This is a genomic window from Lysinibacillus composti (assembly GCF_016908465.1).
Lineage (GTDB): Bacteria > Bacillota > Bacilli > Bacillales_A > Planococcaceae > Ureibacillus > Ureibacillus composti_A.
In genome coordinates, this window is record NZ_JAFBDY010000012.1 from 57,672 (window position 1) to 115,342 (window position 57,671).

Sequence of the window (57,671 nt, forward strand, 5' to 3'; positions counted from 1 at the left end):
AAACATTTGCATCATCCAGATATTATCGTGCATAGGTCAATACGATGTTATTCACTTAAACGTTGACACAAAGGCTAATAATGTAAGTACTCCACTGATTCAAACGTACAGTGCGTTTTAGCGATAAGTGCTATTCTTAGTCTAATATCTTATATTAAATTTTCCTTAATAAAATTTGTCATTCGCCATTCTTAGAAGACTTGACTTCATTCTTTTCACACATATAGAAGTGGTGAGATGGATGAAGTTGAGTTTCACAAAAATTACATAATTTTGAATATGTATAAAAATTTCAGCATATGTACTACTAAAGAATACCACAATTTCAGTAAATTAATCTTCTAGTAAAAGCTAATTAATTATTTCTCTAGACGAAAAAGACGACTCTACTATTTGAATAAAAGTACTTTTAAAAATAAAAGAAAGAGAGTCAGTTTCCCAACTCTCTTTAAAGCTTGTACTATTCTTCAGCTTTTAAACTTGCAATAAATTCAGCTAATACTTGAAGTTCTTCATCAGTACCCTTAAATTGACCCGATGGCATTGCGCCACGACCATTTTTAATTACTTCTGCAACTTCTTCAGCTGTTAATTCGTTACCTACTAATGCAGGGGCTGCACCGCCACCTTGCATATCAGCACCGTGGCAAGCAATACATGATTTACCTTGTTCACCGGTGAAAATTAAATAACCTTCAGCAGTCTCATCAATTTCAACTTCAACAACTTCTTTGATTTCACCTTGTTTAGCTGCTGCTTCCCAGTCATGGTTTGCAACAGATTCCCAAGTTAAATAAATCATTGATGCAACAGTTAGTAACATAAGTGCAGTTGGAATTGGACGCTTAGATGGTTTACGTTCTGGACCTTTGTCAAGGAATGGCATTAACATTAATGCTGCGACAGCTAATCCAGGAACTATTACTGCTCCAATAACGTTATAAGGACCTGAAGCATAAGTATATTTTAATAATTGATATAAGAACAAGAAGTACCAGTCTGGTAACGGAATATAAGAAGCGTTCGTTGGATCAGCTGGACCTTCTAATGGTGATGGATGAGCAACAGTTAATATTAAATAACCGATTAAGAATACCGCACCAACCATCCATTCCTTTAATAAGAAATCAGGCCAAAACGCTTCTGTTTTGCCAGGATACTCGGAATAATCTTTTGGTATATTCGGTTTGCGATTATTAAGTGCAACACGCGAATCGCCTACGAATTTCATTCCTTTACCGCGATGCATAGTGTCCCCTCCTTTAAAAAATCATAAAACATTTGTATTTAAATCATAGTGGGCCTGAGATACCTTGACGGCGAATCATCACAAAGTGTGCTGCAAGTAAGGCAAATAATACTGCTGGTAAGAAGAATACGTGAATTGCAAAGAAACGCGTTAATGTTTGTGCACCCAGAATTGTTGAATCACCAGCAAGTAGGATCTTAATTAATTCACCGATAAATGGTACTGAAGCAGCAATTTGAATCCCTACTTTTGTTGCAAATAACGCTTTCATGTCCCAAGGAAGTAAATATCCTGTGAAACCTAAACCTAACATTACACAGAAAATTAAAACACCTACAATCCAGTTTAACTCACGCGGTTTTTTATAAGAACCTGTGAAGAATACACGAAGTGTATGTAAGAACATCATTACGATTACTAATGAAGCTCCCCAATGGTGCATACCACGTACGATTTCACCGAAAGCTACTTCGTTTTGTAAATAATAAACTGATTTCCACGCATTCTCTACGTCTGGTACATAGTACATTGTTAAGAACATACCTGACAAAATTTGAATTACAGTAATGAAGAATGTTAATCCCCCAAAACAATAAACGAATGCTGAAAAGTGATGTGCAGGGTTAACGTGCTCTGGCACTTCGTGGTCGGCAATATCACGCCAAATTGGTGTAATATCTAATCGCTCATCGACCCAATCATAAATTTTGTTTAGCACAATTGTCTACCCCCTAACTAATTAAACTAAAGTATTTGCGATTTTTTTCCCAAGCAGTAAAAAACCATCTTTTTCTGACACTTCATACTCGTCTAACGGACCTGTTGGTGGTGTACCTGGAATGTTTTTACCATTTTTCTCATAACGTCCACCGTGACAAGCACAGAAGAATTGGTTTGGGTGAGCCTGATCACTATTCCAGTTTACCGTACAACCTAAATGTTTACATACTGGTGAAAGTGCGACAATTATATCTCCACTTTTATACACCCAAGCAGCATCAGTTACTTCAGACTTGTACCAAGCATCAACTTGTTCGAATGAAAAGTCTACTTTAACAGGTTCTTCCGTAATATCTGCAATTTTTGTGCTAGTTTGTACAAAATCTCCTTCAGCTTTTGTTTGTAGAGCTGGATCAATTGCAAAGCGCACCATTGGCATTAACATACCTGCCGCCATAAATCCACCAACACCTGTTAAAGTGTAGTTAAGAAATTGACGTCTTGTAACTCGATTGTTACTCATCTTTTTCCCCCCCCTAACTAAAAGGTCAGTCCAATGGACATACTTTTTACAAATAGTAGTAATACTAGGACATATCTATGATATATCAATAAAATTAGTTGGTCAATATTGGTTTCTCTTGATTTGAACAGTTTGTGAACATTTCTTGAAACAATTTCTAGACTTGAGACCATTTGGAAGATAGTACAGGAATTACTTGTTTTAACTGTTCATCAAGGACAGATTTTTTAACTGACTTGTCCATTGACTCAAGAGGTATTGCTGGTAACCAAATAATATCAATTTGGTTACTTAAGCTTGTCCAACTATGATCACTTGTAATAAAGAGTACATGTTTAAAACCACCACGATGAAGTTCGTCCTTGATTGCATTTATATCAAGGCCTTTTTTTGTTTCCTCCGTGTAGGAAAATGGTGGCATTACCATTAGCCGTCCCTTAAATTGTTGTTCGATAAAATTTGTTAAGGACATCATAAATTCTGCAGCAGAACTACTTTGTTTGATCGATGAATCATCAAAATTTATTGAAAGCAATGGAATAATTGCCGTATCAATAAAATCCTTTTGCGTCTGAAATTGTTGTACGTCTTTTACACTAAATATCACGAATACTCTCCTCCATAAACCTCTACCTCTAATGTTTGCCAAATATCATTATAAGTATAAATTATTCTTTGAAATTTTTATGTAAAAATACGCAAAAAGCGTATTTATAAGAATTTTTCTCTTCTTTTTTACTAAAAGAGCTATGTGTTACTAATTTTTTACTAAGTCATAATAGAAACTTGATTAATTTTTTATAATAGTCATGTTTAACTGAAGAAAAAGAATATCTTATTCAGTCGAGGTTTTTCCCGACTGAATAAGATTAATTATTAGATGTCTGTTTTAATGTCTGAAGTAAATTGGATAGCTTAATAAAACGTTCTTTGTCGCCTAGATCTAAGGCTTCGTCAATTTCTCGTAACAATTTTTCTTCTTGAAATGCTAATAAGCTGTTATTTAGTAATTCTTCAGCAATAATTCTGTCTTTTTCATTAATGTGCAAGTATTTCGGCATATGAGGATTTTCTTCAAGCACTGCTAAATACTGCTGACTTGGTGGGATATTTGGGAAATTCAATTGAATGTACATACTTTCACTCGGATGTAAACGTAAATCATGAAAAGACTTTTCTGCATCTGACGTCATAATGTTCCCCTTATAAAACCGAAATGGAACACCGTTCGAATCCACAGAAGACATGACAATTGCACGTGGGCAATAGTGAGCTTCTTCAACGAAATGAATGTTTTCTAATAAATTATCATTACTCAACAAATAATTTAAAATCCAAACACATTCTCTTCTTTTCAATTGAAAGTTTTTCAAAAACCAACGGACAAAGTTCTTTTTATCAACGAGCGGAACGGAAGAAGTCATTAGCTATCCCTCCTTTTAATCAAGAGTGTTAAGCAAATCAAACCATTGTTGTTCAGTTGGCTGTAAGGAAATCAATTGCTTAGCAATTTCTCGGGCTTCATCCCTTTTACCGTCTTCTATTAAGAAATAACAATATTTTTCTAGAAACGACGGCTCTTCCTTAAAATCATTATATGCTGTATTGTAAATTTCGTATGCGCGTTCAAATTGTTCAACTTTGTCGTAAGCATGCGCCACGAAAGGATATAACGCTGTCCAACTAAAATTATCTTTTGTTAAATTTTCAAATAATTCAATTATTTCTTCAAAACGCTCCTCTTTTTCATAAATAGACATCAATATTAGAAGTGCTTCCATATATTCAGGATCAAGTGCAATTGCCTCATATAAATGTTCAACAGCTTGTTCAGGTCGTCCATTTTTTAATGCTAGCTTAGCAGCCAATAAATAAAATGATTTGTCATATTCATCACGTTTCAAACCTTCACAAATAACGGAATAAGCTCTTTTATTATCCTCTAACATTGCATAACTCTCAGCTAATAATAAGTAAGCGCTAAAGTAATCAGGATCTAATTCTTTTAAATCTTCTAATTGTTTAATTGCTAGTTCATATTTCTCAGCTTGGAATGCAGCATATGCGGAACCAAATAATAAATCTGGTGCTACTTTTTCCTCAAGGGCTTCCATGTAATATTCTAATGCTGTTTCATAGCCCCCTCCGGAACGATATACTTCAGCAAGTCTTTCTGCTAGGAGTATTCCAGCAAATGATTTGTCGTTCCCATGTAACTCTTCATAAATACGAGCAGCCTCAGTAAAGCGTCCTGTTTCAAATAATAGTTCCGCTTTAGCAAATTGTAAAAGTGGCTCATTAGGTAATAAGTGTAATGCTTCATTAATTCGCTGTTCCGCTACCTCATATAATCCTTGCATTTGGTAATAATCCGCTAGTACTAGAAGGCTTTGTGGGTATTCAGGTGCCTGTGAATCTACCGCTAATAATAAATTTAGAGCCTCATCCTCTTCCCCTAATTCAATTAAGACAGATGCTCGGTCAATAGAAAGTTGTGCTTCATCAGGAAAGATGAACTGTAAATGTTCATACACCCGATTTGCTTCATTTAAATATCCATATTGCATTAATAAATCAGCAATTTCATATTGCAAATCTGGTTCTTCATTTAATAAAACAGAATCTAATAAATTATTAATTGTTTGTAGTTCCCCATTTTGTATGGCAGAAATCATTTCGTTCGCTACATTTGTCATTTTGTTCACCTTATCTCTATATTATCAATACTATGCTACATGACTAATCTATTAGAAACAAGAAAAAGGTCCGCCACTTAACGTGGAGACCCTAACTGTTAAACTGTCGTTGAGAATCAGTTACGAAAGCTACTCGAGTAAAGTGTAGATTCTGTTAATCTTTAATTACTTAACAAGTAGATCATTTAGATGTTCGAAAAATGTCGGGTATGAAACTGCGATACATTCCGCATCATCTAATTCAATAGGTGTTTCGCAAATTAAAGAAGCTACTGCTGCCATCATACCGATTCGATGGTCACCATATGATTTTAATCTAGCTCCGTTTAGTTTAGTTGGACCATTGATTATCATTCCGTCCTCAGTCGCTTCAATGTCTGCACCAAGCTTTTTCAGTTCTGTTACAACAGCCGTTATACGATCTGTTTCTTTTACTTTTAACTCTTCAGCGTCACGAATAACTGTTGTACCGTTTGCTTGTGTAGCAAGAAGCGCAATGATAGGAATTTCATCAATAAGACGAGGAATTATATCTCCTTCAATTGTTGTCCCATTTAATTCAGAAGTTTGGATAGTAACGGTTGCTGTTGGTTCTGCAGATTGTTCATCTTCAAATTTTACAGACATATTCGCGCCCATTTGTTCAAGAACTTCAATAATTCCTGCACGTGTTGGATTCACACCAACATTGGTCATTACTATTTCGCTATTTGGAACAATTGAGCCGGCAACTAAGAAAAACGCAGCAGAAGAAATATCACCAGGTACATTTACATGTGTTCCTAGAAGCTGTTGGCCGCCTTTAAAAGAAATCACACCATCATCAACGGTAATTTCAGCACCAAATTGTCTAAGCATTCTTTCTGTATGATCACGTGATATTTCCTTTTCTCTAACAATTGTAGTTCCTTCTGCTCGTAGTCCTGCTAAAAGAACGGCAGATTTGACTTGTGCACTTGCAACAGGCATAGAGTAATCAATAGCTTGTAATTTTGTCCCTTGAATTGCTAATGGCGTAAATTGACCATTATCACGTCCTGCAATTTTTGCGCCCATTTGGCGTAATGGGTCAACCACTCGACGCATAGGACGTTTACCAATAGAAGCATCACCTGTCATAATCGTATGTAAGCTTGTTCCTGAAAGGATCCCTAGCATTAATCTAGTCGTCGTTCCTGAGTTACCTGTATATAATACTTCTTTCGGTTCTTGCCATTCATCTATTCCATCACTCGTAACAGTAACATTCGTACCGTCTACTTTTATGTTGACGCCGAGTTTTCTAAAACAATCAATTGTACTTAAACAATCCTCACCAAGTAAAAATCCACTAACAGTCGTTTGTCCTTTTGCAATGGCACCAAACATGACTGCACGGTGAGAAATTGATTTATCCCCAGGAACAGTAATGGCCCCCTGTAAACTAGGGTTTTTAAATTCTAATACTTTTGTAGTAGAAGTCAATTTAAACACTCCTTTCATAAGAAAAGCGAAGAACGCTCATTTAACACCGAGAACAACTGGAGAAACCAACAAAAGGGCGCTTTTTGCCCTTGAAGGTGGTTTTGAAGTGGTCGAGGAGCTAGCGTTTGTAGCTAAACACTGTTTCCACTGCGAAAATTTACACTTTCTTATTTTTAATGTATTTCTAGAACGTATCAATTAGGAAACATACATTTCAAATTGAGTTCGTTGTTTAATACATTTTTCAGCAAGATCACGATCTACTGCATTTTGGAAGCTAATTACTAAAATACCGAATACATCTTCACGTGCTTCAACCACACGAATATTTGTAATACTTATATTTTCTTCAGCTAAATACCCCGTTACTTCAGAAATAACCCCTGGATAGTCAGGAATATCAACATATAAATCGTAGGTTGAATAAAAGGCGCCAGTAGAAACAGGGAGATTATCACGAACCTGCTTAGCCCCAGCAAAATATTGTTCAATTAATTCATCATCATTTTTAAGAATTAAATCTTTTACATTGTTCATTTCAATAACCCATGAGTCTAATTGATCAATTAACTCATCACGATTTTGTAAAACAATATCTCGCCACATAATTGGATTAGAGGAAGCGATTCGTGTAATATCACGGAATCCTCCTGCAGCTAACAAACTTGTCATCGGATACTTTTGATTTTCAAAATCGAATTGACGAACTAAAGATGCCGCAACGATGTGAGGAAAATGACTTACTACTGCTGTCATATGATCATGTTCAAAAGAATCGACTTTAATAATTTTAGCAAATGTAAACTTTAAAAGTTGTTCCAATGACTCGATTTTATCTGCACTTTCATTTTTAAGTGGAGTTAACATATAATAGGCGTTTTCTAGTAGGTAAGGTTTTGCTGCACTAATCCCACTCTTATGGGACCCCGCCATCGGGTGACCCCCAATAAAAGAAATACCTGATTGTTGTAATTCTTCTGCCTTCTTCATAATTAACCCTTTTGTACTGCCAGTATCAGTCACAATCACACCGCTCTTTAATTGCCATGATTTTAACTGTTCCATCCAATTCAATGTTGCGCTAACTGGTGTGCCAAAAATAATGATATCGGCCAATTTTGCAGCTTGGATTACATCATCGACTACTTCATGAACAATTTCTAAACTTGAAGCAAGTTTTCTTGTTTCTTCATTGATGTCATAACCATATACTTTTGTATGGGGAGCCTTTTGACAAGATAAGGCAATTGACCCCCCAATTAATCCAAGTCCAATGACTAAGACATTGCGTATCATGCAAATACCCCTTGTTCAGTTAATACCTCTTCAAGAAGTCCTAAGAATTTACTGTTCTGTTGTTCCGTACCAATTGTTACTCGGATATAACCTGGAGCACCTAAAGCATTACCACTGCGAATAATAAATCCACGTTCCATCATTTCTTGGAAAACTAAATCACTATCAGCTTTTACTTCAAATAAGATGAAGTTTGTTTGAGATGGGTAATAGTCTAAACCATGTTTCTCACAGAACTCGACATATTGTTGCTTTCCTTTTTCATTTGCTTCGCAACATTCAGTAATAAACTGTTGGTCATTTAAAGCAACAATTGCTACTTTTTGGCTTAGTATTGTGTTATTGAAAGGTGCACGAACTGGATCTAGTTTAGCAACTACATCTTCTTGACCTACTAAGTAACCCACTCGGAATGAAGCTAGTCCATAAGCTTTAGAGAATGTACGCATTACTACTACATTCGGGTACTGCTGAACATACGGTAATGTATTTTGGTAAGCTGGATCATTTACGTATTCAAAGTAAGCTTCATCTAAAACAACAAGTACTTCCGAAGGTACTTTTGCTAAGAATGCTTTTAACTCTTCATCAGAAACAATTGTACCTGTAGGGTTGTTAGGATTACATATCCAAACGATAGATGTGTTTTCATCAATTGCATTTAGCATTGCTTCTAAATCATGTTTTCTATTCTTTAAAGGAACTTCACGTACTTCTGCCCCTTCGATTTCTGCATTATGTTTATATTGAGAGAATGAAGGAGTAGCCATTACAGTGTTTACACCAGGATATAGTAACGCACGAGTTAAGATCGCGATTAAATCATCGGATCCATTACCGAAAATAAGTTCACTTTCTTTAACGTCTAGGTACTCAGCAACGGCAGTACGAAGGCTTTGTGCATATCCATCAGGGTAAATTGCATGGTTCGTATAATCTGATTCTAAAAACGCTTTTACTTTTGGAGAGTAACCATAAGGATTTTCATTAGAAGCAAGTTTTACTACTTCATCTAAACCAAATTCTCTTTTTACTTCTTCAATTGGTTTACCAGGTTTATATGCTTTCATGCCATTGAGTTGTTGTTTCCATTTCATTTTAAACGTCTCCTTCAATTTTAAATCAATTATTTCACTAAATCAGGTCTTAACTTCACTGCGTCATTTAAATAAACATGTTTTACATCCTTTTGTGAAACCTCTAAATTCACATGTAGTAAAACACGAATACAAAGTGGTAATGCATTCGGTACGTTCATTTCATGCATACACATTGTCGGAACGTATTGCCAGCCATCTAATGAACGAACTGCTTTTGCAGGAAAAGCTGACGTTATGTCAGGTGTTGTTGAAATTAACACTGAAATAATATCTTCCGGGTCAATTTCGTTCACCTTCGTAATTTCTTGAACTAAATGAACTGTTTCACTATATATAAGTTCGGGATTGTCTTCTTCAATCGTGACTGCTCCTCTAACTCCGCGAATCATTTACCCACCTCCTGTAGAAGTTCTCTTAATTCTAAATCTATTTCTTTACATTCTGAAAGCTCAATTGAACGAACAAATGGCTCTCCAATTTTTGATAACAGAACAAAATTTAACACACCATATTCAGCTTTTTTATCTTTTAACATATAATCTTTTAATTGATCGAAAGAATAATTGAATACACCTTCAAATGGGTAGCCCTTTTCAATAGCAAATTGTAAGAAAGATTTTGTAAATTCACGGTTAATTTGACTATAGCGCTCGCTTAATAATAAAGCGTACACCATTCCAATCATCACAGCTTCACCATGAGCTAGCCCACCGTATCCTGCTGCTGCTTCAATAGCATGTCCATATGTATGCCCAAAGTTTAAATACTTTCGAACTGATTGTTCCGTTTCATCTTCAGTGACAATTTTCGCTTTCACTTCAATACCAGATTTCAAATGGGAAGCTAGTTGATGATCAGAGAGTTTAGTTATGGATGATAAATCTAGTAACTCCATTAGCCACTTTTCATTAGAAATAAGAGCATGTTTAATTACCTCTGCCATACCAGAACGCATTTCTTTTTCGCTTAATGATGAAAGAAATTCAGTATCATAAACGACAGCTTGTGGCTGATAAAATGCGCCTACCATATTTTTTCCTTGTGGATGGTTTATGGCTGTTTTGCCACCAACAGCAGAATCATGTGCCAGAATTGTTGTTGGTACTTGAATATATGGAATACCGCGCATATATGTAGCAGCAGCGAACCCTGTAAGGTCTCCCACTGCTCCACCACCTAACGCGATTAATAAAGTTTTACGAGTACTTTTCTTTTCTAACAAAAATGTTTGTGCAGCAAAGTAATTGTCAAAGCTTTTACATGTTTCACCAGCTGGCATCACAAACACTTCAAACGGTTCAGGGAACTGTTCTTGAAAGTAGGCATGTTGTGCTTGCCAAACATTTTCATCGGTAAATACAATAATACGGTCTGCTTCTTCTATATGCTTTTTTAACGATGAAAAGGCATCTTTTAAAATACGATTTCCAATGATTACTTCATATGAGTGAGAAGCAGTATGAACAGGAATTTTCATATTTTAGAACTCCTTTGCATATTTACGCATTTCTTCAATTTGAGATTGTAATTGAGGCAGTTGGTCACTATGGAATTGCTCTACAATTATTTTTGCAATCTCCCATGCGATTACATTTTCTGCAACAATTGAAGCTGCTGGAACTGCACAGCTATCTGAACGTTCTACGCTCGCTTTAAACGCTTCTTTTGTTTCAATATCAACGCTTTGTAATGGTTTATATAATGTTGGAATTGGTTTCATAACACCACGAACAACGATTGGCATTCCTGTTGACATACCACCTTCAAGACCACCTAGGCGATTGGTTGCTCTTGTGTAGCCATTGTCTTCATCCCATAAAATTTCGTCATGGACTTCTGATCCTTTACGACGAGCCATTTCAAAGCCAATCCCAAATTCAACGCCTTTAAAAGCATTAATAGACAGCATAGCTTGTGCAAGTCGACCATCTAATTTGCGATCATAATGAACATAAGAACCGATACCAGCTGGAAGTCCTTCTACAATTACTTCCACAACTCCACCGATTGAATCTCCTGCTTTTTTCGTATCATCAATCATTTGCACCATTTTTGCTGATGCTTCCGGGTCAACACAATAACATGCATCCTGCTCTACGATTGTACGAATTTCATCTGCTGATTTCCCTTCAACTGCAGATGTATCAGCTTTGATGCCAGCAATTTCAGTAACATGTGCAACTACTGAAATTCCTAATTCATTTAATAATGCCTTTGCAACAGAACCAACCGCTACTCGCACAGTAGTTTCACGTGCACTTGAGCGCTCTAATACGTTACGTAAATCACGATGTCCGTATTTCATTCCACCTACTAAATCAGCATGTCCAGGACGAGGACGTGAAATTTGACGTTTAATTTCATTTGGGTCAACATCTTCTGGAAGAGGGTCTGCCCCCATAATTTTAGTCCAATGTTTCCAATCATCATTTTTAACAATTAACGCAACAGGAGAACCAAGTGTTTTACCATGACGTACCCCACCTACGATTTCAACTGTATCCGTTTCTATTTGCATACGTCGGCCACGACCATGTCCACCTTGCCTACGTTTTAAATCATAATTTATTTTTTCCGCTGTAATTGGTAATAGGGATGGTAACCCCTCAATAATTGTTGTTAATTGAGGACCATGAGATTCCCCAGCAGTTAAGTATCGCATCAAACACTTTCTCCCTTCAACTCGCTAAAGTATGTATCTTACTATAACATATTGTAGCCAAAAAAACAGACCAATTTTGAAGTAATCTTGCTCAATTGAATATTCAGAATATTCGACATAAAGAATCTAAAAAAACAACAACAAGCGTCTCCATTTTGCAAGACGCCTTCTAACCCAGAGTAAGTGTTCTTTTTGTTTTCAGGCTTGAAAATCAAGACTACTTCTTTCGGTAGAAGAACGTATCTTCCACTTCAAGGTCATATCGTCCTGGATTAAATATCTGTTCAGTCGATCCAACGAATAATATACCTCCTGAACGTAATGATTTACTAAAATTATGGTAGATTTGATCTTTTGCTTCTTCTGTAAAATAAATCATTACATTACGACAAACAATTAAATCGAGATTTGTTTCGTATGAATCTTTTAAAAGATTATGCTTCTTATATGTAACTGTTCTTTTGACGTCTTCACTTATTTTGTAAAACTGTCCTTCATTAACAAAATGTTTCACCTTCATATTCTCTGGAACTTCCGCGAGAGAACGATCTGGATATAAACCTAATTTTGCTTTTTGAATGACATTTTCATCGATATCCGTGGCTAACACATGAATTTGAGAAAGTGGCAAATAGTTCGATAACACCATGGCAATAGTATAAGGCTCTTCACCAGTCGAACATGCTGCACTCCAAATCTTTAAACGTTTACTATTATTTAATAATTTAGGGAATATCTTATTTTGTAAAACTTCCCACCGTTTACCGTTTCGATAAAATTCGGAAACATTAATGGTCATTCGATCAAGAAATTCATTCATTAGATCTCGATCTTTTTCTAGCGCATGCAAAAAGTCAACAAAATCTCGGTAGCCCTTTTTCTCATAAAGCGAGGTTAGTCTACGTTTCATTTGAGCTTCTTTATATAATGCCAAATCGATTCCAGTTTTTCTTTTTATCCCTTCGATAAATAGTTCATAATCTGACATGCATCCATCTTTCCCCTCATATGTCGTAAATTAATTATATCTGAAATTAGTGGAATCTGAAATACATTTCAACTAACAACTTTACTAAGAAGAAAAAAGATTCATTATTTTCTATTAAGTTCAATGGTTTCTTGACTTACTTCTTGTTGAATTGGAGTTTGTGAAATCGATTTAAACGGTTGGTTTAGTGCTAATTTCTCCCTAGTATATTCAATTTCTAAACGAAGCTTTTCAGTCTCTATAATATAACTTTCCTTTCGAATTTTCTCTAGGTCAATCTATATTTCAACACTTCTAATTTTAGTTTTGATTGTTTACTCAAATAAGTTGTAATGATTGCTGTAATTGGAATAGTTGATGCAATTAATACAATTCCTAAAACAAGAATGACATAATCCGCCATGAAATGACCCTCCTAAAATAAGTGATATGTGATCAATTATATGTTAGTTTAACATTTTTGTGGGAACTTGAGAAAGGCAAGGTTTAGTGTGAAAGAATTGTTATTTAAATAAATGAGCTTAGTAATGAAGTGAGTAGAATTTTGATGAATTATCGAGAATTTCAATCTTCATTTCATGATAAAAAAAATAAACCTCATTGTCATTAGTTGCTGATCATGAATTTGTGGTCTACATGAAGACCTGATCTTAAAACTTTATTATCACTATTGAAATAAAAGGCGCAGAAAAAGTCAATTCAACTTTTTCTACGCCTTGATTTACAATTTGTTATTGTAATTAGTAATTAGCTATTAAGCTAATTCAGAACCGAACCATAATGCGATTTCACGTTCAGCTGATTCTGCTGAATCAGAACCGTGGATTACGTTTTCTGAAATAGTAACAGCATAGTCACCACGGATTGTACCCGGTTGAGATTCAGATGGTTTTGTAGCACCCATCATGATACGAGCTAAAGAAATTACGCTTTCGCCTTCCCATACCATTGCAAATACTGGACCAGAAGTGATGAAGTCAACTAATTCACCAAAGAATGGTTTGTCTGCATGTTCTGCATAGTGAGCTTCTGCTACTTCACGAGATGGTACGATTAATTTAGCTGCTTTTAATTCGAAGCCGCGGCGTTCAAAACGGTCCACGATATCTCCGATTACTTGACGCTTAACGCCATCTGGTTTAATCATTAAATAAGTTTTTTCGATTGCCATAATTATTATACACTCCTTAAGTTTGGGTAAGGCGTTACACCTACCGATAAATATTACCAAAATAATATAAATACATCAACTATCTCAAATAATTTAAATATAGTTAATTATTGTCATGCAAATCAAAATTAAAACTTGCGCTTGCCAATAAATAAAGCAATGTCCCTTAATTTCTTTTTCATTGGGTTGTTTGGCAATGCTTCTACTTCTTTCATCGCCTTCTTTAAATAAAGGTTGCTAATTTTCACAGCTTCTTTTATGGCATCTGACTTGCGTACAACTTCTAACATGGCCATACGCTCTTCTTCAGTCACAAAACCATGTTCAGCACGTTGAATAAATCGTTGAATTGTAGGATCATCCTTTAACAGGATAATTGGAAGCGTAATATTTCCATGTAACAAGTCACTTCCTGCTGGTTTACCAAGTTGTCGATCGGTTGAAACAAAATCTAAAATATCATCAACGATTTGAAAACTCATACCAACATAATAACCAAATTGTTTTAAATGTCTAACATTTTTTGGGTCAACACCAGCAGCAACTGCCCCTAGTTCACAGCTAGATTCAATTAATAATGCTGTTTTCCTTTTAATTCGACGGAAGTAGTCTTTTAAATTTTGATCTACTCGAAACTTATCTTCAATTTGAATCACTTCACCATTAACAATTTCAACCATTGTTCGAGCCAAAATTTGATGAACACGTGGATTCTCAATCGATGTGACATACTCTAATGCACGCGCAAAAATAAAGTCGCCAGTATACATGGCAACACGATTGTTTGTTTGTGCTTTAACCGTACGTCTACCCCTTCTCATATCTGAATCATCAATAACATCATCATGAACAAGAGATCCCATATGAATTAATTCAAGCGGAACAGCAATATTTTTCATTTGGTCAATATTATATTGTCCAAATTTTGCACTGACTAAAACAAAAACTGGACGAATTCTTTTTCCACCCGCTTGCAATAAATGAAGGGAGGCATCATTTATCATGTGTGAAGACGAGTTCAACGCTGTTTCTAATTCTTTTTCGATGACGTCTATATCCGATTTCAAATCGGAATAGAGCATTTTTAACTTCATCTTTTCCACGCGTAAAAACCTTCTCCCCGCCTAAATTTCTTTCTTAAACCCCATATGCATCGCCGCGGCACCACCACTATAGCCCTTATATTTAACTTTAGTGAAACCGGCTTGTCCAAACATAGATGCAAGTTTCTTCATACCTGGAAAATCATTTGCAGATTCTTGTAACCATGAATACTCTTTGTAACTTTTAGCAAATAATTTGCCAAATACCGGCATAATATATTTAAAATAAAATCTGAATAATTGACGATATCCAGGAATCTCAGACTGCGAAGTTTCTAAACAAACAGCCATACCTCCTGGCTTTAACACACGATTCATTTCTCGTAAAACCTGCATATAATCAGGTACATTTCGTAATCCAAACCCAATTGTTACGTAGTCAAAGGTATTATCCTCAAACGGTAATTCCATTGCATTTCCATGCATTAATTCAACTTGTGGAAATGGTTTTACCTTTCCCTCGCCTACTTTTAGCATATTTTTACTAAAATCAAGACCTTTTACCATACCAGTATCCCCGACCGCCTTTGCAAGCTGAATAGTCCAATCAGCGGTACCACAACAAACATCGAGGCATTTCGAACCTGGTTTTACATTCATGCGCTTCATTGTATCTTCACGCCATTTGACATGCAATTGAAAACTAATTACCGAGTTCATTTTATCGTAACTCTCTGAAATAGTTTCAAAGACCTCATGAACACGTTCTTCTTTTGACTTGCTCATCTTTTCAAAACCTTCCTTGTCACTTCTGACTAAACAGTACTTTCTGTTTTATGTATTGTTTCAAATCGTCATGTAAAAATGTTGACGTTTGAAGATAGTCAAGAAGATTCGTCGTTAACGTATCAATCTCCCGTAGAATTAACCGTTCAAATGGTTCTTCATGTTGCACTGAACTGTCTACCATCAACTGATAAATTGGTGATGTTTCCCCATTTTTATGCTTTTTGTCCTCTTCATTTAAACGAAGCAACAACAAACAATTTTCCACGATTGGCAAATATTGATTGAAATTATAAGCGGTATAAAAGCTCTTAATAAGAGCAGTTTCAATTACTGTTAAACTCTCGAGCCATTGTCTAAATGTATATGATTTATTTTCATAAACTCTTACTTGCTGTTCGCAACGATGGACAATTCCCTCAGATATTTTTCTGATTAAGGGAATATTTCCTGATTCAGCTAAAATTTGATAATAACGTCCACTGTAGTAATCTCCCGAAAGAACTGTTAATTGTTGTTCTTTACTTGTTGCGTCCAATTCATGAATTTTTTCATGCTCACTAAGTGATGAATGGACGATTCCGACCGTGATGATACTCTTATCCATCTTGTCATTCCAATTTTCACCGTTGAAAAAGGGTAACAGCAAGTAAAACAATTGTTCTTCATTCAATACCGGTTCTCCAGTATATTGCAGTAGAGTTCTATGTCGAACATGCATGAAAATATTCGTTTTTAATTGGTTAATGTTTTTCTGAATGTATGTTGCATCCATAGATATTACTCCATTTCACTATCAATTACGCCTTGGCGTAATTGCGTCCGGATTTCGGACTCGTGTTACGCGAGTCAACTCCAATACGAAACCCGTGACATCCGCCGGAGGCATTATCTTCACTCAGTATCATGTTGAATCTAAACTGAATAAATTATAAATTTGCATTAACTCACATTTTAATTGCTGGAGTTTTTTTGCGAATGAAGATAAATGCCATGCAAACGTTTAAGCATGACAAGCTACCTTACTTTTTAGAACCACTTTCTATAACGCCATGTGATGAGTAAATTTTTGCTTTACCACGAATTTTCATAGCAGATGTATGTTCTGTAAATTGTGCAATCATTACTTCACCAGAATCTAATTTTTCAGAATGGTGAAATTTCGTATCTGTTCCACGTGTGAGACCGATTACATGAACTCCATCTTCTTCTGCTTCAATGACAATATAATCTGGGTTTGTCATAAGTTCATTACTCCTCATACTTCATATTCTTGTACATCATAACACAATAAAAAGATGAATTTAAGACATTTGAATAAATGAGATGACTTCTCTACGTTTCACTTCATCCTCTTCAAAAACTCCACGAGCAACTGAAGTGACTGTTTTGGACCCTGGTTTTTTCAAACCTCTCATCGTCATACACATGTGTTCCGCTTCAATCACGACATAAACTCCAAACGGTTGTAACATTTCCATCAAAGTATCTGCAACTGTAGAGGTAATTCTCTCTTGAAGTTGCGGACGGCGCGCAACCGATTCTACACATCGACCTAATTTACTAAGTCCCGCTACTTTCCCATCATGAGGGATATAAGCAACATGCGCTTTGCCGTAAAAAGGAACTAAGTGATGTTCACACATTGAATAAAACGGTATATCTTTAACGAGAACTAGTTCTTCATGTTCTTCATGGAAAACGGTGCTGAAGAATTCCCGTGGATCCTCATTAATGCCACTAAACATTTCAGCATACATTTTCGCTACGCGCGTTGGTGTATCTTGCAATCCTTCTCTAGTTGTATCTTCTCCAACCGCTTCTAAAATCATTTTAACGGCTTCTTCTATTTTATTTAAATCGACCTTCGACATAGTAACAATATCCTCCTAAAATCACGACGCAAGACTGTCAAATTGAATCATAGCACATACACCCCATTATCGCATAAAGGGGTTTCTGAATAAAAGAAAAAAAGCGAAAATAGTACTCGCAAATTTATTATCTATTGTTTATCAATTAGTATGTAAAAAAAGAGCAGTCATCATGAGTCCATGACGACTGCTCTATGTAACTGCAAGGCTGATTATTTCACAGCATCTTTAAGCGCTTTACCTGGTTTGAAAGCAGGTACTTTACTTGCAGCGATTTCGATTTCTTCACCTGATTGTGGATTACGACCTTTACGAGCCGCACGTTCACGTACTTCGAAATTCCCAAAACCGATTAATTGAACTTTGTCACCCTTTGCAAGAGCATCTTGAATTGTATCAAATACAGCTTCAACTGCTTTAGAAGCGTCTTTTTTAGAAAGAGCCGCAGCTTCAGCAACAGAGTTTACTAATTCTGTTTTATTCACACCATTCACCTCCTCTCAAAGGGTCATGAACATAAATCATGTAAAAAGAGTAACATATAGAAAACCTTGGTGCAACTGTATTTATCGATGTTTTCGCATAGAAAAATGTATTTTTTCTAACATTACACAAATAAAAGGACTTTTCACCTATAAAATGAAAAGTCCTAACAAAAAATTTTTAAGTATTTTATTGTCTTTATACCTAATCAATTACGTCATAGCGTTTTCTCTCTTCTCAGCTAAGCGTTGACGCAATCAGATTTCCCCTCGATTACTAAGCGAAATCTCCTATAAAAACTTAAATCGGATATGATGTCAAACTTCATTTCAGTTGGGGTTGGTACCCCAACTGAAGGATAAAATTATATAATAAATGTAACAAGTCCGCGATCACCTTCATTAACCATTCTTTCAATCGTTTGACGCATTCTTTTCTTCGCGTTTGGAGGAACTGAATTCATTTTATAACGAATCCCCTCTTTTAACACCTCGTGTAAAGGCGTACCAAATAATTGAGTTTCCCATAAAGCTTCACGATCATGTCTAAATGAATACTGAAGGTCTTTTAATAACTGACTCGCATAAAATTCTGTACCAATTAATGGCGCAAATTCTGTTTCCATATCAATACGGATAATGTGATATGAAGGTGCTGAAGCTTTCATACGTACACCATAGAAATTATTTTGTTTAATAATTTCTGGTTCACTTGGTTCAAATTCTTCTAACGATGGAAGTGTTACACCATAACCATTTGTACTTGCTTCCTCAATCGCTTCTCTGAATCTCTTTTGCGCTTGTTTTGCCTCAGCAGCCTCTTTAATAAAGAGTAACCAATCCTTCTTTGACTCGATTGGGGAGTCTAGCCATTCATTACATACAGCTTTATAGATTTCTGGTTTTAATGTAATTCGAACAGTCGCAACACCTAAACCTGCATCTACTCGTTCAATCTCACATTCTTCAACATAATCAATCTCTCTTAGTTGTTCAACTGCCAAATTCACATCACGAATTTTAGTAATGGAATCTAGTACATTAGAAACAGATTCTGCTAAAGATTGATTTAAGTGGTGTGTGTTTCCTAAAACGTCTAACCAATCAGGCTTTTCGACCTCAATATCTTCTACTGGGAACTCATAAAGTGCCTCTTGTAGAATATATTCCATATCACGAATAGACATTTGTTCAATTGAAACAGGAATTACCGGTACACCATATTGCTCTAATAATTCATTTCTTAAAGCAACTGTATTAGCATGACTTGGAATAACACTGTTTAACACGACAACAAATGGTTTACCAATTTCTTTAAGTTGTTCAATAATTTGCTGCTCAGCGATTTGAGCTGCATGACGGTTAATACCGTTTACAGTTCCGTCAGTTGTTACGACAATCCCAATATTAGCGTGATCGCGTATCACTTTGTCTGTTCCAATTTTTGCAGCTTCCTGGAACGGAATAGCTTCATTACTCCAAGGTGTCTGTACATATTTTGGGCCATTTTCGTCTTCATACCCTTTTACACCATCAATAATATACCCTACACAATCTGCAAAACGAATACGGAATGGTATTTCACTTTCTCCAATTGTGATTTGTGTACCTTGAGCCGGAACAAATTTCGGTTCTGCTGTCATAATGACTGGGCCTGGTGAGCTTTGAGGCAACTCGTCCATTGCTCTCATGCGGTCTTCTTCGTTAGCAATGCGTGGAAGCACAACAGATTCCATCATTTTCTTTACAAAAGTAGACTTACCAACTCGCACAGGCCCTACAACACCAATATATACATCCCCATTAGTTCTCTCTGCTATTTGTTGAAAGATTTCTTCGCCTATTGTAGCTCCTCCTTTACGTATTACAATCTATGACCTTTCTAAATAAAATATGTAACTACCTTGTACGAAAATTCCTCAAAATGTGCAAAAAAGTGCAACCTTTTTAAATAAAAAACGTTCACCGTAAGTTTAAAAGGGCTTTAAATAGTCAACTTCTGTACGAAATTTAGTTCAACATCGGTGCACATAATAGACAAAAAATAGGCGATTTTCAAGGGGAAAGTCCTTCACTATTATGGTCGATATTAATGTGTGAAAAGTAAATAGTTTTTCACATCTTTTTTACATTTAATTTTTCTCAAAAAACCGCCACCAAGAGCAATATATGCTCCTAGTGACGGTTCTATAATAATCGTTTATCCTATTATTTTTTACTTTCTTTTGATGGGTCAAACATATAGACTGGTTCATTATTTTCGTCAACTGTGTATGGAAAAGAATAGGCTGGAACAACAGGATATTTTTCTACTAATAACATTCGAATATCCTCTCCAGGTTTAGGTGTTAAATTATTTTCTTTTAAGAAAAGATTTAAGTCAATTGAATAGTCTACGTATATGTCCCCTTCAGTAGAAGCAACTAAGGGTAATTGATTATTCGAGTATGGACTAGGAACTGTTAACTCTTCGTCATAACCAATTTTTTTGAAATCAATAGTATAAACATAGTCTGATATTTGCTCTTTATAGGTTGGATACTTAGTTGCTAAAAATCGAATGTTTAGTTCACGAATTTTTTCAACTGAACGTAAATCAACCAATTTTACAGTAGGGTTATCTTCTGGATCCCAAATAATATATTGAAAAATTCCACCTTGCTCATATGAGTTGCCAGGAGATTTTGCCATATATTTTGGAATAAGCTTTGAGAAATCAATTGGATATTTTATAAAGATATCTGTTTCCATATCACGTGTTTTAATTGGAAGGACACCTGTATCGGCTTGAAACTCCTCCACAGCCCTCTGTACAACTTCTAGTTGAAGTTCATCAGGCACTTGATTCTCAGCCTTTTGGTCATCAGGGAAAAGACATCCGGATAATACGAGCGATGTTAAAACGAGTACTAAAAATACAACCCAGCTTTTCTTCATTGTGTTCACCTCTACATAATCAAATGCGCCTTGGCATATTAGGCCCAAATTTTTATCGAAACTGAGGCTGCACGACGCAGGTCCGTTCGCCGTTGTCACACGATGTGACGCTCTTAGGCCAAACTTCCTCTAATTCCTATTAAAAACTGTGACATCCGCCGGAGGCATACTTCATTCAGTCCAATATATCTCCATTTAATTGTAGTACCTTTAATAATTCATCTCATCTAAAATAGAATAAGTCATTTAAAGAGTGAAATTCAGTAGTAGTTTAAGATGGCCAAGTAAATACTACGAGAATCATTAAGATTGTCCCAATGAAAAAGAGACCAAATGCAAATAGTCGTAAAATCATTGATAAACAGCCGTTTGAAACCCATTTACGGACTGCCGAAACGATTAACACCGAAACTAACATGGCAGCAATAGAATAGAAGGAAACCCACATGACATCAAGTGCATGCATCGTTGCAAGAGGCCCCCTCGCAGAAGCTAAAACAAACATTGAAAGATCCTTTGATAATAATGGGTGTTGCATAAAAAAACCACCTTTCAAATCAGGACACTATGTATTTTAAAAAAGTAAATATTATGGATAACATTACAAAAATAATAGGAGGTAAATTAATACCTCCTATATCTTGATTGAAATTAATTAATTCATCGCATTCAAAATTGTTCTATAATAATTCATCGATTTCTTGCTTTTTCATTCGGATCATTAATTCATCTACTGCAGCTTTCGGAATTTTTTCATTAAATAATACATCATACAGAGCAAATGTTATTGGCATAGGCACCTCATACTTTTGAGCAAGCTGAAAAGCAGCTTTTGTCGTACGTACTCCTTCTACAACCATTCCCATTTGATCTAATACGTCAGTTAAATTATGACCTTTACCGAGCAAATTGCCTGCACGATAGTTACGCGAGTGAATACTTGTACATGTTACGATTAAATCGCCCATTCCAGTTAAACCCGAAAAGGTAAAGGGATTCCCCCCCATTTTGACACCTAGGCGAGTAATTTCCGCAAGTCCTCTTGTGATTAATGCTGCTTTTGCGTTATCACCGTAATTTAAGCCATCCGAAATTCCTGCAGCAAGGGCAATAACATTTTTTAATGCTCCTCCGATTTCTACTCCAACGATATCATCATTTGTATAAACTCGGAAGTAATTATTCATGAATAAGTCTTGAACAATGCCTGCTTTCTCTATATCTTGGCAAGCCGCCGTAACCGTTGTTGGATGTCTTAATACAACTTCTTCTGCGTGACTTGGGCCCGATAAAATAACAATATCATCAATCACTTCAGGTGTTAAACTTTGTTCAATGATTTCTGAAATCCTTAACAACGAATCAGGTTCAATTCCTTTTGAAACATGGACAAATAATGCCTTCTTATTTAAATAGCTCAACATTTGCGAACAAACTTCACGAATGGCCTTAGTCGGCACCGCTACAACGATAATAGAAGCATGATCAGATGCTTCCTTTAAATTATGCGTTGCTACTAAATTTGAAGGTAATTTTGTTTCTGGTAAATATTTTTTATTTGAATGGTATTCGTTAATCTCGTTTGCTTGTTCTTCACGATGTGTCCATAAAAGCGTGTTATGGCCATTTTCAGCTAACACGATAGCTAAAGCAGTACCCCATGAGCCCGCTCCTAATACAGTTACATTTTCCATTTAAGATCCCCCTTCACTTACTCGCGTGCACGTGTAATGATCCGAATCGGAGTTCCTTCAAAATCAAATGTTTCACGAATACGATTCTCAAGGAAACGTTCATATGAAAAATGCATTAGCTCTGGTTCATTAACAAACACAATAAAAGTAGGTGGTTTTACAGCCACTTGTGTCGTGTAATAAAGGCGTAAACGTCGACCTTTATCTGTAGGTGCTGGATTTCTTGCAACTGCATCTTCAATAATATCATTTAAGATTGATGATTGAATTCGCATCGCATGATTTTCACTCACACGTTTTACAATTGATAAGATATTATGCACACGTTGTTTAGTCTTTGCAGAGACAAAAATAATTGGTGCATAGCTTAAGTATAAGAAATGTTCACGTATTTCCTCAGTAAAGCGATTCATTGTTTTATCATCTTTTTCAATGGCATCCCATTTATTGACAACAATAATAACAGCTTTACCTGCTTCGTGTGCATAGCCAGCAATTTTTTTATCTTGTTCTTGAATACCCTCTTCAGCATTCAGAACAACTAATACAACGTCTGAACGTTCAATTGCTCTTAACGCTCGGAGTACTGAATATTTCTCAGTTGTTTCATATACTTTTCCTTTTTTACGCATTCCTGCCGTATCAATGATGACATATTCTTGATCATCATATGAGTAAGGTGTATCAATTGCATCACGAGTTGTCCCTGCAACATCACTTACAATAACTCGTTCTTGTCCTAAGAAAGCATTAACCAACGAAGATTTCCCAACATTCGGACGACCAATTAAACTAAATTTAATTGTATCATCTGGGTATTGTTCTTCATCTTCTTTAGGGAAGTGCTTCGCGCATTCATCTAATAAATCCCCAAGACCTAAACCGTGGGAACCGGAAATCGGGAATGGATCACCAAATCCTAAGGAATAAAAGTCATACATCATTTCACGCATGTCTGGATTATCAATTTTGTTGACAGCTAGTACAACTGGCTTTTTTGTTTTATATAAAATCTTCGCCACCTGTTCATCTGCAAGTGTTACCCCCTCACGACCATTTGTCATAAAGATAATAACGTCTGCTTCATCCATGGCAATTTCTGCTTGCTGACGAATTTGCTCTAAAAATGGTTCGTCACCAATTTCAATCCCGCCTGTATCTATAATGTTAAATTCATGTGTTAACCAATCTGCCGAACTATAGATACGGTCACGTGTTACGCCTGGAATATCTTCCACGATCGATACGCGTTCACCAACAATTCGATTAAAAATTGTTGATTTTCCAACGTTCGGACGACCTACGATGGCGATTACTGGTTTTGTCATCTGTACTTCATCCTTCCAAATTCTTATCTTTTGTATTATACACGAAAATAACTTTTATAGCATTTTTTCACATCAAAATACAGGAATAACTGTAATTCACCCAATTTGCCATCATAATTTTGCCAATAATTGCAACAAGAAAAGCTACTGTAATGCGATTCCTATCTAAATATACAGATAGGAGAGAAAATCATTTTCTCCAAAAGGTGTAATGTTTTATTTACTTTTAACAATATATTTTCTATTAATTGGATTTCTACTAGTAATCAATTAGAGCGTAGTACACTATAGGACTCAATTCATTTGGTTTTGAAGAGGTTATTTTTGCTATTTTAATAGATTATGATGATGAATTTTTAACATCATAAAAAATAAAGGCTTTGACTACATGCCAGAGATACGTGCAAGACATAACTTTCTTCATGGAGCCCAACAATTTGTCGACCTTGACAGAAGCATCGCAACGTGTGGTACTGTTGGCATTTGTCCGCCAGAGAAAACTCCATAAGGTAGACACTGTACGAACTACAATAATGAAACATATAAAATACAAAAACACGTAATGAATAACTAATCGTTATCATTACGTGTTTTATATATTTAACTTATTATTTTCCTGTAAGCTTTTTCAACTGATCCCCAATTACATCACTGAATGAGAAACCAGAATTTTCTTCAGGAAGCTCATAATCGTATTCTTCAACTTTTTCCGGGTTGGTTTGTAGTTCTTTAATGCTTAATGATAATCGTTTTTCATACGCATTGACTTCAAGAACCTTTACTTCCACTTCTTGACCCTCTTTTAAAACTTCATGCGGAGTATTAATATGCTTATGAGATATTTGAGAGATGTGAACTAATCCTTCAACACCTGGGAATATCTCGATAAATGCACCGAATGAAACAAGACGTCTAACTGTACCTGTTAAAACAGAACCTTTCGTAACGCGTTCTTTAATGTTTGCCCAAGGTCCAGGTAATGTATCTTTAATTGATAACGAAATTCGTTCATTTGATGGATCAACAGATAAAACTTTTACTTTAACAGCTTGGCCTTCAGATAGAACTGTATTAATATTTTCCACATGATCATGAGAAACTTGTGAAATGTGTACTAATCCATCTACTCCACCAATATCAACAAAAGCACCAAATGGAGCAATACGTTGAACCGTACCATCAAGGATAGCTCCTTCTTGAATATCACCAAGAACTTGCTTTTTCTTAGAAGCTTTTTCTTCCTCAACAACAGCTCGGTGAGATAGAATCAAACGACCCTTATCTTTATCAAGCTCAGTAATTTTAAATGTTAATGTTTTACCTTTATAATCTTCAAAATCTTCTACAAAATAATCTTCCACTAGCGATGCAGGAACGAAGCCGCGTACGCCTAAATCAACAACTAGGCCACCTTTGACAACATCCTTCACTTCAGCCTCAAAAACTTCTCCTGATGCGAATTTCTCTTCAAGTTGATCCCATGCTTTTAAAGCGTCTAATTTGCGTTTAGATAGTACAAAGTTTTCTTCTTCTACTTTGGTAATCATTAAATCTAGTTCATCACCTACTGATACAATATCAGAAGCTTTTTCAATGTGCAGGCTCGAAAGTTCGCTAATTGGTACAATACCGTCGAAAGGCGCACCTTGAATTGAAACAGTCACTGCTTTCTCATCTACCTTCACAGCAGCACCTTTCACAATATCTCCTTCACGAAATTCTTGGTTTAATCCTAAGTTCATTTCTTCAGACATATGTAACCCTCCTTCGCATCTTCCAATTTCTATTTTATTCTAAATATTATATAAAGACAAAAAATTTTCCTTATATTTTTAAAAAAACCTTATTTACGTTTTATTTACATTTTATTTTGCAAGTTCTTCTGCTAATTTCAAAATGGCTTGAGCTGCTTCAACAATAGACAACTCAGTTGTATCTAGGTAAATAGCATCTTCCGCTTGAATTAACGGAGAAGCTTCTCGTTCGCTATCAAGCTTATCGCGGTGTGCAATTTCTTCTATTAATTGTTCAACTGACGATGGAATACCGCGCTTCTCATTATCTATTTGGCGTCGTTTGGCACGTTCTTCAACTGTAGCGGACATAAATATTTTTAATTCTGCCTCTTTTAAAACATGAGTACCAATGTCACGCCCGTCCATCACAATGCCACCTGCCGCTGCAAGTTCCTGTTGTTTTCCAACTAAGATTTGACGAATATTTGGATGTGCCGATACTTGAGATACATTAGCTGTTACTTCATTAGTGCGAATAACTTCTGAAACATCTTCTCCATCAACAAATACTAATTGTCCCTTTTCACTAGGCTTAAGAACAATAGAAGTGTTTAACACCATTTGTTCTAACCCCTTAGCATCATCTAATTCTATGTTTTGTTTCAATGCTTTATACGTAACTGCACGATACATTGCTCCAGTATCGATATAAGTGTATCCTAATTTTTCGGCGACGATTTTAGCAATTGTGCTTTTTCCAGCCCCTGCTGGACCATCAATTGCAATTTGTATTTTTTTCATAAATTGAATCCCTACTTTCCACAAACATTGTAACATATCACTTATTTTTTATCGTTTGTTATACACCTATTTTCGTCGTAATTTTGTAAATTTATCCGATTTAAATATGCATCATCCTTAACTACAAGAGAAACTTTCATCAACCAGTTGTGATACATTTTCGGGAATAACAAAAAGTGTAGCCAAAGTTATTCAACTCTAACTACACTCCATGTAAAGACTTACCTTTATATAAATCGAAATGATAAAAGGTAGGTTAAATATTAAGTTCTTTATTTCGATTTAATAATTGTCTTTCAAAACAGAAGCGTACAATGTATTGCTTGTCGACCTCATCCGTTTCAATTAACTCAAGTGAAGCTAATTTAATGCCGTTTCGTTCAAATATTCTAATTACTTTTGCTTCCGTTCGAACATAGCGAATTTCTCTATTTTTATAAGGGAGAACAATAGTTAATTTGACATCATCGTTTTCTTTAAATACAACACTTGATTTTAAAATGAGAGCCAATCCACCGGCACTTATATCATCTGTAACAAATTGAAAGTATTGATTATTAAATTCTACTGCAACGTCAACGGAAGTATTAACACGGACAAATTGGCGTCGTTGAACTTTAATAAACTCTTCTCTTGGTGGGCAAGAAAGTATGATCATTGGTATGTTTTTCACGACACGGCCTAATACTTCAGTCTTAAAAGCAAAACTTCCCTGTTGATTTGTAATCGTGGCGCGAAATTGTGCTCCATCTAATAAAAAAGCTGTTTTTTTCGTCACTGTATTTATTGGGTAGTCAATATAAATAACTTGATTTTTTAGTTCTACAATTTTACAGTGAAACTTTTCAAATCGCTCTGAGTGAATAGATTCTAATGTTAGTCTTGTTCCAATTTTTAGTTCCATAGGTTCGCCTCGTGTAAGTATAGTAATAAAATTATTACACGAATTGACCTATTTTTCTATAATTTCCACTAAATTTACATTAAATTTTCCACTTTTACCACTTCATGCGTATCTGTATCAACTACAATTCGGAACGTATCATTTGATTTGTTGTCCATACGAACTATCACTTCATAACAAAGTCTTAACATGAATTGATCGTTTTCTGTATAAGCCATTCTTTCTTCTTCTACAACCGCACCTGGTCTAAAGAATGTTTTCCAATCAATTGGCTTAACAGGTTGTTCTTTAATTTGTTCTTTTTGAATATATTCCATTGCATTTAGTCCAAGAAGTTCTCCGCTATCTTTTGAAACTTTTAATTGAATTCCGTCTGGGTAAACATAAGCTTTCTCCTCACCTACATCTACTACGCGTGCCAACGAAATATGCCAAGCTTCATGGTTTTCACGTTCTTCAACAATTTCTAAATCTTTATATCCCGCACGTTCTAAAAATTGTTTAGCTAATTTCCTAATTTCTTCTTGTGTGACACCTTTCTTTTCTTGAACAGGACGTTCAGATAAGAATGATAAAATATGTCCACCTTTCACAGTAATATCTGCATATCCAACTCTGCTACCCTTCACAAATTGAATGTGATAGAAAGGATAAGCAGCATCTTTCTTACTTTGTGTTACTGTATAGGTTGCATCTTTAATTCCAGGGAGTAACATTTCTAGTACATCAATAGCTTGATCTTTTGTGATTTCTTCATCTTCAATATGTTTAAGTTCAATTTTCTTTTTATAATCCGACTCACTGGCTGTCAATGGGAAGTCGGTTTCAGAATAGTTCTTTAAGTTGGCTGAGATATTTTTAAACGGTGATTCGTCCGGTTCTAGTCCTGCTACACGTTCCCACTTAGAAAAGTCACCATCTTGGTCAAAGTATATGGAAGTAGCAACTGTCCATTCATCTGATAATGCATTTAGATTTGAATTAACGACAGACATCTTCTTTTGCCAACTTTTATAATCTCCAGTTTCCGCAGTTAATTTCGCCTCTTCACCGATATTACCAATATAACGTATCCAATCGTTAGATACTTCTCTTGTTAGCGGTAAACTGCTAATATCCGAGCGCAATTCATTACTGACTCGCCAAATATTATCTAACTCATTGTTAAGTGCTGCTTCATCTTGAAATAATAATGATTGAGAAACTGAATCTTGTAGGTTGGATAACTTTTCAGATGCCCCTGCTAATGAATTCGTATATTGTGCATGAAGCGTTTTTTGTAAGCTAGCATTCTCTGCTTTTGTATCATACGAATATAATCCAAGCGCCAAAATGGCAATAGCCATCAAATATACTAAGTTTTTCATACCGTCCCTCCTTTATTTTTTAATAGCAGAAAATATGTTCACCAATCTGTTTGATTTGTGGTCTAGACCAAATCCACTTACTTGTTGCTGTTTTAGGATTAAAATAATACAGCGCATTTTCTGTCGGATCCCAGCCATTCATTGCATCTAGAACTGCTTCTTTCGCTCGTTCATTTGGAGTTAACCATATTTGTCCATCGGCTACTGCTGTAAATGCTCCCGGTTGGAAAATAATTTCTGAAATTGAGTTGGGAAAATCTGGTGATTCCAAACGATTTAAAATGACCGCAGCCACTGCCACTTGTCCTTCATAAGGTTCACCACGAGATTCACCATAAACAGCATTTGCCATAAGCTGCAAATCACGTTCTGAATACTTTACTGGAAGTTGAACACTAGCACTATTAGATGCTCCCTTCTTCGCAGTTCCATTATTCGTTTTCACTTGTTGGTCTAATGGTTTTCCACCGTAATAAGTAAATTCATTACCCGCATTGATTTGAGTGTGCACCCATTCTTTATCGAAATCACTATTATTCGCTAGTTTATCTTTTGTTGATTTCCCAGCAACCCCATCAACTGTTAATCCATATTGTTGTTGGAAATTTCGAAGTGCCCAATAAGTTCCATAGCCAAACTTCCCATCAATTCTTCCATTATAAAATCCTAAGTACTGGAGTCTTGCTTGTAATTCTATGACATCGTCTCCAAAGGCTCCGCGCTCAATTACTTGGCCTGAGAATGCATAAGTTTCAGATGGTTTGACTATTGAAATTGTGCCAAACGTCAAAATGACAGCAATAATTAATGTTCTTATCACTCTATATCACTCCTTTTTCATAGCATGTAAAAAATTGTGGCTTTTATACGTTTTAATGAAAAAACGGTTTTTATTTTCACGTATTAAGCGAAAATAAAAACCGTTAAATTTTATTTTGTTCAATTAAATGATCAACTAAATGTTGATGGGCGAGTTTTACTTTTCGTAATGCAAGCCACCATAAATAGAACATAAATGGAGCAATTAAAGAGATCCAAAAACCTTTAAAGGTTAAAATGGAGTTATAAACAAGATGTAAGATCATAGGTACAAATAATGATAAAATTAAATATTCCACTGCTTTATCATTTTTGGCAAATTTACTTTTACCGAAATAGTATCCCATTACAACTCCAAATAATGCATGACTAGATACTGGTAAAAGTGCTCGCAAGAAAGCTGAATCAATACCGAATGAAAGTAAATATAATAAATTTTCAACGGTTGCAAATCCTAATGATGTACCAGCGCCATATAATAAACCATCGTACGGATCATCAAATTCAACATGACGATAGATGAAGGAAAAAATAATTAACCATTTAAAAAACTCTTCCATCCCACTCGAAAGCAACACATTTGAAACAAATTGATTTGTTATAGTGCCCTCCTCTTTAAGGACATATTGAATAAACATGATTGGGAATGTAATTAGTGCTCCCAAAATAAAGGATTGAATTAATGTTCTACGCGGCTCCGTTGCCATTTGATTTCGTAAATAAAAATAACTTAATAATGCTAAACCGGGCGCAATCGCTGCCGTAACCAATATAAACATTCGTTGCGCTCCTTTCACATAAAATATTCACTTGAGTATTCGCACAATCAAAAGTTTTCTTTCGTTCCCTACAAAAAATACGCAAAATAAGAGCCATTGTATCATATGTAAACTTTCAAATAAACACTTACAAAAAGAACTTTGTTATACAAATGCTTCACTTTTCATTATATCATTAAATAAGAATGAATTTATTAAACGGGGGAAATTTTACAATGAAAAAAAACATTTTACTTATACATACTGGTGGAACCATTTCAATGAAAATGAATGAAACTGGTGCCGTGTTACCAAATGAGCAAAATCCTCTAATTGGCATCAGCCAAAAGCTTGCTGAATTTGCTAATATTACTGAAATCGAAGCCTTTAATTTACCATCCCCGCATATAACACCAAAAGAAATGCTTGAATTACGTGATCTCATCATGAAACAAGCGAATAATGGTCAAGTCGATGGGATTGTCATTACACATGGAACAGATACATTAGAAGAAACAGCTTATTTTTTAGAGTTAACGACACAATTTTCATTTCCCATTGTCTTAACAGGTGCAATGCGTTCATCAAACGAATTGGGAGCAGACGGAGTTTATAATCTAGTAGAAGCCGTTCGCGTTGCTTGCGATAAGAATGCTCGGGACAAAGGAGTCATCGTCGTGATGAATGATGAAATTCATCATTCTTTTAATATTACAAAAACGTCAACGTCAAGTGTTAATACATTTCAAAGTCCTCAATACGGACCAATTGGATTAGTCACAAAAAAAGTTGTGCATTTTCATCATGCACCGATTCGTAGACGTTTTGTCGAAGTACATTCTATTCAAAAAAGAGTTGCATTATTAAAAGTTTATGCGGGAATGGAAGCTGATTTAATAGAAATGCTTTTAGAATGCCACTATGATGGAGTTGTATTAGAAGGATTGGGTCAGGGGAATGTTCCGCCTGATGTGGTAAAAGGAATTAAGGAGTTACTTAATGCAAAAATACCAGTTGTAGCAGTTTCTCGCTGTTTTAACGGGATTGCAGAAGGTGTCTACGGTTATGAAGGTGGCGGAAAAAGCTTAGAAGAATTAGGCGTCATCTTTGCAACTGGAATAAATGGACAAAAAGCACGCTTAAAGTTGCTTATTGGCCTAAACCAAGTTTCTGCCCCTGTAGATATGAAGGAATATTTTAACTGATCAAATGATTGAAAAGGAGAAATTTCAGTATTACCTTTTGGGAGCTCCGAGGTAGTCATTTGAAAATTTTTGGTACAGTGATCTCTACATTTAAAAAGTCGCCTCCCTAAAAAGAGGCGACTTTTCTTTAATCTGTTACTTTACAATAGTAGTTTGAACTACATGTTTTGCAGCATTTTCCCCAGCAATTTTCCCAAAAACAGAGCCGGCCATTAAACCTGCACCGCCTGGATAATTTGAATAGAACAGACCACCAACTACTTCTCCCGCCGCATATAATCCATTAATTTTCTTATATTGAATGCTTTGTACTTCTGCGCGTTCATTTATTTTTAATCCTCCAAATGTGAAGGTAATTCCGCAAGTAACCGCATATGCTTCAAATGGTGCTGTATCAATGGTATTTGCCCAATTCGTTTTCGGTACATTAAGACCTCTAGTTTGACGACCATCTTTGATATTTGGATTAAATGGTGTCGATTGATCGATTGATTCATTGTAAGATTTGATTTCTTGAAGGAAGTTCTCTTTATGAATTTCGCCAATTTTATCTGCTAATTCTTCTAGTGTGTCGGCTTTTACTTTCGTTACTTTTTTCCCTTTGTACTCTTCACGCAATAATGGAGCTACTTTCGCATCAAAGATTTGCCATGCACAATTGTTTGGCTGTTGTAAAATGATTCGACCATATTTTGCATACGTATAATTTCGGAAATCCGCTCCTTCATCAACAAAACGTTTTCCATCAGCATTGACCATAATGCCAAACGGATAACTTAATCTTTGAAATCCTTCTTCGAAATCTGGTAAGTATCGGTCACCTGTTACAGAATGCGCAGTGGACCAATTCCCTGCTGATAATGCCCCGATATTTAGCGCCATTTGGATTCCTTCCCCCGTATTATATCGACTACCACGAGTATGGACGATATCCCATTTCTGACCTAAATACTTTGTACGCATTTCCACATTTGCATGAAATCCACCAGAAGCTAACACTACTGAATTTGTGAGAATACGCTTCGTTTTTCCTTTTTCTTTTATTACGACTCCATAGATTCCATCATCATTATGGAGTAATTCTACAGCCATTGTTTCATATAGTATTGTTGCACCAAGTCTTGCAGCCTCTAGATGCAGGGCATCAACTAAACCAGCACCGCCTCCAACAGACTCTAATACCATACCACCCCAAAATTTAAAGATGCCATCGATTTTAAATGCTTGTCTTCCATAAATCGGTATGAAACGAATATTGTGTTTTACTAACCACTTCATCGTTTCAAAGCTTTCACCCGTTAAAATGGAAGCCAGCGTAGGATCTGTTTTATAATCTGTCATAATACAAAGGTCGTCATAAAACTGTTCCTCCGTATAGCTTCCAAAATCAGTGATACGGAAATCTTCTTCCTCCATATCAGGAATGATTTCCTTAATATCGTTTTGATCGTTATATGCAAATCGTATGGAACCATGAGTATACGTTGTATTTCCGCCTTTTTCCTGCTCAGGGGACTTTTCTAAAACGATGACTTTCGCACCGTTCTCACTTGCAGAAATTGCAGCACACATCGCTGCATTCCCTGCACCAATTACAACAACATCTGTTTGGTAATCAAATCTTTCGTTGTTCACATATATTCAGCTCCTCGAAACACCCGAGTGATTTATTCTTATAATTTATTTGAGAAGAATTCTTGAATTAAATGATTAAAACGATCTTTTTCTTCTAATTGAGTCCAGTGTCCACATTGACCAAATACATGAAGATGTGCATTCTTTAAGTGCTCTAATAGGTAATAACTAGATTCAATTGAGCAAACTTTATCATTTAAACCGTGTACAAGAAGTACTTCATTTTCAATACGATTTAATGCTACGGTAGGAACAGGCACAGCAACTGTTGAAAAGATTGAGTCGTTTGAGCGGCGAACTTCTGGTCTCATTGCATTTTCATAACGACTATCTGTTACGGCTTCAATGGTTGGCCACATTTTTTCTGCATCATAGACAAACCAACTCATAATTTGTTGAAGTTTTTTCTTAGAAGGATTGTCATAGAAATTTTTTGCTCGTGCTAATTCATAACTAATTTTTGTGTTTGGTGTTCCACCAGGGCCCATTAACACGACCTTATTAACTCGTTCTGGATATTCGATTAATAACTCAAGAGCTACTGAACATCCTAGCGAATTTCCAACAAGGTGTGCTTTTTCTACTCCTAAATGGTCTAGCAATTGAATAATTTGTTTAACCCACTGATCCATCCATTGTTGTCGATTTTTTAAAGGCTCATCAGGATGGCTACTGTTCGCAAAACCATATAAATCTGGTGCTAAACAATGAAACGTTTCACCTGCATCTGTTAATGCAGCGTGCCAGTTTGCAATTGAAGTTACACCTGGCCCTGATCCATGTAAAAATAAAATTGTTTCTTCATTTCCTTCACCAGAGCGATTTAAAAATGTTTCAAAATCCTCTGTTTTAATCAGTTCACTTGTTATTTGACTAGTTACGTTCACCATGTGAAATTCCTCCCTTTTGAGACAATTAAGCCTCTATTGTATGTTTGATAATTTCCTTTTTCGTAATACTGTCTCCCCAGTACGTATTACCAAATGCTCTTTCTGATGCATTCCACGCAACGGGTTCCCAATCTGGTTCAAAAATTAAATACCCACCACTAAACACTTCAACTGTACAACCACTGCCTGGATCTGCAACATATAAGTAAAGAGCTTGAGAAATACTGTGTTTTCCAGGTCCACAGAAATTCAAACCATGTTCTCTACAAATATCTGCAGCTCGTAAGACATCTTGGGAATCATCTACCCAATAAGATAGATGGTGTAAACGTGCGGGTGTTGGAAGTTCATCCTTTTGACGAGATACAAGTGCCACATCGTGAACAAGTGCCGTCACGCTCATCCAACCTGCTAAAATTTGATTACTATCGTCTTCTTTTAGATATTCACGTAATTTAAATCCTAAAACGTCTTGGAAGAATGAATAAGTTTCTTTCCAATCTTCTGCTGTATGAAGATTTACGTGGTCAATTCTTCTTGGAGAGATCCCTTTCGCCCATGCTTTATATGTTTGATTTTTAAGAACCGATGCTCTTTTTTCATCTGCTGCAGGTTTTTTTACATCATAATACAGTTCAAACGTGTGACCACTTGGTACTGTAAAGCGAATAGCTTCCCCAATGCCTGGTGTTGTCCATGGTTCAATTCTTTGAACATTAATTCCTTCATTTTCAAGTAACTCTTTAAATGCAAGAACATCTTCTTTTTGTTTTGTACGCCAGCCAATGTGACTTACATAAGCACGGTCACCTTGACGAATGGATAACGTATGATGTTGAAAATCCCCCCAAGCTCGTAAATAGTGAACTCCATCCATAACCTCTGTTTCTTCTAGCCCAATCACTTCCTTAAAAAAGACTAGTGACTTTTCTAAATCAGTTGAAACTAGTGAAACATACCCCAACTTTGAAATTTCAGGTTTTGTCATATAAGCTCCCCCATCATCAAATGAATTGAATTACATTCGATTTCCGCTTCAGACGGACGCGCATCCTGGGCGAGGCCCCGAGCTTCCTCGTCGCAAGCTCCTGTGAGATCTCAAGTCTCACGCTATTCCCGCAGGAGTCGCCGTCTTCCGCTACAATCGAAAATACTATTTGACTTTATCTACTAAAATACTATTTATGAAGGTACATCAATCAGTAACGCAATGCATTTGACTCTAAGCCTGATAACACACGTCCATAGTTTTCTAGTGTAATAATTGGAGATAATGAACGGTGAGAATGTAGTGTTAAGAAATCTCGAATAATGCGTTGCATTGGATGGCCATCATAAACGAAACCTGAACCACTACCAGCAAGTAATAAATCTAGTGCCTCTTTTAATAATTTATTTGCATATCCTATATCTGCTAAAGCTTTAACACGAGCTGGTCGATCCATATATTTTTTCTCGCTTGCCCATCGGTCAATTTCATCAGCTAAGTTATAGAAATAATGTTCAGCTGTTTCAACTTTTAATGTCGCTTCTGCAAGTATTGCATGTGTGCTTGAAGCATCTTTTACAAATTCAACGCCCATATGAACTGCTCGACGGTATGGAAGTGCATCTTTGAAAATCTCAAGTGCATTTTTTATGACACCTAAACCAGGTAAGCCAAGTGATAAAATTAAACCTGGGAATAGTGCTGAATGGTATAGTGGGATATCGCGTAAATGTGTTGATTCAAAGTTTCCATTTAATGCTTCATTAAATGACGTTACACGATGATCTGGAATGAAAACATTTTTCATTGTCACGCTATTACTACCTGTTCCTCTTAAGCCTAAAGTATGCCAATCGTCGTTAATTTCTAGTTCTTTAAATGGAAGGGTCATTAACTTTTGGTCAATCATAACGCCTTCTTCGTTATACACTGGCATCCCAAAGTAACCCCATGTTGCATGTAATGAGCCAGAACAGAACATCCAGAAACCTTCCTCGATTAGGAAGCCACCATCTACTTTTTTCGCAATACATTTTCTAGGTTCATAGACTCCAGCAAATAAAACGTCATCTGGGTTTTGACCAAAAATTTCTTCATGCGCCTTTTCAGAAAAGGATTCTGCTACCATTAGTTCGCGAATTGCACAAAGAGCAACAATCCAACCAGTAGAAGCACAACCACGTGAAATTTCCACTACCGCTTCGCTATAAGTCCTTAAGTTTAATTCTTGACCTCCATAACGCTTAGGTCTCAACATTGTAAATAAACCGCCTTCTTTTAGCTCCTTAATAGTCGCTTCAGGAATACGTCGAATATCTTCCGTCTCTTGTGCACGTTCTCTTAATTTACTCACTAAAGATCTTGCGAATAAAATTGGATTCTCTTGTTTTACCGCTTGACTCATCTACTACACCCCTTTTTCATTTTGGCCTGTGTCAATGTTGAACTGCTCAAGGTAATGAATTCCCCCCATTTTCGAAACCTACATCACCACATGACCGCGTCCAATTCGTAATCTAAAGTTGTTTCAAGACGATGTCCGTTTTTAAACGATCAACAATTAATTACAGTGCCATTAGTTTACTTCTTGATACAAATTTATCTATTTTTTCAGAAAATTGTAAGGATAAAAAACATTTAACTTTAAAAGCAAATTTCAATAAACTTTATTGGTTTTTCGAAATCAATTGAAAACGTTTTATTCATCAAAAAAATAATAAAAAAGAGTGTTTCCTCAGCTAAGAACTAACTGACAAAACACCCAATTTCAAATAATTTTTTTCACTATTTTTTTCTAAACATCGATATCCCCTAAAATTTTAAGCGCATCTAACATTAACAAGAATTCATATGCAACAATCGGATTTCGTAATTCTTTATTTAATAATTTTTCGATTTTTGAAACTCGATACATAAGCCCACTCATCGATAAAGAAAGATCACTAATTGATTGTTGAAGGTTTCCACCATTTAGTAAGAAAACATACAAGGTTTTAAGGAGTTCATCTCGTTTCGCTTCCTTCAGCTGTAAGATCGGTTGCAATTCCTTTTCTGCTTTTCTTCTAATAGTCATCATGTTTTTTGAGTTTATAAGCGTACCGACTATACTTGCATTTTCAAAATAAACGACCTGATCATGATTATTTATTCGAAGCGCAATTTGAGACTCTTCTAGACTCTCAGTAATATGTTCAATGGTATCGCTTACATTACTAAGTCCAATTCGAAAATTCACTACTCGGAACTGATTATTTAAGTGACTTAAAATATTCCCGAGTATAAATGATAGATCTTGCACCTTTGGCAAGAGCATCACAATTTGATTATTAAACTCTGTAATTAAAATATTAAAACTTTGCATTTCTAGATATCTAGTAATTGATTGAATAATTTGGTCATAAAACTCCATACTTGAGGAATCTCGTTGATTTGATGAACAATTTAATGTTGCAATATAGTACGGCTCTTTTAAATCAATCCCCATATAATATCCACGATAAATTACCCCAGATTCAGAAGCATATTGTTTTAATAACAGTTGCTCGAAAAAATAACCTTTCATATTTTCAACTGCTTCAATACTTGTTTTTTCATTCAAAAAATATAATGCGGCAGAGCTAGCAGCACGCTGAATAAACTTCATGTCGTTCTCTAATTCAACAGTTTTATCTTTATAAATAAATGTGAAATAACCAATGATTTGCTTTTGAACTATAATAGGTGTTACAAGGCGATTGTGATATTGGCCTCGGATAATAAACGTTTTATTATAGGTTACAGATTGGATTTTCCCACTTCTCGTTCTTGATAAAGAATTTAAAAAGTCTTCATTTAGCTTCTCATATTCCCCATCGGTAAATCCTTCATAAATTCGGGCTTGAAAGTTTAAATCTTCAACTGTGACAGGAAGGTCTAACGTTTCGGAAACTGTGAGAACTAGTTCCTCAATAGAATGACCTTCCGACAATTTTGTAGTTAACGTATCATGAAATGTTGATACTTTTTCAATATAATTTTTTTGTTCTAATAACTGCTCGTAAGTATAATTTAATTCTTCAATAAAACTACTTTCATTGTAAAGTTTTATTTCTTCTAGCATTTCGGGATGATCATGCCATTCTTCCTCTAGCCGCATTTCATACACACAATCTTCATGACCCATTGCACGGCATTTTATTTCCTTTAAAAATACTTTTCTTTTAAGAATCATAGAAGTATAACCGCTACCAAGACCGGCAAGGGTATGACAAACTGGATGGTCAGAAATTCCGTGGTTTTTTATATGCTCTTTCACTTCAAAAGAATCAAGCCATTTGCCTGTTGCATAAATGTAGATCACCTCACCATTTTCACCGGTTTCAAGTGTTCTTTCCGAAATCATCTTTGAAATTTGACCGGTTTGTAAATGTAATTCTCCACCCTTATTTAGCATATCTTCAAGCTTTGTGGGATTTTTCAACACTTCTTTAGCGTGTGCCACCCCTAAATTCCAACCATATCTTAATAAAAAGGCTTTTGCTCTCTTCATTCCCAAATTGCTAATTAATTCTTTTCTTAACAGGCCAAACGTTGCGGATGTTGTGGAAATTGTTTTATCTTCATAGTGTTCGAATGTTTCCGATTGTAACATACGCCTCCCCCTATTCTATTAATGCATAACTATATTATAATGGATTCTTTGACAAAATAAGATATAAAAATAAGAAAAAATGAGAGTTTTCGATACTTATTCGTTTCCCTTAAGTAAAGGATAACAATTTACTAAAAGGGGCCAAAAATAAGTTTTGAAGAAAAAGACTCTATGAATGAGCGAAACGGTGTTTTTGGTGGACGACTCTTTTTCACCTATGAGGGCTTAAAACTAAAATAGAAAGAATCTGTCCCACATATTGCTTGGAACAGATCCTAAGTTTTTACATTAAATTTACTTTTGGACTTGAGCTTTTACGGACAAACCATAATCTAAACCTGCATGGATGTCACTTTGTTGGTGATAAAACGCTCGTAATTTTTTAACAGCATCTTCAGGTGGTTTCGCATTAAAATAACCTTTACGAGTCATCGTTACACCTGAATTTTTCTTTAAATCAGTTAATGATTCACACATTTTGATGCCCGCTGCAAATGAATCAACAATCGGTACTTCCCCAATTCGGTTGATGCCATGTGTCGCTAAAAAGACATTCATCGGCCCTTCACCAGGAATGATTACATCGGCTCCTTGCGCGATTGCTTTTTCTGCACTTTCCACAAATGAATCAATGACAGGTTGCGGATTATTAAAGCCTTCCAGAATATCGTAAAATCCTACTTTCGTTTGAACAATTGGTCCAAGCTTTTGGCTTAACCCATATCGACCAGCATTATATCGTAATTGATCTGCTAAAGGCTCTAAGAAATTCACAATCCCAATAATATCACCTAGCATAGACGCAATGTGCATAGATGCTTGTCCATATCCAATCACTGGAATGTCAACAAGTGATCTTGCCTCAATCAATCCAACATCAGGTATTGTTCCGATAAACATGCAGTCATAGCCAGCACTTTCAGCAATTAATGCATTTCGAATAAATTGTTCTCGATGTAAATTTTGCAGGTAAGAATACGTAATAAAATGACCTGGATATTCAGTTGGATACGTCTCATTGGACATTCCGTGTAAAACGACTTCAACATCAGATCGAGCAATTTTTTGTATATGATTAATGACTGCATCGCGATATGCCGGTACATTTTCAATTGACGTTAGACTTTGATGCCAAATTTTCAAACGACTTCAACTCCTTTCATTTCAAGGCATTACAACGTTATTTCTGTTTTTAATGCTGTTTGCGCAGCAATTCGACCGAAAATTGCTGCTTTGCCCAGAGAGCTTCCTGTCATATATCCTGCACCGTGGAAACCTCCCACAATTTCTCCTGCTGCGAACAGGCCAGGAATCGGTTCGTGAAATGGATTTAACACTTGTGCCCCCTCATTCACCGCTAGGCCAGCATAAGTAGCTAACATTGCAACTGTAGTACGCATTGCATAGAAAGGGGCCCGACATATTGTTTTTGGCTTTCCGAACGTATGGGTTAAAGTAGTTCTTCCAAACTCCTTGTCGCCACCTGCTAGAATATCTTGATTGTACTCATCGACTGTTTGAACTAACTGAGCTTTTGGTACAGAAATCAATTCAGCTAATTCCTCTAGAGAATTTGCTTTATCGATTAATCCTAATTCATTCAGCTTTTCAAAGTCATATAATGCATCCCCTGGAACATTTTCTTTCATAATTTCTTGGTCCCAAACTTGATACGTAATACCTTCTGGTTGTTTTAATGCTTCAGTTCCAATTAATTTATAAGAAATCGATTCATTTACAAATCGTTTGGCCTGTTTATTGATGACGATTGCACCTTTATAAAATACGTGTGCTTGGTTTTTTCGAGGTCCATCAGCTGTAGGATGGAAACCATATGTTCCTTGTAAATATGGAAGATCCCGTACCCATGCACCGTGTTCCCACGCTAATTTAATGCCATCCCCAACATTTCCTTTGCCACCAATTCGAAGTGCTCCCTTTAATTGTGGAGCAAAGTGTTCGAGCAATTCTTCACTTCTAGAAAATCCTCCAGAAGTTAAGATGATACCTTGATCTGATTTGGCAATGTATTCAAGGCCATTCTTTTCAAAGATAACTGCTGAAATACGACCTTCTGAATTTTTACGAAGACGTTTAACTGAAGCTTCTAATTCGACAGTTACATTACCTGTATCCACAGCATACTGATATAAAGTTGAAATAGCTTGAGATGGAGTGATTGTATGGCCACGGGGAACGCTATGTCCACTTACCGCTTGAACCGCATGGAATTGTACCCCTTTTTGCACTAACCATTGATACGTTTCGTATTGATTTTCTCCGTAAGCCTCGATTAAACTTACTTCGTTTTTGCCCTGACCAACTGTTAGTAAATCATCTACTAATAATTGTGTAGAATCTTGAATTCCTTCTTTTTTCTGAAGATCCGTTTCAGCAAATGCCATAAAGCGTCCACTTAATAACGAGCTTCCACCTATTTCTTCCTCTTTTTCAAGTACTAAAACTTTTGCACCTTGTGCTGCCGCTTCAGCAGCAGCACAAAGTCCAGCCATCCCAGCACCTACTATTATTAGGTTATAAGTTTTTTCCATGGGCATTTCACTACCCTTGTGTAATTTCTTGTAATACTTCTAATCCTGCTTCACAAACTTGCATGTCGTGTGTGTAATGACCTCCACTTACACCGATCCCACCGATTAATTCACCATCTAATTTGATCGGATAACCTCCACCGAAGATGACAAGTCTAGGTGTATGAACAATCCCGTGTAGTAGTGGTGGATCATCTTTTAACCGATCATACCACTCGTGTGTTGCACGATTATAAGCTGCTGCTGAGAATGCTTTATTTTGAGCGATATCTAAGCTCAATACAGGTGCGCCGTCCATTGCTGCGAATGCTTTTAAATTTCCAGTACGGTCAACAATTGCAATACTAAATGGAATCCCCATTTCTTTTCCTTTAACTAGCGCTGCATCTAATACCTTGTTCGCTAATTCTAAACTAATGCTTTTTGTTTCAATAGCTTTAACAAATTCAGTCATTTTATTAATCTCCTATTCTATAGTTAATTTTTAAGATTTGTATTTACTACCTTCTATTATGTTGAAACAGGTTGTCCTGCTCCGAATGCCTCTATGGACGTTGCTGTAACGGCAACTGATTTTGGTAAACACAAATCAACAATGACATTTGCGATATCAATCGGCTGTAACCAACCTGTTTTATTTATATTTGGTGCCATATCATTTGTCATTTTTGTATCAACTGGTCCAGGGCAAACAGCATTCACACGAATTCCATATGGTTTCAGCTCTTCACCGAGGGCCTTGGAGAATCCAATGACGGCATGTTTTGAAGAAATATAAGCACTGCGATTTGGACCACCTTTTGTCCCCCAAATTGATGAGATATTGATGATGATTCCATCTTTTTTCTCGATCATTTCAGGAATTACTTCTTTACTTAAATAAAATGGAGCGTGTAAGTTAATGTCGTGTACCCAATGCCACTCTTCAACGGATGTCTCAACGAATGGTTTTAGACTCATAACACCAGCATTATTAACTAGAATATCGATTTTACCGAACTTCTCTTTCACTTCTTTTACTGCTTTTTGAACTGCCTCTGGATCTCCAACATCACATATGACAGCAATTGCTTTTGTCCCGTGAACTTCTTGAATTGCTTGTACTACTTCGTCACATTCATGTTTACTTCTAGCACATACAGCTACATCTGCACCATGTGAGGCTAATAATAGTGAAGTTTCACGACCAATCCCGCGGCCTCCACCAGTTACTAGTGCTACTTTTCCTTTTAACTCCACTAAATGCCCTCCTTTTTAATTACGAAAATGTTTTTTCTAACGCAGCTACATATTCTACTGCGTCCTCACCAGCACGTTTACCGAACACAAGTGATCTTAAAACAGATGTCGCACCTGGATATTTGCCGTAATATAAGCCAGTCATTTCGCCAGCTGCATATAATCCTGGAATTTGATCATTATCATTTGAAATCACACGGCCTTGAGGATCTGTAGCGATTCCTCCATTTGTAAATACATTACAACATACTATTGGATATGCTACATACGGCCCCTTGTCGATTGTGATTGCCCAATTGGATTTTTGTGGTTCAATTCCAATTGCTTGTTTACCATCTTTTTTATTCCATAAGAATTCGCCCGGTTGAACCGCTTTATTAAATTCTTCAACTGTTTTAACTAGGTTTTCAGCGGGAATTTGTAATTTACTTGCTAATTCTTCGATTGTTTTTCCTTCAATAGCTGGTTGTTCTGTTTGAAGTGCTTCCTCATAGTTCGGAATATCAAACATTTTTTGATCAGTAATCATATAGGCAATATGATTTGGACATTCATAGAAAATTTTTCGTGCAACTGCTTCATATTGTTCATCAATTGTTGTAATGCCTTCATCGACGAAGCGTTTCCCGTTTTGATCAACTAAAATGGCATATGGATAAAGCATTACACCTGCTTCTTCACGTTTACTGCGTGGATCGACAGTTTCCGCATGGAAGGCATCCCATTGTCCTGCCCCTTTTGCACCAATTCGTAAGGCCATACGTATGGACTCACCTTTGTTATATAATCCGCCTTCACAAACCGTTGGGATTTTATGAGCATCGCGACCAATATATTGTGCCATCATTTCATGACTACCTTGGAACCCACCAGAAGCTAAGATCACCGCATTCACATTCAAAGTGATTGTTTCGCCACCTTTTATGCGAATTTTTAATCCGTTCACTGCACCACTATCATTTAATGTAAGATCCCATACTGTTGCTTCATAAATAATTTCTACACCTAATGCTCTTGCACGTAGAGATAAATTATCTATGATCGCACGGCCTCCACCAACAGGAAGAAGACGTGGTTTAGATGAAGTTAAAAACATTGTTGGTAGAAAATCAAAATCAACACCTTTTGATTGTACCCAGCGTAATGTTGAACCAGCATTTGCATGGAGTGTTTCGATATATGCACGGTCCCCATAGTTGTCAGAAAAGGCCATCATATCTTCCACGAAATTGTCCGCCGGTTCGTCAATACTTTTCATACGCATATAACCTGCTGTCCAACGAGTGTTTCCACCTCGATTGTCAAAGTCTGCTCTTTCTAAAATAGCAATTTTTAAATTTTCATTTTGTTCTTTTGCTTTTTCAGCAGCAGCTAATGCAGCAGCAGTTCCAGCGGCGCCACAGCCAACAATTGCAATATCGTAATCTACTTCTCTCGTCATATTACTTAACCTCCTGTGGTTCTTGATCTTGTAAATATTTTTGCTCCCATTCAGATACTTGTTTTAATTTGAATAGTTCTTGTCTTTCTTCCCAAGTACAAATGAACTCATGAATATTTTCCTGTGATTCATCACGTTTTAAGATTGAAAGTGATTGACGTATTCCTTTAATTGCTGAGCGCAATACACTGTTTGCACAAAGCATAATTTGGAAGCCCATGTCATTAGCTTCTTTTAACGAAACAAGTGGTGTTTTTCCACCCTCAACCATGTTGATGATATGTGGAACATTTGGAACACCAGTAGTGATTGCTTTAAGTTGCTCAATTGTTGTCGGTGCTTCAATAAATATCACATCTGCTCCGGCCTCTTTGTAAGCATTTGCTCGCTCGATCGCATCTTCAATTCCACTAATTGCTAGCGCATCCGTTCTAGCAATGATTGATAGATTCTCATCTTTACGTGTGTCTACCGCTGCTTTAATTTTGTTAACCATTTCAACTTTAGAAATAATTTGTTTCCCATTAAAGTGACCACATTTTTTAGGAGAGACTTGATCTTCGAATTGAATTGCAGAAGCACCTGCACGCTCAAGAACTTTTACTGTTCTAATGACGTTAATGGCGTTTCCAAAGCCTGTATCTCCATCAACAATAATCGGAACAGTCGTTACATCGTCCATACGGCTAACGATTTCTGCTACTTCTGTTAAGGTTGTAAGTCCTACATCAGCCCATCCTAACTGAGCATTTGAAATACCTGCTCCAGTTGCATATACCGCTGGGAAACCAAATTCCTCTACAAGTCTTGCTGTCATCCCGTCATATGCTCCTGGTAAAATAAAAGCATTAGGCTGACCTAAAAGTGCTTTAAATCGTTTATTTTTCGACATATCCTCACCCTTTAACTTTTTGCTTAACTAAATGCTTCACTTTGCTTTTGCTTACTTCTTTATGCCAAGTAATCGTTAACTGTTCATTTAGCGGAATGATCATATGTTCAAAGTGAAGATCATTTCGATTCATTACGCGAATAATTCCAGTTTCTTTAAACGACTTACCTACAACCGATACTTCATATAACCCTGGGGCAGGTAAAGTATAGTAAGGCAATAATCCAACATATGGCGACCATTGGACTGTGTAAGGGTGACCCATTAATTTCGAAATAAAGGAAACATTCCCTACAGAGAGCAATTCTCTAATTCTTGTAGAGCTGATTTTCTCACCACATATATCTACTTTAGGGACAATTGTTAATTCAAGATTCCCTTGTGCATGTTCCAGCAAAGTTGATGCATTTCCGGCACCCTTCTTACCATATGTGTAATCATAGCCACATACGACATGCTGTGCCCCTAACCCAATCACATAATCAGAGATAAATTGTTCCGGAGATAGTGCGGCAAAATCTAAACTGAACTCGACAATAAAGAAATAATCAACTCCAAGTTGGGATAGTTGTTTTTTCTTCTGATCTAGCGGCATTAAATAATCAACAGATACGTTGCCGTTCGATAAAACACTTTTAGGATGAGGGAAAAAGCTCATCACTGATAAAGGGAGATTCTTTTCCATCGCCACTTGTTTTGCAATTGAAATGACTTGTTGATGACCTTTATGAAGCCCATCAAAAAATCCTAATGCAATGACATGATTAGAAATTCTTGTTTGCCAGGAGATTATATTTTCACTTTTAATTTCTATTGTCTTCATCAAATTTGACACCTCTCTTTCACAATTTGTTAATTACTCTCATCATATATAATTGGGATTTTATTATTTAATTAAGAGACTATTATTTCGCCTCAATTGTAATGTTATTTAATTCTTTATCTTGTACAGAGTCTCCCCAATATGTGTTACTTAACGAACGCTCTTCCATCGTCCACTCGATGGGCTCCCAATCTGGTTCAAAGATTAAATAACCACCTGTAAATAGCTCCACACGGGCACCACTGCCTGGATCCATTACATATAAATAAATAGCTTGTGAAACTCCATGTTTTCCTGGTCCGATAAATTGGATACCGTTTTCTTTTAAAATATCAGCAGCGCGTAAGATATCTTGTGTATCATCAGACCAATACGATAAATGATGAAGTCGAGCTTTCGTTGGTAAGGATGGTTTTGCAATAAACGCAACATCGTGAACAAGTGGCGTAACACTCATCCACCCTGCAATTGTATTTCCATCATCGTCAACTAAGTATTCACGCATTTTAAATCCAAGTTGTTCAAGTAAGAAGTTATACGTTTCTTTAATATTTTCTGAAGCATGGATATTCACATGGTCAAAGCGTCTTGGTGACACTCCTTTTGCCCATGATTTATATGTTTGGTTTTTTAACACTGAACGACGATGTTCTGCCACTTCTGGCTTATCAACGTCATAATAAAGTTCGAATGAATGCCCACTTGGTAATTGGAAACGAATCGCTTCACCAATACCTCGAGTTGTACCAGCTTCAACATGTTGAACCTTAACACCTTCATGTTCAAGAGCAGTTTTAAAAGCTAATACGTCTTTTGGATTTTTCGTTCTCCAGCCGACATGCTTAACATATCCGCTTTCACCTTTTTCAATCGATAGAGAATGGTGTCCAAAATCTCCCCAAGCACGTAAATAGTGAACGCCATCGACTTCTTCCGTTTCTTCAAGGCCGATCACTTCTTTAAAAAACCATAGTGACTTTTCAATATCGGGTGTAACAAGTGCTACATAACCAAGTTTCGCCAGTTCAGGTTTACTCATCGTACTCCCCCTTTTTCTTTTTTGTATGCGTTTTCAACCAATTCTAAAAAAAATTCAAAGTACTTTTAACTACTAAACTCCCAAACTCCTCTTCTTAGAAAATACACAATTAGTAATCAATTACTGCTTGGCGTAATTGCGTCCAGATTTCGTACTCGTGTCTTCACGAGTTATTTGCGAAATCTGTGACATCCGCCGAGGGCCATAACGTTTTTCAGTCGGTTTTATAGGTCGACCGAAAAATGTTTGAATATATTGAAATTTTACCTAAATACTTTTTACTGTTCTAGAGAAGAAATTAACTATCTTACTGGTCCTTTTCTGTAAGTTTTTATTGGAATTTTAGATTTCACCGATTTGAAAAGATGAAGGAAAGGAACAAAAAAGGGGTTACAAATTTTGGAAGTATCTTTATTATGAGGATCAGATATAAATTGAAGTCTAATAGTCAAAGGTTTTATACTTTATCTTTCCTATAAAGCTCATTTCTTTCCCGAGCTCCTGAAAAAAACTCATATCGCTTATTGAAGTTCAATTTTTGCTACATAATCACCTTAAACGTACTTCATCTTCTCTATGAAGATTATTTCCTCAAAAGAAAGAAAAAAGGCTGACTAATAACTAGTCAACCTCTGGAATTACTTATTAAACTTCTACCTTTTGTTTTTTTAAGGCAAATTGTTGGGCAACATCATAGATTAGATCTTCTTGTCCACCAACTGCTTTCATGCGTCCAAGCTCTACTAAAATATCACGCTCATCTACTCCAAATTTTTGGGCTGCTGCTTGCGTATGTAACAAGAAGCTTGAATATACACCAGAGTATCCCATGATTAAACCCGAACCCGTAATTTCTTGTGGACGTTGCATGAATTTTGCAACTACATCGTTCGCAACATCCATTAATTTATAAAGATCGATTCCTGTATTATAGCCAAGTCGTTCTAACACAGCTGCCATCACTTCTGTTTGCGTATTACCCGCACCTGCGCCTAACGCTCTTAAGCTACCATCAATATACGTTGCACCTGCTTCGACAGCAGCGATTGTGTTTGCCATTGCCATCGATAAATTATTGTGAGCATGGAAACCAATCTCACAACCAATTGATTGTTTTAAAGCAGAAATGCGTTCTGTCACATCATTTGGTAACATATAGCCCGCTGAATCTGTCACATAAACAATTTCAGCACCGTAGCTTTCAAATAATTTAGCTTGTTCTACTACTTTTTCTACTGGTGCCATATGAGCCATCATTAGGAATCCAACTGTTTTTAAACCTAGTTCCCGGCCTAATGCAATATGCTGCGCTGCAACATCCGCTTCTGTTACATGAGTTGCAACACGTACCATCTTAGCTCCAACTTTCACAGCCTCTTGGAGATCTTCTTTAATGCCAATTCCAGGAATTAATAGAACAGAAACTTTTGCATTTTCACATTCATCAGCAGCCGCTTCAATTAATTTTAATTCATCCACTTTAGAAAAACCGTATTGTAATGAAGAACCACCTAAACCGTCTCCATGTGAAACTTCAAAATAGTTTACTCCTGCAGCATCTAATCCTTTAGCTGTTGCACGAACTTGCTCTTCTGTAAATGAATGTTTCATCGCATGACTACCATCGCGAAGTGATACATCTAATATTTCAAATGATCGTTCAGTCATAAAACTACCTCCTATGCGTTAGTTGCAGTTAATTGTTTCGCTAGCTCATCAGCTACTCTTGCAGCTGCTGCAGTCATAATATCTAGGTTTCCAGAGTAAGGAGGGAAATAATCTCCTGCTCCCTCTACTTCCAGGAATATGGAAACTTTACGGCCATCAAACTGTGGTGTACCTCTTAAACGATACCCCGGTACATATTTTTGTACCTCTTTCACCATTTCCTGAACCGAAGCAATTATTTCTTCTTCTTTTCCCTCTTCTTCCACTAATGCATTAACTGTATCACGCATAATAATTGGTGGTTCTGCAGGATTTAGGATGATTATCGCTTTTCCTTTTTTCGCCCCACCAACTTGCTCTATTGCTTTAGAAGTCGTACGTGTAAATTCATCAATATTTGCACGCGTACCAGGGCCAGCACTTTTACTTGCCACTGTTGCAACGATTTCGGCATATTCAACTGGAATAACTCTAGATACTGCTTTAACCATTGGGATCGTAGCTTGACCACCACATGTAACCATATTTAAGTTAGCTTCATCGAAATGCTCAGTAAGATTCACAGGTGGAACTGTAAATGGACCGATTGCTGCAGGTGTTAAATCAATCACCTTTTTACCTGCTGCCGTTAATAAATCACTATGGTTCTTATGTGCATAGGCAGAAGTTGCATCGAAAACAATATCAACTAAATCAAGTTGTTCCATAAGACCTTCAATACCATTTGAAATAGCAACATAACCACGATCTGCTGCTCGTTTTAATCCGTCAGAATCTGGGTCAATCCCTACCATTACGCTCATTTCTAAGTTTTCACTGCGTTCAATTTTATACATTAAATCCGTACCGATATTTCCTGAACCGATTATGCCCACTTTTAATTTTCTCATTTCACGACACCTGCCTTTACAAATGAAATGCCCACTTTTCCAAGTACACCGAAATCTGCCTCGAATTCATCACCTTCGTTAAAGGGTACTGCTTTTGATAAAGCCCCAGCTAATACAAAATCACCTGCACCCAACTGAATATCATAGCTTGCTAGTTCATTGGCTAACCAAGCTACCGCTTTTGCAGGATCCCCTAAAACGGCAGCACCAGTAGCTGAGTCAAATAGTTCTCCATTTTTGTAAGCATTCATTTCAACAGCTGCAAGATCAAGACCCTCTACTGACGTCTTTTGTTCACCTAGAACAGCCCCTGCACTAGAACCGTTATCCGCAACAGTATCCTCAAACTTAATTTTCCAGTCTTCGATACGGCTATCTATGATTTCAATTGCCGGAACAACATAATCTGTCGCATCAAGAACATCTTCAACTGTTACGTTAGGTCCTTTTAAATCTTTGTTTAAGACAAAAGCAATTTCAAACTCTACTTTTGGTTGGATAAATTGATCCATTTCAACTTTGCTGTTTGGTTCATATACCATCGTATCCAAAATATGACCATAATCGGGTGTATACACCTTTAACATATCTTGCATGGCTTTACTCGTTAAACCAATTTTCATGCCCTTTAGTGTTGCTCCAGCATCCAACTTACTCTGGATATATTGCAGTTGTATCCCGTATGCATCCTGAACAGTAATTTCTTCTGATAAGGATGTGAAAGGGGCAATCGGATTCTTTGATCTTTCCGCTTCTAATAGAGCATTTGCAGCTGCTTGAATATTCATTGCCATCTCCCCTTACTAAATTATATATACCTCAGTTAACCGCGTTCTGATTAGTACTTTGTAAAATTCTACTCCGCAACAAAAAGCAGATTCCCCATTTATCTCGAGTACCCATATAGATGGGAGAATCCGCTTACTGAAAGAAATTAGATTGTCTTAACTTGTTCTAGTTCTACAAGCTCACGATATTTTCCAGCAAAGAAGATTAATGGCTCGCCATCGTTTAATTTAATATCCAGAACTTTTCCGATAAATAGTGTGTGGTCACCCTCTACATATTCTGAAACCACCTCACAACTTACTTGCGCAAGAGCACCTGGAAGTATAGGTAAACCAGCTAATTCTTCAAAGTTAATTTCTACCTCATCTTTTAGTTGCCCAGCAAAAACCATAGACATTTCTTTTTGCTCTGCAGATAAAATATTTACCGCAAATTTTTTGCTTTCTTGAACTTTTGATAAGAAACGAGCTTTATGGCCAACTGATACGACAACTAATTTTGGATCTAATGAAACAGACATAAATGCATTAGCGGTCATTCCATGTGAGCCATCTTCTAATTTTGTTGTCACCACTGTTACACCTGTCGCAAATTTCCCCATTGCATCTCTAAATAAACGATCTTCCATTTTGAAAAACCTCCTTTTATTTGAAAAGCGGAGGCGGCTCGTTCACACCCGCGTCGGCAAAAACGCTACATCGAGTAGCGTTGCCGACATGACTCAGCACGCGCTCGCCTCAAGCACTGGCCGACAAAATCTCAACGTCCTGTCGCATTATCAGCACTCGTACATCCATGTACTTCGGAGACAATACCGGTGGTCAAGGCGCTTTTTGCCTTCGCTGGTATTGTCGAAGTGACTTTGAGGGTGTAGCCGCCGAAAGCTAGAACTGATCAAACTCCAAATTTTCACACAATCTATGTTTTTATCTAACCCTTAATCAGTTTTCTTTCTTGAGCTTTGATTGTCGGGTTGTTTTCTGGTAATGTATCCATTTGGTCGCCCCAGTAAGTGAAGCCAAGATCCATTTCATCTACACCCCAAACAATTGGCTCCCAATCTGGTTCGAAAATTAAGTAGCCATTTGTGAAGATTTCAACACGTAGCCCACTACCTGGGTCAATTGCATAAATGTACATCGCTTGAGAAATACCATGCTTTCCTGGACCTTTGAAGAAAATGCCATTTTCTTTTAAAATATCAGCTGCACGTAATAAATCTTGTGCATTATCTAACCAGTAAGAGACATGGTGAATTTCTGCTGGTGATGCAGCATGTGGGTCATGACTAACGGCGATATCGTGAACTAATGGTGTCACACTTAACCAAGCACCAACTAAATTACCATCTGGTAATTGAACACATTCACGTAAGTTAAATCCTAATTTTTCTTGTAAGAAATCTGATAATTCATTAGCTAATAAGGAAGTTAAGATATTTACATGGTCGATTCGTCTTGGCGATACTCCACGATTCCAAGATTTATGGGATTGATTTTTTAATACCGAACGTGTTTCAGGTGAAGCAAGTGTTTTTTCCATATCATAATAAATTTCTAAAGTATGGCCACTTGGTAATTCGAAACGGAATGCGCGCCCTTGCCCAGCTTCAGTTCCATCTGCCACCCAACGGACTTCAATTCCTGACTCTTCTAGATCTTTTGCAAATAACTCAACATCTTCTGGTTTTTTTGTACGCCATGCAATATGATCTACATGAGATTCTTCCCCTTGGCGAACTGTCATTGTATGATGTTCGAAGTCACCCCAAGCACGTAAATAGTGCACGCCATCCTTCACTTCTGTTTCTTCTAACCCCAATACTTCTTTAAAGAACCAAAGTGATTTTTCTAAGTCTGTTGTAACTAAACCAAAATGTCCAAGCTTTGCAATTTCTGGTGTTCTTGTACTCATATTTATCATTTCCCCCTATTAATCAAGTATTTAACTAACTAACACTTAGATTTTTTACATCCCCTGATACCCCAAATAACAATCAGACAAAATAAGTGTTCGGTTCTTGACCGCACATGACTCTACCGTATGTTTCAATCAAACTTGATGGTGTGATGAAACCATGTAAATGCATCGATAAGAAGTCGCGATAGAATAATTGGAATAGATTTTGATTATATGAGAAAACTGACCCTGCCCCCGCAGTCATTAAATCAATTGCTTCTTTGCATAATTGATTTACGTAACCGAAGTCAGCTTTGATCTTTATGCCTTCTTCCATTGTTAACTTCTGATGTTTAACTGAATATTCATCTAACATATCAACCGCGCGATGTAGATGTAGTTCAGCTGAGTCAATCTTTAACTGTGCTTGAGCCACTTGTAAATGTGTTACAGCTGCTTCGCTCATTTTATTGTAGAATGTATTCCCGATGCCTGCTTTTTGAACACGTTCCATGTGTAAATCCATTGCAGCCTTTGTAATTCCTAGAGCTGGCCCTACAATCGATAGTGTTAATGATGGTACAAAAGGTGTTCGATATAGAGGTACTTCTTGTAATTCTTCAATCATGTAATGTCCTTTTTGAGCAAGTCGATCCAATGACACACGATATTCTGGAACAAACACATCTTTCACATGAACACTATTACTACCAGAACCACGTAACCCCATTACGTTCCAGTCGTTAAGTACCGTTACATCCTTACGTGGAACAACCATGATTGCCATTTCGACGCTACCGTTTTCATCGATTAGTGGGAAACCGAAATATAACCAATCTGCATGCGGACTTCCTGAAACAAACGGCCACTGAGCTTCCTCGATGTAGTAACCCCCATCAACTTTCTTAATTTCACATTTGATTGGTTTAAAGTTACCAGCTAAAACAACATCTTCACCAGTGCCGAAAATTTCTTCTAATGCTTCTCTACCGAATGCGTAAGAAATCATATAATCACGAATATTACTTAATGAAACGAACCAACCTGCTGATCCATTTCCTCTTGAAATTTCCGTGACGACTTCTGTAAATGTACGCATATCAGTTTGATATCCACCATACATTTCTGGTCTTAATACTTTTAATAAACCTTCAGCTTGAAGCTTATCAACAATTTCTTGAGGTAAATGACTTTCTCGATCAATTTGCGGACTATAATCTCTTAACATTGGAATTAAGGCATGTGCACGCTCTACAAGCATTTTTCTTGTATCTACAATCGTTTGACTCATTCTTCCACCCCTTTATACTGTCGTTACTTTTTTAGCTGGTTCAAAAAAGTCTTTCGTTAACTTAACAAATTGATCTTTTTGTTCGATTTGAGCCCAATGACCGCATCGTTTGAACACGTGAAGGTTTGCATTTTCTAAGTAGTCTAACATATATAAGCTACTTTGAAGTGGAACAAAACGATCTTGGTGACCATGAATTAATAAGAACTCATTCGTCATTCGTTTTAATGCAGATGGTGGTACTAACATATCTGCTAAACTTGAATTCACGAAGTTTTGTTCATACGATTTACGTACATCTGGACGATTAAATAATTTCATGCGCTCTTCAACAATTGCATCTAGTTTATCTTCCATACCAGAAAGGTCATAAAGGAACCAACTTAAAAGGTTTTTAAGTGCTTTAGGTGTTGGGTCTTTATGGAAGTTTGTTAATTTTGCTAGTTCAGGGGTTGGTTCAACTAAGCCTCCACCTGCTCCCATTAAACAAACTTTGTTAAAACGCTCTGCTGAATCCATTATAAGGTACAACGAAATGACGCCACCTAATGAGTTTCCTACTAAATTTGCTTTTTCAATGTTTAACGCATCTAGTAAATCAGTAATTTGTTGTACTCGCCAGTTCATCCATTCAACACCATTTGCAGGGTATTGTTCTGGGTGATCTGTATCACCAAAACCAACTAAATCAAGTGCCACAACATGGAAATCGTTTTCATATTCAGGCAGAACATGTTCCCAGTTTGATTTTGCACTCGCTCCGGGGCCACTACCATGGATAAATAGGATTGTCTCTGAGTTGCCTACTCCACCTTCAAGAATATTTGTTTCATAACGACCAGTTTTCACTTTACGAGTTACGATTGCCATTCTTTTCACCTCTAATTTTTATTTACCTTTTGGTAGATTAATAGAAACTACTTTCTTTTAGACACAAACCCCGAGCCTTCTCGTTACTGTATTTACGACTGTTAAAAAATTTAGCTGAATTTTGAAGCAGATTTTTCAATATTAAATTGAATTATTTTGAACTAACTGAAGTTCTTTTACTACACTCCTTTGTTTCCCTAATTGAATCTTGCCATCTGGACTTGCAATTGACGCTTCGATGACATCTCCAACTTTTAAATACTGACCAATTTCAAATTGTCTTTGAATTACTTTTGTTTTTTCTTCTGGAGAAGCTGTTAAACTAGTTAAACAATTTAATTCCTCAGTAGAAAGTTGCATTGCAACCCCACCTGGAGTTCCTGTTAACACTAAATCACCTACAGTAAGATCCATCGTTTGGGCTAACTCATTTAATGTTTCTACAGGTTTATAAAGTAATTGGTCTGTGTTCGCACTTTGACGAACCTCACCATTCACTGTTAACAATAATTCTAGGTTGTATATTTCGTTAACCTCATCTTCATCAAGAATATATAAATAAGGGCCTACTGGGCAAAATGTACGATAACTTTTTCCTTTAAGCCATTGAAGTTCTGTTAGTTGTACATCTCGTGCTGATACATCATTTGTAATGACTAGGCCAGCAATATAGTCAGATATATTTTCATCTGTAATTACTGTTTGTTCGTTAATTTCTTTACCAATGACTAAACCTAATTCGATTTCATAATCTAATAATTGAACATGCTCAGGTTTAACAATTGCATCAAATGGACCACTAATAGAACTTGGGGCTTTTCCGAAAATCATGTTATAAGGAGGTCTACTTGATGACATACCTGTTTCTTTTCTATGCATCGAGTAGTTAACACCCTGACAAACGATATTCGTCGGGTTTGTAACGGGCGAAAGTAGTTCAACTTCTTCTAAAAGTACTTTTTCCGAATCCTCTTTAACTAGTTTTTCTCTTGCTTCTTGAACACCGTCTACAAGAAAATCCGATAAATTTTCAGCTTCATTAGATATAGGAATGATATTCTCTTCAGCTAAAACTCCCCATGAAATCTTTCGACTCTTTCTGTATCGTACAATTTGAATCCCCATTTTTGGCCACCTCACTATTTATAATAAGTATTGCAAGAATAGAAGTTTAATATAATTAAAAATTCCCTATGTAGAGTTGTAGTAAACTCCAATTCTCTTTATATTCTAAATTAATAGAAAATATAGTCAAATATAAAATGTGTTAAATTTAGGTATTATCCTTTAAACAAAGCTGTACATACCAGATCAGATAATACCTAAAAAATTTTTTACAAAGATAAATCTGGACTTACCTTCTCTTTTGGCGCTTTCACGAAGAAGTACCAAACAATGGATAATAAAATTAATCCAACTGTTGAAATAAGAAGTGCAAAATTACCAACTTGTTGATTAAATAGTTGCATAATCAATCCATATAGGAATGGCCCAGAAATACCACCGAGACCTTGACCAACAACAACTAAACCAACGTAAGATACACCTTTTTGTTCTGATAACTCAGAAACTCTTGCAAATACACCTGGTAGAACAAGTCCCATTGCAAATCCACCAACTAGACTACCAATAAAGATGGCAGATAAACTATTTGCAGAATAACAAATGAGCATCCCAACACCTGTAATAAATACGGCCATTGGAACAACACCGACCGGGAATCTACTGCGTAAACGGCCAAAGATAAGACCTGCTATCAATGTTCCGAATGTGAAAATAGAAACCGCTAAACCAGCTTCCGTAGCATTTCCAAGTCCCTCTGCTTGAATCACAATAGAGATATTTGTTACATATCCAAAGATAAATGCAGAATAAATCACTTGACCTAATGAGAACCCATAAACTTGTTTTGGTGCTTTGAATAGATCTTTTACGGTTGCATTTGGTTTATCTCTTCTTTCAGGTTCAGGTAAGAATAAGAATGTTAGAGCTAAAATCCAGATTGGGAATAAGTAAGTTAAGAATCCATATTGCCATCCATATGCATCAGCTAAAATCCCCCCAACTAATTGGAAAAAGATTGCACCAATACATGCTATTGTCGAAGTACCTAAACCAATTAAAGTATCTTTCTCGCGGCCTTCAAAGAAATCAGAAATTATATCAATTGATAATGGCATTGTAATACCAACACCTAATCCCAAAATTCCGCGGAACAAAATAATTAATGGTAAGCTATCAATGAAGAACGGCATTACTCCACCAATCATAAATAAAACTAAACCGGTAAATAACAGTGTGCGTTTCTTAAATCTCGATGATAGCTGTCCATAGAACAAAGCAGGTACAATTTGTATCAGACCTGGAAAAGTTGCTACTAACATGACGATTGTAGGATCAAAGTTAGGGTAGGCTGCGATAATGTCTGCCATAATCGAGCCTGCAACACCAGCTGCTACATCTTGAAAGGCAATGATGACGATTAAAAACTTTAGAAAATTTCTACCAATTGGTTTCCCCAAGTTATCCGCCCCTTTAATTTCATTCATCTAAACTTCCCCATAGTGATGAAATGTTCGCCAAAAGGTTATCTAATCAACGTATAAACCCCGAATGAAATTAAGCCTCCGGCGGATGTCATGGATTTTATGAGGAGATATAGGCAGTTAGCTAAGTACGACTTATCCGAACGACAACTTACTAGCCAACATCCATTTTGACCTTCCCACAATTAAAATCCAGACAAAAATACACTAATGCGCATTTGATTATTCATCTTTACCAAATACAAAGGCACCATTCAATTTTTACTACATTAAAATCGATCGACCTCCTATCAAACTTCCAAAAGTTATCGAATTAAGCGCTTTCATCCGTTAAATGAATTCTAATGTCAAAATTGTGAATTTTCAACAAGATTTAGAAACTCAATAAATTAATTATGAATAAAGACCCCTTTACTGTTAGTAAATTACGGAGTTGTTATCTCGAAATAATGTTAATGAGTTTTTTAACCCAGAATTTACCTAATGTTATACAAATGGCCAATATCCACTTATAGCTGAAATTCAATTTTTATTGTTTAAAAATTTCTTTTTCAATATTTAATAGATTGATGAAAATATAAGGAATTTTGTATTAGTTGTTCGAATTGTGTCTTTTATTACGATAAAACTAAATGTAAATTTAAGAGAATAACTGGTTATTTGATAATGGAGAGAGAAATTAAATGAAAAAAAGAAAGATAGAGATAAGCTGTTTTTGGGGTCATGAGCAGAAAAAAGTTACCTTTCTAATTCCTAATTCTATTAAAAAGGCGTAAACAAAGTTGATTTCACAACTTTGTTTACGCCTAAAAAAACAAAATAAACTATATTTCATTCTTTGATTCGATACTTTTCGCAATCAAACCGCCATGGAATCGGCCATTTTCAATAAAGATTTCATTCGCATTATTACCTGCAGCAATGACTCCAGCAATAAATAAGTTTTCAATATTTGTTTCCATCGTTTCTTCATTATATGTTGGTC

At 36.3% G+C, this 57,671-nt stretch carries 56 protein-coding genes (1 of these 56 only partly in view); 1 reads left to right on the top strand and 55 read right to left on the bottom strand.

Going from position 1 to position 57,671, the window contains the following annotated elements:
• Window positions 1-460 precede the first annotated feature (460 nt).
• From JOD29_RS12955 to prsW, 32 genes are all read right to left on the bottom strand, one after another.
• Window positions 461-1,249, bottom strand: coding sequence for a menaquinol-cytochrome c reductase cytochrome b/c subunit (locus JOD29_RS12955; protein ID WP_124764980.1), 789 nt, complete (start codon window positions 1,247-1,249; stop codon window positions 461-463).
• A gap of 43 nt (window positions 1,250-1,292) precedes the next feature.
• Window positions 1,293-1,967, bottom strand: coding sequence for a menaquinol-cytochrome c reductase cytochrome b subunit (qcrB, locus tag JOD29_RS12960; protein ID WP_124764982.1), 675 nt, complete (start codon window positions 1,965-1,967; stop codon window positions 1,293-1,295).
• 21 nt (window positions 1,968-1,988) lie between these two features.
• Window positions 1,989-2,492, bottom strand: a complete 504-nt coding sequence (locus JOD29_RS12965; protein WP_124764984.1) for a QcrA and Rieske domain-containing protein — start codon at window positions 2,490-2,492, stop codon at window positions 1,989-1,991.
• A 157-nt stretch (window positions 2,493-2,649) separates the two neighbouring features.
• A complete protein-coding gene (locus JOD29_RS12970) occupies window positions 2,650-3,099 on the bottom strand; it encodes a YpiF family protein (protein ID WP_124764986.1) in 450 nt (149 codons plus the stop codon).
• 262 nt (window positions 3,100-3,361) lie between these two features.
• The gene (locus tag JOD29_RS12975; RefSeq protein ID WP_124764988.1) at window positions 3,362-3,916 is read right to left on the bottom strand and encodes a ReoY family proteolytic degradation factor; all 555 of its coding nucleotides are present in this window, start codon (window positions 3,914-3,916) and stop codon (window positions 3,362-3,364) included.
• Between the two features lie 15 nt (window positions 3,917-3,931).
• Window positions 3,932-5,188, bottom strand: a complete 1,257-nt coding sequence (locus JOD29_RS12980) for a tetratricopeptide repeat protein (RefSeq protein ID WP_124764990.1) — start codon at window positions 5,186-5,188, stop codon at window positions 3,932-3,934.
• Window positions 5,189-5,353: 165 nt separating this feature from the next.
• Entirely contained in the window at window positions 5,354-6,652 is a 1,299-nt protein-coding gene (gene aroA, locus JOD29_RS12985) for a 3-phosphoshikimate 1-carboxyvinyltransferase (RefSeq protein WP_239585708.1), read from the bottom strand.
• Window positions 6,653-6,850: 198 nt separating this feature from the next.
• The gene (locus JOD29_RS12990) at window positions 6,851-7,948 is read right to left on the bottom strand and encodes a prephenate dehydrogenase (protein ID WP_124764994.1); all 1,098 of its coding nucleotides are present in this window, start codon (window positions 7,946-7,948) and stop codon (window positions 6,851-6,853) included.
• Window positions 7,945-9,045 (bottom strand): histidinol-phosphate transaminase, encoded by a 1,101-nt coding sequence (gene hisC / locus JOD29_RS12995; RefSeq protein ID WP_124764996.1) that lies wholly within the window; start codon window positions 9,043-9,045, stop codon window positions 7,945-7,947. The genes JOD29_RS12990 and hisC overlap by 4 nt, the downstream gene beginning before the upstream one ends.
• 29 nt (window positions 9,046-9,074) lie before the next feature.
• Window positions 9,075-9,437, bottom strand: a complete 363-nt coding sequence (gene aroH / locus JOD29_RS13000; protein WP_124764998.1) for a chorismate mutase — start codon at window positions 9,435-9,437, stop codon at window positions 9,075-9,077.
• Window positions 9,434-10,525 carry a 3-dehydroquinate synthase gene (aroB, locus tag JOD29_RS13005; protein WP_124765000.1) on the bottom strand — a complete coding sequence of 364 codons (1,092 nt, stop codon included), beginning with the start codon at window positions 10,523-10,525 and terminating at the stop codon, window positions 9,434-9,436. The genes aroH and aroB overlap by 4 nt, the downstream gene beginning before the upstream one ends.
• A 3-nt stretch (window positions 10,526-10,528) precedes the next feature.
• A complete protein-coding gene (aroC, locus tag JOD29_RS13010; protein WP_124765151.1) occupies window positions 10,529-11,710 on the bottom strand; it encodes a chorismate synthase in 1,182 nt (393 codons plus the stop codon).
• 217 nt (window positions 11,711-11,927) lie between these two features.
• Entirely contained in the window at window positions 11,928-12,698 is a 771-nt protein-coding gene (locus JOD29_RS13015; protein ID WP_124765002.1) for a CheR family methyltransferase, read from the bottom strand.
• A gap of 268 nt (window positions 12,699-12,966) precedes the next feature.
• Window positions 12,967-13,101, bottom strand: coding sequence for a hypothetical protein (locus JOD29_RS20630; RefSeq protein WP_275579654.1), 135 nt, complete (start codon window positions 13,099-13,101; stop codon window positions 12,967-12,969).
• Between the two features lie 351 nt (window positions 13,102-13,452).
• Window positions 13,453-13,869, bottom strand: a complete 417-nt coding sequence (ndk, locus tag JOD29_RS13020; RefSeq protein ID WP_124765004.1) for a nucleoside-diphosphate kinase — start codon at window positions 13,867-13,869, stop codon at window positions 13,453-13,455.
• A 128-nt stretch (window positions 13,870-13,997) separates the two neighbouring features.
• Window positions 13,998-14,972 (bottom strand): heptaprenyl diphosphate synthase component II, encoded by a 975-nt coding sequence (gene hepT, locus JOD29_RS13025; protein WP_124765006.1) that lies wholly within the window; start codon window positions 14,970-14,972, stop codon window positions 13,998-14,000.
• A gap of 21 nt (window positions 14,973-14,993) precedes the next feature.
• Window positions 14,994-15,698 (bottom strand): demethylmenaquinone methyltransferase, encoded by a 705-nt coding sequence (locus JOD29_RS13030; protein WP_124765008.1) that lies wholly within the window; start codon window positions 15,696-15,698, stop codon window positions 14,994-14,996.
• Window positions 15,699-15,717: 19 nt separating this feature from the next.
• A complete protein-coding gene (locus tag JOD29_RS13035; RefSeq protein ID WP_124765010.1) occupies window positions 15,718-16,473 on the bottom strand; it encodes a heptaprenyl diphosphate synthase component 1 in 756 nt (251 codons plus the stop codon).
• Between the two features lie 247 nt (window positions 16,474-16,720).
• The gene (gene mtrB / locus JOD29_RS13040; RefSeq protein WP_124765012.1) at window positions 16,721-16,942 is read right to left on the bottom strand and encodes a trp RNA-binding attenuation protein MtrB; all 222 of its coding nucleotides are present in this window, start codon (window positions 16,940-16,942) and stop codon (window positions 16,721-16,723) included.
• 60 nt (window positions 16,943-17,002) lie between these two features.
• Complete coding sequence (gene folE, locus JOD29_RS13045; RefSeq protein WP_124765014.1) at window positions 17,003-17,572, bottom strand: GTP cyclohydrolase I FolE; 570 nt, start codon at window positions 17,570-17,572, stop codon at window positions 17,003-17,005.
• A gap of 212 nt (window positions 17,573-17,784) precedes the next feature.
• On the bottom strand, window positions 17,785-18,057 hold the full coding sequence (locus JOD29_RS13050; protein ID WP_036183797.1) for an HU family DNA-binding protein: 273 nt from the start codon (window positions 18,055-18,057) through the stop codon (window positions 17,785-17,787).
• Between the two features lie 362 nt (window positions 18,058-18,419).
• Complete coding sequence (gene spoIVA / locus JOD29_RS13055) at window positions 18,420-19,925, bottom strand: stage IV sporulation protein A (protein ID WP_338088318.1); 1,506 nt, start codon at window positions 19,923-19,925, stop codon at window positions 18,420-18,422.
• 337 nt (window positions 19,926-20,262) lie between these two features.
• Window positions 20,263-20,991: a hypothetical protein gene (locus JOD29_RS13060; RefSeq protein WP_124765018.1), complete on the bottom strand. Its 729-nt coding sequence runs from the start codon at window positions 20,989-20,991 to the stop codon at window positions 20,263-20,265.
• A 271-nt stretch (window positions 20,992-21,262) separates the two neighbouring features.
• On the bottom strand, window positions 21,263-21,529 hold the full coding sequence (locus JOD29_RS13065; RefSeq protein WP_124765020.1) for a DUF2768 domain-containing protein: 267 nt from the start codon (window positions 21,527-21,529) through the stop codon (window positions 21,263-21,265).
• A 142-nt stretch (window positions 21,530-21,671) separates the two neighbouring features.
• On the bottom strand, window positions 21,672-22,685 hold the full coding sequence (locus JOD29_RS13070; RefSeq protein ID WP_124765022.1) for an NAD(P)H-dependent glycerol-3-phosphate dehydrogenase: 1,014 nt from the start codon (window positions 22,683-22,685) through the stop codon (window positions 21,672-21,674).
• A gap of 17 nt (window positions 22,686-22,702) precedes the next feature.
• A complete protein-coding gene (gene der, locus JOD29_RS13075; RefSeq protein ID WP_124765024.1) occupies window positions 22,703-24,013 on the bottom strand; it encodes a ribosome biogenesis GTPase Der in 1,311 nt (436 codons plus the stop codon).
• 608 nt (window positions 24,014-24,621) lie between these two features.
• Entirely contained in the window at window positions 24,622-25,767 is a 1,146-nt protein-coding gene (gene rpsA, locus JOD29_RS13080) for a 30S ribosomal protein S1 (protein ID WP_124765026.1), read from the bottom strand.
• Between the two features lie 111 nt (window positions 25,768-25,878).
• The gene (gene cmk, locus JOD29_RS13085; RefSeq protein WP_124765028.1) at window positions 25,879-26,550 is read right to left on the bottom strand and encodes a (d)CMP kinase; all 672 of its coding nucleotides are present in this window, start codon (window positions 26,548-26,550) and stop codon (window positions 25,879-25,881) included.
• A 256-nt stretch (window positions 26,551-26,806) separates the two neighbouring features.
• Window positions 26,807-27,454: a flagellar brake protein gene (locus JOD29_RS13090; RefSeq protein WP_124765030.1), complete on the bottom strand. Its 648-nt coding sequence runs from the start codon at window positions 27,452-27,454 to the stop codon at window positions 26,807-26,809.
• A gap of 74 nt (window positions 27,455-27,528) precedes the next feature.
• Entirely contained in the window at window positions 27,529-28,821 is a 1,293-nt protein-coding gene (locus JOD29_RS13095; protein ID WP_124765032.1) for a PepSY1/2 domain-containing protein, read from the bottom strand.
• A gap of 19 nt (window positions 28,822-28,840) precedes the next feature.
• On the bottom strand, window positions 28,841-29,626 hold the full coding sequence (sleB, locus tag JOD29_RS13100; protein ID WP_420844557.1) for a spore cortex-lytic enzyme: 786 nt from the start codon (window positions 29,624-29,626) through the stop codon (window positions 28,841-28,843).
• A 118-nt stretch (window positions 29,627-29,744) separates the two neighbouring features.
• A complete protein-coding gene (gene prsW / locus JOD29_RS13105; protein WP_124765036.1) occupies window positions 29,745-30,419 on the bottom strand; it encodes a glutamic-type intramembrane protease PrsW in 675 nt (224 codons plus the stop codon).
• A gap of 215 nt (window positions 30,420-30,634) precedes the next feature.
• Between prsW and JOD29_RS13110 the strand changes: the two genes are divergently transcribed.
• A complete protein-coding gene (locus JOD29_RS13110) occupies window positions 30,635-31,603 on the top strand; it encodes an asparaginase (RefSeq protein WP_124765038.1) in 969 nt (322 codons plus the stop codon).
• A gap of 135 nt (window positions 31,604-31,738) precedes the next feature.
• On the opposite strand, the gene tcuA is transcribed toward JOD29_RS13110, so the two are convergent.
• The 23 genes from tcuA to JOD29_RS13225 form a co-directional block, all read right to left on the bottom strand.
• On the bottom strand, window positions 31,739-33,238 hold the full coding sequence (tcuA, locus tag JOD29_RS13115; RefSeq protein WP_205101682.1) for an FAD-dependent tricarballylate dehydrogenase TcuA: 1,500 nt from the start codon (window positions 33,236-33,238) through the stop codon (window positions 31,739-31,741).
• 38 nt (window positions 33,239-33,276) lie between these two features.
• Window positions 33,277-34,128 carry an alpha/beta fold hydrolase gene (locus JOD29_RS13120; protein WP_124765040.1) on the bottom strand — a complete coding sequence of 284 codons (852 nt, stop codon included), beginning with the start codon at window positions 34,126-34,128 and terminating at the stop codon, window positions 33,277-33,279.
• 25 nt (window positions 34,129-34,153) lie between these two features.
• Window positions 34,154-35,116, bottom strand: a complete 963-nt coding sequence (locus JOD29_RS13125) for a VOC family protein (RefSeq protein WP_124765042.1) — start codon at window positions 35,114-35,116, stop codon at window positions 34,154-34,156.
• Between the two features lie 211 nt (window positions 35,117-35,327).
• Entirely contained in the window at window positions 35,328-36,521 is a 1,194-nt protein-coding gene (locus JOD29_RS13130; RefSeq protein WP_124765044.1) for an acyl-CoA dehydrogenase family protein, read from the bottom strand.
• 390 nt (window positions 36,522-36,911) lie between these two features.
• Entirely contained in the window at window positions 36,912-38,747 is a 1,836-nt protein-coding gene (locus JOD29_RS13135; protein ID WP_124765046.1) for a XylR N-terminal domain-containing protein, read from the bottom strand.
• 294 nt (window positions 38,748-39,041) lie between these two features.
• Window positions 39,042-39,890, bottom strand: coding sequence for an aspartate/glutamate racemase family protein (locus JOD29_RS13140; RefSeq protein WP_124765048.1), 849 nt, complete (start codon window positions 39,888-39,890; stop codon window positions 39,042-39,044).
• A 29-nt stretch (window positions 39,891-39,919) separates the two neighbouring features.
• Window positions 39,920-41,299 (bottom strand): FAD-dependent oxidoreductase, encoded by a 1,380-nt coding sequence (locus tag JOD29_RS13145; protein ID WP_124765050.1) that lies wholly within the window; start codon window positions 41,297-41,299, stop codon window positions 39,920-39,922.
• A gap of 10 nt (window positions 41,300-41,309) precedes the next feature.
• Window positions 41,310-41,753 (bottom strand): GlcG/HbpS family heme-binding protein, encoded by a 444-nt coding sequence (locus JOD29_RS13150; protein WP_124765052.1) that lies wholly within the window; start codon window positions 41,751-41,753, stop codon window positions 41,310-41,312.
• A 56-nt stretch (window positions 41,754-41,809) separates the two neighbouring features.
• Window positions 41,810-42,538, bottom strand: a complete 729-nt coding sequence (locus JOD29_RS13155) for an SDR family NAD(P)-dependent oxidoreductase (protein WP_124765054.1) — start codon at window positions 42,536-42,538, stop codon at window positions 41,810-41,812.
• Window positions 42,539-42,557: 19 nt separating this feature from the next.
• Complete coding sequence (locus JOD29_RS13160; RefSeq protein ID WP_124765056.1) at window positions 42,558-43,979, bottom strand: FAD-binding protein; 1,422 nt, start codon at window positions 43,977-43,979, stop codon at window positions 42,558-42,560.
• A 1-nt stretch (window position 43,980) separates the two neighbouring features.
• The gene (locus JOD29_RS13165) at window positions 43,981-44,871 is read right to left on the bottom strand and encodes an isocitrate lyase/PEP mutase family protein (protein WP_124765058.1); all 891 of its coding nucleotides are present in this window, start codon (window positions 44,869-44,871) and stop codon (window positions 43,981-43,983) included.
• A 4-nt stretch (window positions 44,872-44,875) separates the two neighbouring features.
• Window positions 44,876-45,694 carry an FAD synthetase family protein gene (locus tag JOD29_RS13170; RefSeq protein WP_124765060.1) on the bottom strand — a complete coding sequence of 273 codons (819 nt, stop codon included), beginning with the start codon at window positions 45,692-45,694 and terminating at the stop codon, window positions 44,876-44,878.
• Between the two features lie 82 nt (window positions 45,695-45,776).
• Window positions 45,777-46,733, bottom strand: a complete 957-nt coding sequence (locus tag JOD29_RS13175; protein ID WP_124765062.1) for a VOC family protein — start codon at window positions 46,731-46,733, stop codon at window positions 45,777-45,779.
• Between the two features lie 645 nt (window positions 46,734-47,378).
• Window positions 47,379-48,401: a 4-hydroxy-2-oxovalerate aldolase gene (gene dmpG / locus JOD29_RS13180; RefSeq protein ID WP_124765064.1), complete on the bottom strand. Its 1,023-nt coding sequence runs from the start codon at window positions 48,399-48,401 to the stop codon at window positions 47,379-47,381.
• An 11-nt stretch (window positions 48,402-48,412) separates the two neighbouring features.
• Entirely contained in the window at window positions 48,413-49,291 is an 879-nt protein-coding gene (locus JOD29_RS13185; RefSeq protein ID WP_124765066.1) for an acetaldehyde dehydrogenase (acetylating), read from the bottom strand.
• Window positions 49,288-50,079, bottom strand: a complete 792-nt coding sequence (locus tag JOD29_RS13190; protein ID WP_124765068.1) for a 2-keto-4-pentenoate hydratase — start codon at window positions 50,077-50,079, stop codon at window positions 49,288-49,290. Before JOD29_RS13190 ends, JOD29_RS13185 begins: the two co-directional genes overlap by 4 nt.
• Before the next feature lie 146 nt (window positions 50,080-50,225).
• Window positions 50,226-50,708, bottom strand: a complete 483-nt coding sequence (locus tag JOD29_RS13195) for a flavin reductase family protein (protein ID WP_124765070.1) — start codon at window positions 50,706-50,708, stop codon at window positions 50,226-50,228.
• Between the two features lie 302 nt (window positions 50,709-51,010).
• On the bottom strand, window positions 51,011-51,994 hold the full coding sequence (locus tag JOD29_RS13200; RefSeq protein WP_124765072.1) for a VOC family protein: 984 nt from the start codon (window positions 51,992-51,994) through the stop codon (window positions 51,011-51,013).
• A gap of 82 nt (window positions 51,995-52,076) precedes the next feature.
• Window positions 52,077-53,270: an acyl-CoA dehydrogenase family protein gene (locus JOD29_RS13205; protein WP_124765074.1), complete on the bottom strand. Its 1,194-nt coding sequence runs from the start codon at window positions 53,268-53,270 to the stop codon at window positions 52,077-52,079.
• 12 nt (window positions 53,271-53,282) lie between these two features.
• The gene (locus tag JOD29_RS13210; protein ID WP_124765076.1) at window positions 53,283-54,140 is read right to left on the bottom strand and encodes an alpha/beta fold hydrolase; all 858 of its coding nucleotides are present in this window, start codon (window positions 54,138-54,140) and stop codon (window positions 53,283-53,285) included.
• A gap of 141 nt (window positions 54,141-54,281) precedes the next feature.
• Window positions 54,282-55,265, bottom strand: coding sequence for a fumarylacetoacetate hydrolase family protein (locus JOD29_RS13215; RefSeq protein ID WP_124765078.1), 984 nt, complete (start codon window positions 55,263-55,265; stop codon window positions 54,282-54,284).
• A 209-nt stretch (window positions 55,266-55,474) separates the two neighbouring features.
• Window positions 55,475-56,689 (bottom strand): MFS transporter, encoded by a 1,215-nt coding sequence (locus tag JOD29_RS13220; RefSeq protein ID WP_124765080.1) that lies wholly within the window; start codon window positions 56,687-56,689, stop codon window positions 55,475-55,477.
• Between the two features lie 821 nt (window positions 56,690-57,510).
• A protein-coding gene (locus JOD29_RS13225; RefSeq protein WP_124765082.1) for a YpdA family putative bacillithiol disulfide reductase crosses the window boundary here: on the bottom strand, window positions 57,511-57,671 show its 3' portion. 811 nt of this gene lie beyond the right edge of the window; 161 of the gene's 972 nt are visible here — the last part of the coding sequence; the start codon falls outside the window, past its right edge; the stop codon is at window positions 57,511-57,513.

What these genes read in the sequence shown, in the direction of transcription:
- JOD29_RS12975 (WP_124764988.1), bottom strand. Translation starts at nt 3,916, where the DNA reads ATGACTTCTTCCGTTCCGCTCGTTGATAAAAAGAACTTTGTCCGTTGG.
- dmpG (WP_124765064.1), bottom strand. Translation starts at nt 48,401, where the DNA reads ATGACTGAACGATCATTTGAAATATTAGATGTATCACTTCGCGATGGT.
- JOD29_RS13145 (WP_124765050.1), bottom strand. Translation starts at nt 41,299, where the DNA reads ATGGAAAAAACTTATAACCTAATAATAGTAGGTGCTGGGATGGCTGGA.
- cmk (WP_124765028.1), bottom strand. Translation starts at nt 26,550, where the DNA reads ATGAAAAAAATACAAATTGCAATTGATGGTCCAGCAGGGGCTGGAAAA.
- aroB (WP_124765000.1), bottom strand. Translation starts at nt 10,525, where the DNA reads ATGAAAATTCCTGTTCATACTGCTTCTCACTCATATGAAGTAATCATT.
- JOD29_RS13035 (WP_124765010.1), bottom strand. Translation starts at nt 16,473, where the DNA reads ATGGATGCAACATACATTCAGAAAAACATTAACCAATTAAAAACGAAT.
- JOD29_RS13095 (WP_124765032.1), bottom strand. Translation starts at nt 28,821, where the DNA reads ATGAAAAACTTAGTATATTTGATGGCTATTGCCATTTTGGCGCTTGGA.
- JOD29_RS13165 (WP_124765058.1), bottom strand. Translation starts at nt 44,871, where the DNA reads ATGTCGAAAAATAAACGATTTAAAGCACTTTTAGGTCAGCCTAATGCT.
- JOD29_RS13125 (WP_124765042.1), bottom strand. Translation starts at nt 35,116, where the DNA reads ATGACAAAACCTGAAATTTCAAAGTTGGGGTATGTTTCACTAGTTTCA.
- JOD29_RS12990 (WP_124764994.1), bottom strand. Translation starts at nt 7,948, where the DNA reads ATGATACGCAATGTCTTAGTCATTGGACTTGGATTAATTGGGGGGTCA.
- ndk (WP_124765004.1), bottom strand. Translation starts at nt 13,869, where the DNA reads ATGGCAATCGAAAAAACTTATTTAATGATTAAACCAGATGGCGTTAAG.
- JOD29_RS13090 (WP_124765030.1), bottom strand. Translation starts at nt 27,454, where the DNA reads ATGGAACTAAAAATTGGAACAAGACTAACATTAGAATCTATTCACTCA.
- JOD29_RS13215 (WP_124765078.1), bottom strand. Translation starts at nt 55,265, where the DNA reads ATGGGGATTCAAATTGTACGATACAGAAAGAGTCGAAAGATTTCATGG.
- JOD29_RS13200 (WP_124765072.1), bottom strand. Translation starts at nt 51,994, where the DNA reads ATGAGTACAAGAACACCAGAAATTGCAAAGCTTGGACATTTTGGTTTA.
- JOD29_RS13110 (WP_124765038.1), top strand. Translation starts at nt 30,635, where the DNA reads ATGAAAAAAAACATTTTACTTATACATACTGGTGGAACCATTTCAATG.
- JOD29_RS13065 (WP_124765020.1), bottom strand. Translation starts at nt 21,529, where the DNA reads ATGCAACACCCATTATTATCAAAGGATCTTTCAATGTTTGTTTTAGCT.
- aroH (WP_124764998.1), bottom strand. Translation starts at nt 9,437, where the DNA reads ATGATTCGCGGAGTTAGAGGAGCAGTCACGATTGAAGAAGACAATCCC.
- JOD29_RS12980 (WP_124764990.1), bottom strand. Translation starts at nt 5,188, where the DNA reads ATGACAAATGTAGCGAACGAAATGATTTCTGCCATACAAAATGGGGAA.
- JOD29_RS13030 (WP_124765008.1), bottom strand. Translation starts at nt 15,698, where the DNA reads ATGAGCAAGTCAAAAGAAGAACGTGTTCATGAGGTCTTTGAAACTATT.
- JOD29_RS12965 (WP_124764984.1), bottom strand. Translation starts at nt 2,492, where the DNA reads ATGAGTAACAATCGAGTTACAAGACGTCAATTTCTTAACTACACTTTA.
- JOD29_RS20630 (WP_275579654.1), bottom strand. Translation starts at nt 13,101, where the DNA reads ATGGCGGATTATGTCATTCTTGTTTTAGGAATTGTATTAATTGCATCA.
- JOD29_RS13190 (WP_124765068.1), bottom strand. Translation starts at nt 50,079, where the DNA reads ATGAATATTCAAGCAGCTGCAAATGCTCTATTAGAAGCGGAAAGATCA.
- JOD29_RS13135 (WP_124765046.1), bottom strand. Translation starts at nt 38,747, where the DNA reads ATGTTACAATCGGAAACATTCGAACACTATGAAGATAAAACAATTTCC.
- mtrB (WP_124765012.1), bottom strand. Translation starts at nt 16,942, where the DNA reads ATGACAAACCCAGATTATATTGTCATTGAAGCAGAAGAAGATGGAGTT.
- JOD29_RS13015 (WP_124765002.1), bottom strand. Translation starts at nt 12,698, where the DNA reads ATGTCAGATTATGAACTATTTATCGAAGGGATAAAAAGAAAAACTGGA.
- JOD29_RS13220 (WP_124765080.1), bottom strand. Translation starts at nt 56,689, where the DNA reads ATGAATGAAATTAAAGGGGCGGATAACTTGGGGAAACCAATTGGTAGA.
- JOD29_RS13160 (WP_124765056.1), bottom strand. Translation starts at nt 43,979, where the DNA reads ATGACGAGAGAAGTAGATTACGATATTGCAATTGTTGGCTGTGGCGCC.
- der (WP_124765024.1), bottom strand. Translation starts at nt 24,013, where the DNA reads ATGACAAAACCAGTAATCGCCATCGTAGGTCGTCCGAACGTTGGAAAA.
- rpsA (WP_124765026.1), bottom strand. Translation starts at nt 25,767, where the DNA reads ATGTCTGAAGAAATGAACTTAGGATTAAACCAAGAATTTCGTGAAGGA.
- JOD29_RS13070 (WP_124765022.1), bottom strand. Translation starts at nt 22,685, where the DNA reads ATGGAAAATGTAACTGTATTAGGAGCGGGCTCATGGGGTACTGCTTTA.
- JOD29_RS13150 (WP_124765052.1), bottom strand. Translation starts at nt 41,753, where the DNA reads ATGACTGAATTTGTTAAAGCTATTGAAACAAAAAGCATTAGTTTAGAA.
- JOD29_RS13195 (WP_124765070.1), bottom strand. Translation starts at nt 50,708, where the DNA reads ATGGAAGATCGTTTATTTAGAGATGCAATGGGGAAATTTGCGACAGGT.
- JOD29_RS13170 (WP_124765060.1), bottom strand. Translation starts at nt 45,694, where the DNA reads ATGAAGACAATAGAAATTAAAAGTGAAAATATAATCTCCTGGCAAACA.
- JOD29_RS13175 (WP_124765062.1), bottom strand. Translation starts at nt 46,733, where the DNA reads ATGAGTAAACCTGAACTGGCGAAACTTGGTTATGTAGCACTTGTTACA.
- JOD29_RS13185 (WP_124765066.1), bottom strand. Translation starts at nt 49,291, where the DNA reads ATGAGAAAATTAAAAGTGGGCATAATCGGTTCAGGAAATATCGGTACG.
- hisC (WP_124764996.1), bottom strand. Translation starts at nt 9,045, where the DNA reads ATGAAATGGAAACAACAACTCAATGGCATGAAAGCATATAAACCTGGT.
- JOD29_RS13060 (WP_124765018.1), bottom strand. Translation starts at nt 20,991, where the DNA reads ATGAAGAAAAGCTGGGTTGTATTTTTAGTACTCGTTTTAACATCGCTC.
- prsW (WP_124765036.1), bottom strand. Translation starts at nt 30,419, where the DNA reads ATGTTTATATTGGTTACGGCAGCGATTGCGCCCGGTTTAGCATTATTA.
- folE (WP_124765014.1), bottom strand. Translation starts at nt 17,572, where the DNA reads ATGTCGAAGGTCGATTTAAATAAAATAGAAGAAGCCGTTAAAATGATT.
- JOD29_RS13130 (WP_124765044.1), bottom strand. Translation starts at nt 36,521, where the DNA reads ATGAGTCAAGCGGTAAAACAAGAGAATCCAATTTTATTCGCAAGATCT.
- JOD29_RS13120 (WP_124765040.1), bottom strand. Translation starts at nt 34,128, where the DNA reads ATGGTGAACGTAACTAGTCAAATAACAAGTGAACTGATTAAAACAGAG.
- JOD29_RS12955 (WP_124764980.1), bottom strand. Translation starts at nt 1,249, where the DNA reads ATGCATCGCGGTAAAGGAATGAAATTCGTAGGCGATTCGCGTGTTGCA.
- JOD29_RS13205 (WP_124765074.1), bottom strand. Translation starts at nt 53,270, where the DNA reads ATGAGTCAAACGATTGTAGATACAAGAAAAATGCTTGTAGAGCGTGCA.
- aroC (WP_124765151.1), bottom strand. Translation starts at nt 11,710, where the DNA reads ATGCGATACTTAACTGCTGGGGAATCTCATGGTCCTCAATTAACAACA.
- JOD29_RS13210 (WP_124765076.1), bottom strand. Translation starts at nt 54,140, where the DNA reads ATGGCAATCGTAACTCGTAAAGTGAAAACTGGTCGTTATGAAACAAAT.